This is a genomic window from Agitococcus lubricus, assembly GCF_003051055.1.
Classification (GTDB): domain Bacteria; phylum Pseudomonadota; class Gammaproteobacteria; order Pseudomonadales; family Moraxellaceae; genus Agitococcus; species Agitococcus lubricus.
Genome location: NZ_QAON01000007.1, coordinates 1 through 57,671, shown reverse-complemented (window position 1 = coordinate 57,671; position 57,671 = coordinate 1). Strand labels below are relative to the sequence as shown.

The following is a 57,671-nucleotide window of genomic DNA, read 5'->3' as shown; positions in this document are numbered from 1 at the left end:
CGTCGGTCACGGTATCAAAGTGATGAACATTAATACCATCATACAAACGATTCCATAACCAGTTTAAGGTAATTTGTAAGCCACGAATCACCTGATAAGAGTAATCAGCCGCAATTTCATTGACATAGGCTCTGGCTTTTTCTTCCAGCAATTCAGGCGTCATTTGCTGTTCTTTGCTTTCTACCGCAATCGCTTCGCGTACAGCATTTGATTGTAATATGCTGTGCATTAAATTACGGCGATGTGATAAGTCAGGGCCAATAGCCATTTCCCGTTGACGCCTAAAGTGTACACGTAGCACCCGAGAAATTTTACGTAAGGCCAATGAACTACTCATGTCATGACCCATTAAGTTACGTACAGAGAGCGGTAGTCCAAACTTAACAAACGTCTGATTACCGTTGAGTGCGACCGTGACTAATTGTTTTAAGGTATTGGGGGTCGCCCATGAATCAGAGAAAATGATTTTGAATAAGGAGTCTTCTTTGTCGGGCGAGCGTCCCCAAAAAATCGTGACAGGTACTAACTGTACATCTAAGTTAGCATTGGTTTTTACTGCTTCGACTAAACGCACAAAACGCTCAGGGTATTCAAAACGATTTTTTTGTAGCGACTGTGCGCTCGTTTCTTGGGTTAAAAAAAAGTAAGATTGTTTTTCTTGCAGTAAGTGGCTATCAAGCGCATGTACAGGGCGCGGTAATTTTAGACGTTGGGCTGCTTCATCGGTGACTAATAAATTAGAAAAAGAGGGGCTTTGTAAGACATAAATCACGGGTTGCTCTGGGTTCAAACCCAAGTCGGCCGCATTATCAGGTGTAATTTGTGGCTCAACCCATGTATTTAATGCTTTACGTGAGGTTGCAGACAGAAGTCGCTCAATACCAAACCATTTTGCCATAGTGATAACTGTATAAATCTAGAGTTGTAAAAGGACATACAATAGGCTTAGCAGTTTAGTGGTTAGCCACTCATTTTTGTGCATAACACACTTAAAAATGAAGAGACATAAACGCATAAGTCCTTGAACCGCCGTTAAACTAGCAGTTTTTTCGGCAATCTAACACGAGTTTTGCTTAGATTCAGCTAAAGTTGTTGAGCAATTGTGGCAAAACATATCAGGCGGCGAAGTGTCATGCGCTTGAATGGACGACCAAGATAAAAGAGGATATAGGAAAAATAACCATGATAGGTGTTGTAAATTGTGTGGCTTATAGCCGCAAAACAGGCCAAAAGATAGCTGATATCCCATTGGCAGATGTCAGTGAAACCTTAGCCGCAGACGCTGATGCCTATGTCTGGGTCGGTTTATATCAACCCAATGCGTTGTTATTGCAAGAAGTACAGTCAGAATTTGGTTTGCACGATTTGGCAGTAGAGGATGCCTTGCGTCAACATCAACGCCCTAAAGCCGAGGCCTACGGCGACTCTGTGTTTATTGTCGTGCGCACTGCACGTTTAGAAAGTGATGATATTTGTTTTGGTGAAACACATATTTTTGCAGGCGCGCGCTATGTGATTACCGTCCGTCAAGGTGCGTCTTTGAGTTATGCGCCAGTCCGCCAGCATTGCGAACAAAATCCCAAACAAATGCGCTATGGCACGGGATACATTTTGTATGCGTTACTAGATTTTGTTGTCGATAATTACTTTCCGGTCACGGAAGATTTAGGCACACATTTGCAGGCTTTAGAGCGAGAGATTTTTGCAGATACCTTTAAGCGACAAACGATTCGACATTTATACGACCTAAAAGCCGATTTGGTACGTTTGCGTATGGCCGTTACCCCGTTGCAAGATATCTGTAATTTTTTGATGCATCATACCGATGTCGCGCTTGTTCCCCGTGGCATTTTGCCCTATTTTCGCGATATTCATGACCATTCTTTGCGCATTCACGATGCCATTGATGCACAAAGTGAAATGTTAAGAGTAGCGATGGATGTGAATTTAGCTTTAGTATCGGTAGGTCAAAACGAAATTGTAAAACGTTTGGCATCGTGGGCAGCGATTTTAGCCATTCCGACCATGATTGCCAGTTTTTACGGTATGAACTTTGACAATATGCCCGAATTGCATTGGCGCTTGGGGTATCCTTTCGCCATGCTAACGATGTTCGTCGGCTGCCTCTGGTTATATCGACGCTTAAAACGGGCGAAGTGGTTGTAAATATAAAACGGTGAATCAGCAACGCGGCTGACACGCAAAATGTCAACAGCCGCTAATATCGATGCTGAAAATGTAGGAGACTAATATGGCAAAAACAGTCCGTAAAGCGGGTGCTAAGTTGTCTATTGAAAGTCACCAGTCTAATCCTAAGAGAGTCACTATGAATCCAGTTATTGTTGAATTATTAACCTTGTTGCAACTTGAAGCCCTAGAAGTCAATTTATTTCGTGGTCAAAGTCGGAATATTGTCGGCAAAAATGTCTTTGGTGGACAAGTGCTTGGGCAAGCGTTAATGGCAGCAGGGCGTACAGTTGACCAAGGACGTTTAGCACATTCCTTACATGGCTATTTTTTGAAGGCAGGGGACACCACAGCACCTATTATTTATGAGGTTGATAGACTGCGTGATGGTAAAAGTTTTATCAATCGTCAAGTGACAGCCATTCAGCATGGTCAACCAATTTTTGTATGCTCTGCGTCTTTTGCGAGTCATGAGGAGGGGTTAGACCATCAAGCAACGATGCCAAAAGTAGAAGGGCCCGAAGGCTTAGCCAATGAGTTTGAGTTACGTCAGCAACTAGCCTCCTTATTACCCGAAAAAATTCGTAATAGTTTTGTTCGTGAACGTCCGATTGAAATTCGTCCTATCAATCCTGTTAACCCATTTGCCCCTACCAAACAAGACGCGCATCGCTTTCATTGGATGCGTGCACAAGATATCTTACCTGATGACCCGTTATTGCATCAGTGCGCCTTAGCTTTTGCCTCCGATTTTGCTTTGATGGGGACGGCCATGCTTCCGCATGCGGTGACCTTTATGCAGTCCAATTTACAAGCGGCTAGCTTAGACCATTCCATTTGGTTTCACCGTCCATTTCGTATGGATGAGTGGCTGTTGTATGAAATGGAAGCACCTAACGCCAATGCAGGTCGCGGCTTAAATTTTGGGAAAATCTATAGCCAAGATGGACGTTTAGTTGCCAGTACTGCACAAGAAGGTTTAATGCGTTTAAGAGAAGTGCCTGAAAAGTACTAAACATAGCGTGACAGGGTAGCCAGATGGGTTGAATCAGAGTATTCAACCTGTCTAATCTGAGTTCGGGATAAAAATGTTAATTTCTTAAATTTTATATAGAAATTATTTCAAGCCCCTATGACAGACGCCTTCCGCGGGACTGACGTTGGTTTCGGCCAACGTCAGCAAAACCATTTCGTGGTGCAAAACTCGCCATCTATCTATCGCGTCATAAACGCACTGTTTAAGCCTTACGTAGCTCAATGACATTATTTAAGTGGTTGGGGCGAATGTGTAAAAAGTTTTCCAATTCACTTTTGCGAGCCATCGCATCCCTATAACCCAAGTGAATCAACTCTTGACAATAGGCGGCCTCAAACAACAAATAACTGAGCACGCCTGCACCCCCACGTTTAGTAGCACCACTACCGTAGACAAAAGAACGAATACTGCGCGGTAAATCCATCGCGTGTTTCATGGCCAGTTGGTCTAAAGTTTTACTGGCAGGAGAAATCACTAGCACATCGACATGGCGTAAGCTGATATTTTTTTGGCGTATTTCTTCGGGAATATGACTAATGGTACGATTGATACGGGTCAATCGTTCAATATCGCCTTCTAAACTATCAATAAAAGAGCTGTTTAAGATATTACTGACGACCTGTGCAATGCTGGGATAACCTTCGGTTTTTTCGCGGGGAGCTTTATCGTTATCACTACTAACCCCAATGACTAAGACTTTTTCTGCACCCAAGTGTAAAGCAGGGCTAATAGGAGCAAGTTGACGCAGTGCGCCATCGCCAAAATATTCCCGATTGATATGTATAGCAGGAAAAAGTAAGGGAATAGCTGCCGAAGCCATTAAATGGTCAATGGTAATTTGTGTACGTAAACCAACCCGCCGTGCACGTTTCCAACCTTCTATGCCCGACTTGCCCTGAAAAAAACTCACCGATTCGCCACTGCTATAACCTGAGGCAGTAATACATAAAGCGTCTAAATAGCCTGCTTCGATGACATGACTCAAACGGGCTAAGGGTAATTCTTGTTTCAATAACGCGGCTAGGGGGCGATTGTCCAACAAAGAGACGGGTCTATCATTATGTAAACGTCCAAATGCCATCGTCCATAAAAACTTGGCGGCACAACTTAATACACCTGCCCAATCGGTACGATATACTTGAGAAGTGTGAAAATTCGCCCATACTTGTTCGAGTTGTATCACCGCTTCACTGAGGCAGTCGGCATGGGTGGCAACACCAGCCGCATTTAATCCGCCTGCAGAAGTACCACAAATAATCGCAAAAGGATTGGAACACGGCGTAGCAATGAGTTCACTAATGGCTTTTAAGACGCCAACTTGATAGGCCGCGCGTGCACCACCACCTGACAATATCAGGCCGATTTTTTGTGTAGGTAAGTGATACATAATACCTCACTCCGTTTGTGCTATTGACGCTGCCTGATAATGTATTAGGCTGTTATAGTGAGTCTAGCTCTTAATGAGGGTTTTGCGAGTCATAGAGAAAACCCGCCAGTCAGTCCGTTCGTCGGCCATAGACTAGAGTATAAAAACATATCAGGTATAACATATAAAAGAAAAAAGACTGCCTTTTTTAAGGGAAGTACTTGGCATAGTCCCCGAAATCAAGGTAACTTATCGGGTTTGAAATAGTCCATAATGGGCATAGTTTTTTGTATAAAAAATCAGCAAAAAATGATTAGGGCTACAATACCGACGGTATTGAGCACGGTATGTAATGAGGGAGTAATACGAATGGCAGTATTGACGGCAAGCTCGGCTGATGGCAAAGAGCTAATTATTAAAATTAAAGGCCGATTCGATTTTAGCACTCACCAAGAATTTAGAGGCGCATACGAACAAGCGCCCTTAGAGATGTCTGGTTATATTGTCGACTTAAAAGATGCAACCTATCTAGATAGCTCCGCATTAGGCATGTTGCTGTTATTGCGTGACCATGCAGGTGGAGACAGCGCTCATGTCAAAATTGTCAACTGTAATGCCGATGTCAAAAAAATCTTGACGATTTCTAATTTTGAGCAGTTATTTACCATTCAATAATAAAATAATCAGCCCCTATAGTGCTGAGACTAATAGGATATGCCCGTCTTACAACGGGCGTCATCAAGCGCGAACCCGATATTTGCTGCTCAACTACTCATCAAAATAACACTTGAGCTGTCATAAGGAGAGATGACCGTGCGCCTGTTAATAGCCGAAGACAATCCAAGTGACCGTATCATACTCGCCAATCTCATCAAACGCTTAGGCCATGAGGTCATTTTGGCCACGGATGGTCAACAAGCCGTGACGCTTTTTGCCGAGCATCGGCCAGATATTTTGCTATTAGATGTACTGATGCCTAATAAAAATGGGATTCAAGCGGCACGCGAAATCCGACAAATTGCGGGTGTTGACCTTGTTCCTATCATCTTTTTAACCTCCTTAAACGAAGCCAGTGACTTGGCGGAGTGTTTGGAGGCGGGTGGTGATGACTTCCTTACCAAGCCCTATAACCCTGTCGTTATTAAAGCCAAAATCTTGGCCTTCTCGCGTATGCGTCGTTTACATACCGAAATTCAACGTCAACGTGAACATTTGGTACAAGAGCAGTTAGCAGCTAAAAATATTTTCGATAAAATCGCTCATTATGGCGTCTTAAAGTCGCCAAATATTCGTTATCTCATCTCCCCAAAAGCGATTTTTAATGGCGATGTGGTGTTGGCTGCCCGTCATCCTAATGGAGATTTATTGGTTCTACTCGGTGATTTTACAGGACACGGCCTACCCGCAGCGATTGGTGCGTTGCCATTAGCCGAAGTCTTTCACGGTATGGTGGCTAAAGGTTTTTCTTTAGAGGATGTATTGCGTGAGGTGAATGCTAAGCTAAAAAGTATTCTGCCTGTTGGGGTGTTTTGTTGTGCAACAGCCGCGCATCTAGGCTTTAGAAATCGCAGTATCGAAGTATGGGCAGGGGGATTACCCGAAGGGGTCATCTATAATCCGCGTACTAAAACCATTAAACAAATTCATTCCAAACACTTGGCATTAGGCATTTTAGGGGCTGCGCAGTTTCGTTATGAGCCGGCCTATTTTGAAATGGATAATGATGACATCATTTATTTATGGTCAGATGGCATTATCGAAACGGTTAATCAAGACAATGAAATGTTTGGTTTTGAACGTCTATTGGATGTATTTGCTAAAACGCCACACCAAGACCAAGTATTTAACCAGATTTTAGCGGATGTTCAGGCGTTTGCTGTCAATAAAGAGCAATCAGACGACCATACACTGATTGAGGTGAAAATGCAGGATGCGCCTGAGTTAGCATTAGAGCAGGCCGTCTTAATCAAACCTAAAGTCGCACATCGTGGGTTGGCCGATTATAGCTTTAGTTGTGAATTGGGAACGGACTCCTTAAAGTTATTTGACCCTGTTCCGTTGTTTACGCACTTTATTCATCAAGTACCAGGCCTTAAACCATATATTAACACCTTAAATACCGTGTTGGCCGAATTATATTCTAATGCACTCGAACATGGTGTACTCGGTCTCGATTCCATGTTAAAAAGTAATGCACAAGGTTTTGCACAGTATTACAAACTACGTCACGAAAAATTAATTGCTTTAGAAAATGGCACAATTAAGTTTGATATAAAACATGAGCCAACGGAGTTAGGTGGGCGACTTATTTTACAAGTCACTGACAGTGGTCAAGGCTTTCAGGTTGCTACGCTAAACAAAGAGACCGACTTAACACAGCAAATTAGCCATTATCATGGTCGCGGTCTGCGGTTGATTCGTACCTTATGTCAGCGTTTAGAAATTATCCCACCGGGAAATAGTGTGATTGTAGAGTTTGATTGGAAGTGGTTATAAAACGTCATCTATCAATCATTCAAAATTTATGTCATAAAATTATGATAATCAGTCATTATGCAACGTGAGAAGTGGTTGTAAGTAAACAAAGACTGCCAGTAAAACTGGTGATTCTACAAGAGAGGGAAGAGCTATAATGATGACGATTCACGTAAATTTAGAGCAATTAGCGGAGTTAAAAGAAGTTTTAGAAGACGAATTTGCCGTCCTCATTAATACCTATTTGCAAGACGCCGTGTTACGTCAAGATATGATTAGCAGTGCAATTGCTCGTCAAGATTATGAGGCAACCCGCCTAGCCGCACATAGTCTCAAAGGCGCAAGTGCAAACTTAGGCGCACTGATGTTGGCTGAAATTTGTGAACATTTAGAACATGACTGTCGTGCAGGACGCTATCAAGACTGTGATAGCTTAAATCAGAAAATCCGTGCTGAGTTCCTATTCGTTAAGGCAGAGTTATCTAAATTGATTTAAGGTATCACAAAATATGGGTACCTTTGAGTTGTTTGGCGGCTTGCTCTAATGCCTTAACAATACGTTCCTTATCATAGTTTTTGACTTTATTGGTATCCATGTGCATGACAAAACCATCTAACTCATGTTCTACCCATGAGCTTTGGGTTTGCATATCCGCATGAAAATCAATCACCTCCCACACCTGAATCGGCTTGGCAATGCCGCGTAAAGACACTGCGCCTTTTTCTTTACACATAATTTTTTCACGAATGAGCAAATAGGTCTCGTGGGCAATCAAAATTTCATCAGGCGAGGCAACACTTTGTAGGCGTGCGGCAAGATTGGCATCGCGGCCAATAATGGTGTAACTCATGCGGGTATCTGAACCAAAATTACCGACATGACAATAGCCTGTGGTAATACCCATGCGTACATGCAGCGGACGGTCAATATTTTGACTTTGCCATTTTTGACGTAAAATTTGCATTTCACGACGCATCTCAATAGCCATCGACACACACGCTAAAGCATCTTCTTTAGTGCCTTTAGAAACAGGGTCGCCATAAAAAATCAAAATCGCATCGCCAATAAATTTATCAATTGTCCCGCCATAACGGAGGGCAATTTTAGACATATGCTCAAAATAAGTATTTAACATCTCGGTGAGCAAATCAGGCGGCATCTCATCCGAGGTTTCAGTGAAATCTTTAATATCAGAGAAAAAAATGGTCAAACGCTTACGTTGAGTTTGTAAGCGTGCATCGCGTTTACCCTTGAATATAGATTCCCACACTTGAGTCGGTAAATACTTGATGAGCTTACGTGAAAGTTGAAAAGATTCTTCTTTTTGTTCTTGAATTTGACGCTGTGCCACAATGAGCGCACGCGATTGTTCTCGGGAATGAAAAGAACTTAAACCAAAATAAAATGTGGCACCTAGCAGAGCCACAACATTGACTGCGGTAGGGACGTTCTCGTGCAAGCCGTTTTGTATGCCAAACATTAAGCCACCGACTAAAGACCCGAGTAAACAAAAAAAGCCTGTAAATATCCACAAAAATAGATTGCCAAACGATAAAGCAGAGGCGTTTAACATGGCAATTAAGACCAATGTCGGTACTAAAGCATAGTGACTGAGTGCGGTGGCAAAGCCAGTAATGAGGCCATCTAACATAATGACAATCGCAGTTGCTTGCGCGGGTACAGAAGACGTGAGGCGTCGATGTAACCACGATTGACTATAAGCTAAAAAGATGGCAATCGGAATAAAAGCGATAATTTTAGTTGTGTAAAAGCCTGTATAAACGCCTGCAGAAAAAATTGCTACCGCAACCATATAAGCTAAGAGGCGCATATTCTTTGTGCCAAGCTCTAGGAGTTGTTGTAGTTGTGGAGAGGGCGCAGCCATAAAAAATTAGCTCAAACGTGAAAATAGTCGTACAAAGAAATCATTATTTAATTAAGACGTTAACGAGAGCAGACGCCTCAGAATTAACCATAATTAGCATTCATTATTGTGTCCCTAAGATAATGAGTGCACCACAATTGGTCAAGTTATTGCGTGGTTTATTACTCAAATAGTACACATAAATGCCTAGAAAAAAATATTTTACTTGCCAAGCAAGCAAACGCTTGGTATTTATCTAAGAAATAATTTATTATACGATCGTCCAACAAGTTTTGTGTCGTATTCACATCCCTAACATGATAGAGGTACTAAAGGATGACAACAGAGGCTTATATTTATGATGCAGTGCGTACGCCGCGCGGCAAAGGTAAAAAAGATGGCTCATTACACACCATTAAACCCATTGACTTAGTCGTTGGTTTGATGGATGCCTTAGCTGAGCGTAATGGTCAAGCCGTAAAACAATTAGCGGATGACGTTGTTTTGGGTTGTGTGACGCCTGTGGGTGACCAAGGTGCTGATATTGCCAAAACGGCTGCATTAGCAGCAGGTTTAGCAGACACCGTTGCAGGTGTGCAAATTAACCGTTTCTGTGCTTCTGGCTTAGAAGCCGTGAATATGGCGGCGATGAAAGTGCGTTCAGGCTTTGAAGATTTAGTCATTGCTGGCGGCGTAGAGTCTATGTCACGTATTCCCATGGCGTCTGATGGCGGTGCATGGGCAATGGATCCAGCAACCAGTTTAACCACAGGTTTTGTGCCTCAAGGGATTGGTGCGGATTTAATTGCCACGATTGAAGGTTTTTCACGTACTGATATTGATAGCTTTGCGTTACAGTCGCAAAAGCGTGCTGCGGCTGCCCAAGCCAATGGTTATTTTGATAAATCGGTTGTGCCTGTTAAAGACATTAACGGTTTAACGGTATTAGCTAAAGACGAGTTTATTCGTGGTAATGCGACCTTAGAAGGCTTAGGTGCATTGCAACCTTCGTTTATGATGATGGGGGAAATGGGCGGTTTTAATGCGGTTGCCTTACAAAAATATCATTGGGTAGAAGCAATCAATCACGTTCATACCGCAGGTAACTCTTCGGGTATTGTCGATGGCGCGGCTTTAATGTTGATTGGTAACGAAGCAGCAGGCAAAAAATTAGGCTTAAAACCGCGTGCGCGTTTTCTGGCAACCGCTTTATCGGGTGCTGACCCAACCATTATGTTAACAGGCCCCGCACCAGCCGCTTACAAAGCCTTAGAAAAAGCAGGTTTAACGGTGGCTGATATTGATTTGTGGGAAATTAACGAAGCGTTTGCTGCTGTTGCTTTACGCTTTATGAAAGATATGGGCATTAAAGATGACATCGTTAACGTCAACGGTGGTGCGATTGCGATGGGACATCCGCTTGGTGCAACAGGTTGTATGATTTTAAGCACTTTATTGGATGAGTTAGAGCGTCGTAACTTAAAACGTGGCCTTGCTACCTTGTGTGTGGGTGGCGGTATGGGCATTGCAACCATTATTGAGCGTGTTTAAGCGTCTATAAGATTGGAGTACAACAAATGACTGATATTATTGGTATGCACTGGGCTGAAGACGCTGATGGCATTGTCACCTTAACGATGGATGACCCAACCAGCGAAGCAAATATTATGAATGACGTCTTTGAGAAGGCGTTGACACAAACGGTCGCCAAACTCAAAGAAGAAAAAGCCCGTATTAAAGGTATTATTGTCACCTCTGCGAAAAAAACCTTCTTCGCTGGTGGTGATTTAACCGCCTTAATTCAAGCGAAACCCGAACACGCACCGATTTTTGAACAAAAAGTCAGTGAATTAAAAGCCTTATTACGCGGCTTAGAAACCTTAGGCAAGCCTGTTGTTGCTGCAATGAATGGCACAGCCTTGGGTGGTGGTTTAGAGATTGCATTAAGCTGTCATCACCGTATTGCCTTAAACAATCCAAAAGCCGAATTTGGTTTACCCGAAGTGTCTTTAGGTTTATTACCGGGTGCAGGTGGTGTGATTCGTACTGTGCGTATGTTAGGTATTCAAAATGCCTTAATGAACGTCTTATTAAAAGGCGACCGCATGAAAGTGGCAAAAGCCAAAAGTGTTGGCATTATTGATGACATCGCTGAAACGCCCGAAGAAATGATGGCAAAAGCCAAAGCGTGGATTGTGGCTAATCCGAGCGCACAGCAACCTTGGGACAAACAAGGCTACAAAATTCCCGGTGGCTCACCCAGCACACCCAGCTTTGCGATGAATTTGCCAGCTTTCCCTGCTAACTTACAAAAGCAAATTAAAGGTGCAAATTATCCTGCACCAAAAGCGATTTTGTGTACCGCCATTGAAGGCGCACAAGTTGACTTTGATAATGCCTTAAAAATTGAGGGTCGTTATTTTACGAGCTTGGCTTGTGGCAAAGAGTCGAAAAACTTTATTAAAGCCTTCTTCTTTGATTTACAAAAAATCAATAAAGGTGCTAGCCGTCCTTCTAAAGAAACGTATCCTGTGTGGAAAAGCAAAAAGGTTGGCGTATTAGGCGCAGGCATGATGGGTCAGGGCATTGCTTATGTCTCTGCTATGTCTGGCATTGAAGTCGTTTTATTAGATATGTCTTTAGAAGCGGCTGAGCGTGGTAAGGGTTACACCCAAAAATTACTCGATAAGCGTGTGTCTAAAGGTCGTATGACCAAAGAAGCGGCTGCCGAAAAATTAGCCTTAATTAAAGCCACCAATGACTTTGCCGATTTAGCAGGTTGTGACTTAGTGATTGAAGCGGTATTTGAAAGCCGTGAAATTAAAGCCGATGTCACTAAGAAAGTTGAAGCGGTGTGTGATGCAGAATTAGTATTTGCTTCTAACACCTCAACATTGCCAATTACAGGTTTAGCCACCGCTTCTGTGCGTCCACAAAACTTTATTGGTTTACATTTCTTCTCACCAGTAGACAAAATGCCGTTAGTTGAAATCATCTGTGGCGAAAAAACCAATGATGAAACCTTAGCCAAAGCTTTTGATTACGTATTACAAATTAAGAAAACGCCGATTGTTGTTAATGACAGCCGTGGCTTCTTCACTTCTCGCGTGTTTGGTACTTTCTGTATGGAAGGTGTCAATATGTTGGCCGAAGGTTTTAATCCTTTGTCCATCGAACAAGCCGCGGCGCAAGCAGGTATGCCTGTAGGGCCTTTAGCGATTCTTGACGAAGTAAATATGGAGTTAACGCGTAAAGTTCGCAAACAAACCCAAATTGACTTGGCTGCTGAAGGTAAAGAAATCCCAACCGAGCCAGCCTTTGCTTTAATTGACAAAATGTGTGACGAATTCAAACGTCCAGGCAAAAAAGAAGGCATGGGGTTTTATGACTATCCTGCCGATGGCAAAAAACGTATTTGGTCTGGCTTGTCTCAGTTTGTGACTGCGGACAAAAAGCAACCGAGCACGGTTGAGTTTACTGAGCTAAAAGAGCGTTTGTTATATCGTCAATCCATTGAAGCCGCACGTTGTTATCAAGAAGGCGTGTTACGTTCGGTGGCTGATGCCAATATCGGTTCGATTTTTGGTATTGGTATGGCACCGTGGACAGGCGGCCAATTGCAATATATTAATTATATTGGTGTGGCCGAGTTTGTTAAACGTGCCGATGAGTTAGCGGCAAAATTTGGTGAGCGTTTTGCACCACCGCAATTATTGCGTGATATGGCTGCAAAAGGTGAGACTTTTCAATAATTAGTTGAAACTCGCATCAAGCCAATTAAAAGCCTACAGTGCGAATTGTAGGCTTTTTTATTGCATTAGAGTTGTATAGGGTGAGTGCAGTGGTCGGTGGGATAATTGAGCGAAGTTGAAATCAATCCTGAGTACTTAGGTTGAGCTCGCGTAATAACCGTATTTCGGCTACGCTGAGCCAAGGGGCAAGTGATACTATTGACGGTGGTCTTAGGCGTGATAGAGCAAAAAGAATGGCGCACAAGCTGGTTCGTTGTTGGCTGATTTTTAGCCTGTTTTGGTTGCTGTTTGCAGGGTGGCATCGTCACGATTTACCGTCGCATCAAGTGATACAACCACGCTTGTGGCAAGAGCCTAAGCAAGAAGAAATTGACCAAGCAGCATTTCAAAAAACGGTCGGAGGCATTCGTTATACTATTGAGCCTTTATATCGTTATGAATTATACGGTTTGGTGGTCAGTCAACACGATGCGACGTCGTGGCGCGATTATTTACATCAAGCATGGCAAGACAAATTAAATATTCGTGATTTATGTGTGTTATGGGGCGACAATGTACGCTCTGATATTTATCAGCAACTCAAGTTTTGGAGTGGACAATTTACCTGTAATTTCTCTACGCGCTCTAATGACGTGTTTAGAAACTTCAAACAGACAGGCATGTCTAATAACCATATTTTGGCAAGTGATGCACATTTGACCCAAATACTGAGTCAAATTCGTTTAGGTGACCAAGTGTATATCAAAGGGTATTTAGCCAAATACAGTCATCAGCACGGCTTTAATTTCAGCCGAGGCACAAGTACGGTACGTACGGATACGGGCAATGGTGCATGCGAAACGATTTATGTGACCGATATTAGCATCTTACAAGCTAATCCAGTAGTGTGGCCATTCGTTTTTAATGTCTCTATAGGGAGTTTTATATTAGCAATGATGATGTGGTTTAGCTTGCCGTTTCGTATTAAACAATAACCGCTATTTAATTTTACCCTAGTGCCTAGGGTTTTGATTTCTTAGTCTTTTTTTGCTTTTTTTTCGGTTGCATAAGTGCCTTAGATACCTTAGGAGGTTCTTCGGCTGCCATTGGCTCAGGTGAATATAACATAATACGGGTCATAACAACGGCGTCGGGTGCTTCTGTTGGAGAAGTAATGGGAGTTGTGCCAACGGCATTTGCCATAGGCGGAGCCTTTACTGTTGAATGGCAAGCGGAGAGAGAAAACGCACAGCAGAGGCATAAGGAGTAAAAAACATGGTGTATTGTCATGACCAAGTAAACTCCCTAGTATGGATGAAAAAATTACCCTTGTCGGTATCAGTAGATACCAGTCTATTGGCACAACCCGTCCCTCAGCATCATCAAGATTTTATGGTCGATGCTCAAGTAAAGAGTCAGTAAAAATTCAACGCCGCATGATGACCTGATACAAAACTTTGTTACTCTTATATTGAATCGTCATAGGCTCAATCATGTTAAAAAAATATAACCATTTGATTACGTTGCTCATTATGCTGTCTGCTTTGTTGCTGTCAGTCGCAGTACAGCCTTTTATTGACCCAAGTAGCTTAGTCATGGTTTATATGATTGCTGTCGTGATTACGGCATTTTTTGTCAGTTTGGGTGCGGCTATTTTTATTAGTTTATGCAGTGTCTTTGTGTTTGATTACTTAAACCTGCCACCTTATATGGAGTTTACACGTAAACCCGCAGAATATGTGTTTACCTTAGTCGGTATGTTGGTGACAGCAGCGACAATTAGTACCTTGGCCACCCGTTTAAGACAAAAATTGCATGAGTCTAAACAGCGTGAATTACGTAGCTCGTCCTTATATCAATTAGCCGCTTCATTGGCAGATAGTTTAGACAACCATCAGGTTGTACAAGTGACCTTAGAACATATTACGACGATTTTTCAAGCCAAAGCCGAACTGCTCAGTTCGGCACAGGCCTTACAAACACAAGCACAATACGGGATTTTAACCGAAAAAAATGCCGCAAAAGTTTTTCGTTCTCAGCAAGGAGAAGAAAGCCATGTGTTGATTCCGATTTATGTCGACCATCAGTTTTATGGTTTATTGACGTTTGCTAGTCAAAGCCAGCATATTGCCAGCAAGGAGCAAGTCGAGCACTTGCAAACCATTGTTTATCAAATGATTTTGACGATTGAGCGTAATAACTTGCAAGAAAAAATACATATCTCCTCATTAAAAATAGAGCAAGAGACCTTACGTAATACCATTTTAAATGCCATTTCTCATGATTTACGCACTCCCTTAGCAACCATCATTGGGGCATCTTCAAGTTTATTGCAGCAAGGTATGTCGGCAGAAGCCCGCATGTGTTTATCCCAAGCCATTTATGAAGAGTCTCTGCACATGCAAAACATGGTAGAAAATTTATTAGAAATGGCACGTTTGCAGAGTGGCGAGTATCTGATTAAAAAAGAGTGGCAGGCCTTAGAGGAGTTAGTGGCTAATGCCTTAGTGACGGTTAAAAGACGCCTAAAAACACAGCATCTGCGCGTCAGTGTGCCCGATGATTTGCCATTAATACAATGCGATAGGACATTAATAGAGCGCGTATTAGTGAATTTACTCGATAATGCCAGTAAATATTCGCCTGACTACAGTGAAATTAGTATCCATGCTTTTTTACAATCTCAACGCCTTATGGTGACAGTTAGCGACCAAGGCTGTGGAATGAGTGACGATGAGTTAAAAAAAATCTGTCAGCCTTTTTACCGTGTGAACTATCAAAAAACAGGCTTTGGTTTGGGGTTAAGTATTTGTAAAACCATCGCTCAAGCCCATCAGGGCAGTTTAGAGATTCAGTCTAAGCCACAGCAGGGCACAACCGTCATTCTCAGTTTGCCTATATCACATCATACACCCGTGATAGAAACGGATGATGAATCCATTCTATATCGATAGTAATCAAGGGATGCAATTATGAACAATGCATGGCAAATTTTATTAGTAGAAGATGACGACCATATTCGTATTACGCTACGTACCATGTTAAGTCAGCAGGGATATTTGGTGACTGCCGTTAATAATGCCGATGCGGCATTTCAGGTAGCCAGAGATTCTAAACTGGATATCGTGTTATTAGATTTGGGATTACCCGATTTAGACGGAACACAATTAATCCCCATGTTAAAGAAAGTAAATCAGGCGGCCTTGATTGTCATTTCTGCACGAGACAAAGAGGAGCAAAAGGTCAAGGCTCTCGATGCAGGCGCAGATGATTATTTAACAAAGCCTTTTGGCGTCAGTGAATTGTTGGCGCGTATGCGTTCGGTGGTACGACGGCTTTCGCCCGCTCACACTCAAGACGCTATCTATAGCTACCAGCACGAGGACTTATCGATTAATACGCAATTGTGTGAAGCCTATTTACGAGAAAAGACGGTACATATTACGCCTGTCGAATGGCGTTTATTAACGGTATTGGTTAGAGAAACGGGTAAAATTGTGACGCACAGGCAGTTATTACGTGAGGTGTGGGGGCCGCATCATGAAGAAGATGGCCATTATTTACGTATTTATATGCGTCAATTGCGTCGTAAGTTAGAGAGAGACCCCACGCAGCCGCGTTATTTATTAAACGAGCCTGGTTTGGGTTATCGTCTAGCGACAGAGTAAGGTAGTGGCAACCAATCGAAAGACTAAATACGCACTAAAAGATATCTATCATAGAAGATATCATGCTAGTGCGTAAGTGCGTGTTTAGGAGAGTGTCCACTCAAAAGGAATACCATCACGGCCACGAAACGCCAACATTAAGGTTTCACGCATAAAAGCGAGATTCTCCGCAGTATAAGGCATCGCAGGGTGTTTACCCCACACAGGTTGTGGCCATGCGGCATCATTAGCATAACGGACAACATGATGGACATGTAGTTGTGGTACTAAGTTACCAATCGTTGCAACATTCATTTTTTCGGCACGGAAGTATTTAGCGAGTTGTTCGCTGACCCATGACGATTCGCGTAATAATTGGTGTTGGTCGCGTACGGAAAGCTCATAAACTTCACGAATATTAGGTACACGAGGAACCAATACCAACCAAGGATAATGCATGTCGTTCATCAGGCGACAAGTACTTAACGGAAAGTCACCTAAGGGTAGGGTGTCTTCGGCTAAACGTGGATGCAGTGTAAACATAACTGTTCCCAATAAATTTTTATCGTCTTTAGGTGTGGCGGTAGTGAATTATCATGTGTCTTGCCATACGGAACAAGATGTATGCGTCACCGCAATAATCCATACGCTATATACTGCTAAACCTTGAATGATACTAGGTAATCACACCCAAAAATCAGCAGCTCATCAAATAGTTGGCACATCATAGCGTAACGTGTCGTTAAATAAACACTAAACGCATATGAATGGCCTAAAAAAAAACCCGCTAACAGCGGGTTTTCAGAATTTGGCGTCCCCACGGGGATTCGAACCCCGGTTACCGCCGTGAAAGGGCGATGTCCTAGGCCTCTAGACGATGGGGACCTACTGGTTCGTTCAGGATGTGGATTTGGTGGAGCTAAGCGGGATCGAACCGCTGACCTCTACAATGCCATTGTAGCGCTCTCCCAGCTGAGCTATAGCCCCGAATGCATCACATCGTGAGGCGCACATAATATTTATCCATGTCATAATTGTCAAATGCTAGATGCAAAAAAACAATGCGTTTGCTTGTTTTATAAGCGCATTTTGCTATCTTTTCAGTCATCTAGTTGTAATAGGTCATTATTTGCGCCAATCGCAGTCAGATTATCGCTGACCACCCGTTCGTGACAAAAGCGTAACAAGTAGTGACTGCCGCCTGCCTTAAATCCTGTGCCAGACAAGCCTTCACCGCCAAAGGGCTGACATCCTACCTGCGCACCAATTTGATGACGGTTAATATAAAAATTACCCACTTTGATATGTCGTTGTACATAATCTAAATGTGCGCTAATACGACTGTGCATCGCAAGGGTTAAGCCATAACCCGTTCTATTGATGTGTTGCACGACCTCGGCTAATTCGTTTTGCTTCCATGTCACGACATGCAGAATCGGGCCAAATACCTCTTGATAGGGAAGGTGTTCACGGTCAATAACAAACACCTGTGGCGCAACATAATAGCCCTTTACACAGGCAGGACTGAGTGTCGCTTTGAAGTGACGATGAGCAACAGACATTAAGTGTTGGCAATAATGTTGTAAATGTGCCTGACTCTGAGCATCAATCACTGCACTCATATCGTGGCGAAATCGACAACTATGGCCTATACGCCATGTGTTGAGTACGCCTTCTATCCCTTTTAATACGTGGTCGGCTATTTCTTTTTGTAGCCAGAGTACGCGTAGTGCCGAACAGCGTTGCCCTGCACTGTTAAACGCCGAGTTAACGGCGTCTTGAATGACTTGCTCCACCAGCGCCGAGCTATCGGCAATCATGGCGTTGATGCCACCTGTTTCTGCAATCAAGGGTAAGATGGCAGCTTGTCGATGGGCAAGTGCCTGATTAATGGCCTGTGCACTGTGCGTAGAACCTGTAAACACAACCCCTGCGAGTAAGGGATGTTGTAATAACGGTGCAGAGAGTTCTTGGCTGCTCCCAAACAGCAGTTGTAATAGGCCTTGTGGTAGGCCACTGTGCTGCCATAATTCAACACAGCGTTGAGCAATAAACGGTGTCTGATGTGCAGGCTTAGCAATCACTGCATTACCCGTGACTAAGGCAGCCGCGATTTGACCGATAAAAATAGCTAATGGAAAGTTCCACGGACTAATACAAGCAAAAATACCGCGTGGCATTAACTGTAGATAGTTCGCTTCGCCACTGATATGAGGTAGTTGATGAGTTTGTTGTAGTCGTTCGGCTTCTTGAGCATAGAAATAGCACAAATCAATCGCTTCTCGCCATTCGCCTAACGCATCTTCTAGTATTTTGCCAGCCTCCATCATCAATAAATACAGTAGCTCAGCTTGGTACTGTTGGAGTTGTTCCGCCATCATACGCAAACAATCAGCACGGCTAGTCACAGGATAGCATCGCCAGTGCTGAAAGGCTTTTTCCGCTACGACATACGCATTATCGACATCATGTGCGCTATGCGCATGCACCGTTCCCAATATACGGTGTTTATCAACAGGGCTATGTCTGGTTTCGCCCAATAAATGTCCTGTTGAGGGATATTGACCCGCAGTCCATGTTTGATGATGAAAGCGAATGAGCTGTTCTCTTAGTTCCGCTAATCCATTCATGTCTGCTGGGCTGATACCAACACTGCTTGGGCGTGGTAAAAATAAATCAGAGGGTTTAGCTAGCTTAGGGTGTGGTGCAATTTTACCTTCTGCTAAACGTGTGACGGGGTCTTTAGTTAACTGTTCACTGGTTATATGATGATTTGCTAGTTGATTGACAAAAGATTGCGAACTGCCATTTTCGAGTAATCGACGTACTAAATAAGGCAGTAAGGTATCAAATCGGCCTATGGGGGCGTATATGCGTGTTGGTCGATGACAAGCCTCCCCAAAAGCCTGATGAATGTTATCACCCATGCCAACAAGGTGTTGAACTTCGTAGTCGCGGTCAAGGTCTTGAGCCACAATGTCTAGCCAAGCTAAGGTGTGCGCATTGTGAGTCGCAAACTGTGGCCAAATATGGGTACTGTGTTTGAGTAATTGGCGTGCACAATGCAAATAGCAAATATCGGTATGCAATTTACGGGTAAATACAGGATAGTCGCTGAGGCCTAATTGTTGGCTACGTTTGATTTCATAATCCCAATAAGCGCCTTTGACTAAACGAATAGCTAAACGTTGGCCTGTTTGATGGCTCAGTTTGATTAACCAGTCAATCACCGCAGGAGCACGTTTCTGATAAGCCTGAACAGCAATGCCTAAGCCGTGATAATGCTTAAACTCAGGTCGTTGCACAATATCCGCATATAAGGCCAGACTTAGCTCTAAACGCTCACTTTCTTCTGCATCAAAGGTAATAGGAATGCCAGCCTCTGCGGCAAACTGTACGAGTTTGAGTAGTTGTGGTACTAATTGTTGTTGAAGCTCAGCCCAGTTTTTGGCTTCATAACGGGGATGCAAAGCCGATAATTTAATCGAAATACTGTCACGATGAATTAATGTATCAGTACGTTGGTGGGTGGCCAAATACTCCAAGGCGGATTGGTATTGTTGCCAATACTGTTTTGCATCGGCATCTGTTTGTGCGGCTTCGCCTAAACAATCAAACGAGTAACGAAAATCAGGTTGACGTAAGGCCAATGCTTCGGGAATGGTCTCTGCCATCACAAATTGTTTAGCAATTAAATGAATACCTGTACTTAAAGCGGGGCGAATGACGCTATCACCTAATTTTAATAAAAGCTGATGCCATGCGTCAGGAAAGTTTTCTTCTTGTATAAACCGACGCGCTAAATTCAGTGCTTTATTGGCCCATACCAAGGTCATACCCGAGTTATCTTCATCTAAAGACCAATCGGCTGTGGGCAACAAGCTATGGATTAACGCATTACGATTAACACTATCTGGAATACGTAATAAGGCTTCAGCTAAGGTTAATAAAATTCGACCCTCTTTACTGTCTAAACGGTATTGTTGCAAAAACTCGTTAAAGAGAGGGTGATGGCCATCACGTGCGTGGTTAATCAATTGATTAGCAAGGAGATTGACTCGTGCTCGTTGCGCTGTATTAAGTCCTGCATTCCCATAAATAGCTGAGACAAGCAGCGCCTCATCGGCAAGATAACTATCACGTAATGATTGAAAGTCATAAGCAAATTCGGGCAGGTCATGTAAGGGGAGCATAAGGTGTCTTCCTAACAATGAACATATACGTGTCAAATTGCTGGCCATAGCGTGGCCTATTTTTCTATTTAGTTAAGACGGAACTTTGGCTAATGCAAGCCAAAATATCGCCATCTATGTGGTTGTGGATACAGATAAGTCGTTTGTGCATTTGATATTACTAGGAAAAAAATATCAAAATTGGACGACACAGCGTAAAATAGACGGTCTTATCGCGCACCGTTTTTTAGACCATCACAAGGCTCATGCGCCTTGAGGTTAAGACCAGCGACAGAGACAGTATGACGTAATGCCAGTCAGTTAAGCCATTTTTGCTGACTTCGACTCCGCTCAGTCAACGCAAAAATGCGCCCTGAGCTTGGCCAGCCCTGAGCCAGCCGAAGGGTCGAAGAGCAGTTTTTAAGTGCCAGTTTTTCTTAACTGACCAGCATTAGACAGTATGACGGCATCATTGAACTGACATTAGCGAGTTTGCATGAATAATCTGATTGACAATGCGGCAAAAGCCTTAGTGAAGCAACATTTAGACCATTTGCATCAGCCGACAGAAGTGGCTATCACGCCTGAGCGCAAAGCAGAGTTGATTGCCAAAATTAAACGGCTATTGATAGAAAAAGATGCGGTATTAGTTGCACATTATTATACCAGTGATGACTTGCAAGCACTGGCTGAAGAAACGGGAGGCTGTGTCTCTGACTCCTTAGAAATGGCGCGTTTTGGCAATAAACAGACTGCCAAGACGCTGGTCGTGGCGGGGGTTAAGTTTATGGGGGAAACCGCTAAGATTTTGAATCCAGAAAAACGCATTTTAATGCCTACCCTAGAAGCAACCTGCTCGTTGGATTTAGGCTGTCCTGTTGATGAGTTCAGTGCTTTCTGTGATGCGCATCCTGAATACACGGTCGTGGTCTATGCCAATACCTCTGCGGCAGTGAAAGCACGTGCAGATTGGGTAGTGACCTCCAGTATCGCAGTTGATGTCGCTGAGCACTTGGCGGCTCAGGGGAAAAAAATCATCTGGGCGCCCGATAAACACTTAGGCAATTATGTACAAAAAGTCACAGGTGCAGACATGCTATTGTGGGATGGTGCTTGTATTGTTCATGAAGAATTCAAAGCACGTGGGGTTTTGGACTTAAAACAAGTGTACCCTGACGCGGGGGTGTTGGTACATCCTGAGTCACCTGAGTCGGTGGTTGCAATTGCAGATGCCGTTGGCTCAACCTCACAATTAATTAAGGCTTCTCAAACCTTGCCAAACCCACGGTTTATTGTGGCGACTGATAGGGGTATTTTTTATAAGATGAAGCATGCCAGCCCACATAAGGAATTTATCGAAGCACCAACCGCAGGTAACGGTGCAACGTGCCGCTCATGTGCCCATTGTCCGTGGATGGCGATGAATGAACTAGAAAACTTGGCACATGTCTTAGAAACAGGCAGTCAGGAAGTCTTTGTTGAGCCAAGTTTAATTCCTAAAGCATTGATTCCATTACAGCGCATGTTGGATTTTGCAAACAGTAAACGCTGAGAAAATAGGCAGTTGATTGTCTCAAATGCAAAAAAAAGTTGACGAGGCTGCCTGTTATGCATATCATGCAGCCCTCGCTTGAGACAACATCAAAAACGGTCTCTTGCAGTAAGTCGGGGCGTAGCGCAGTCTGGTAGCGCATCTGTTTTGGGAGCAGAGGGTCGTAGGTTCAAATCCTACCGTCCCGACCAACTTACATAAAGAACCTCGCGCTCGTAGCTCAGTTGGATAGAGCATCGGCCTTCTAAGCCGAGGGTCGCAGGTTCGAATCCTGCCGGGCGCGCCATGTGTCCAGTTAGATAAAAACTCCTCAATGGTGGTCGTAGCTCAGTTGGTAGAGCCCCGGATTGTGATTCCGGTTGTCGTGGGTTCGAGCCCCATCGATCACCCCAATTCCAAAATATTATCTTCTAATTTAACCACTTATCGTAAATTTTGAGATTTCTATTTACTTTTCTATACTCTTTTAGTATATAGCCGCTCCTTGACTATTCTAGGTCTGCGTAGGACTAGTGTTGATGCTAGTGTATGAGTGTATCAGACAATTCCTAAATGGGACTCTCATACAGAGATGATGTGGCACAAGCTATGACGCAGGGTGAAAACAAGTCTGCTTGTCAAATACCCAAAGCGAATAGCAATACCTAGTTTCTGATATATATAGAGGTGACTATGTCTAGTGGCAAATCAGATGACTTTGAGTTAGACGATGCGTTTGACGATGATGCAGGTGATTTTGATAACGATGATGTTAGCAAAAGTAACAATGTAAAAAATTCGTTAACGAAGCGTCGTGTGATTGATGACATCCTTGAAGAGCGTCGTTTACAGCGTAAAATCAAAGATTATGATTACGACTTAGATGATGATGAGTAGTAAAAAGCCCGTAGTGACGGGCTTTTTATTTAGAGGCTGTTACTATTTTGCGTGTAAACGACGGCCAAAAATCAGCAGACCTTAATCTACGTTGACACTATCTTGCAAACCACCCATTGTTTGCCATCGATTAACGATTAAGCAAAATAACTCAGCCGTTTTTTGGGCATCGTATAAGGCTGAATGCGCTTCGGCATTTTGAAAGTTAAGGCCTGCACTAAAACAGGCTTTCGCTAATACCGTTTGTCCAAACATCAGACCTGCCAAGCTAACGGTATCAAAGACCGAAAAAGGGTGAAATGGATTGGCATTTTTGAGATTTGTCCGTTCTACGGCAGCTTTTAAGAATTGCAAATCAAAGTTCGCGTTATGCCCAACCAGAATACATCGATTGCATTGTGCGAGACGTTGTAGCCGTTTGAGTTCGGCAAACATCTCTTTGAGCGCATTTTTTTCTTCTTGAGCACCGCGTAAAGGATTAAACGGGTCAATGCCTGTAAACTTGAGTGCTTCTGGATTTAACACAGCCCCCGCAAAGGGTTCGATATGTGCATGAAGTGCAGCTAAAGGCTTGAGTATGCCATCTTCCATCGTGAGGGGAACGGCAGCAATTTCTAATAGACCGTCTGTAGCGGCATTAAAGCCTCCCGTTTCGACATCAATAATCACGGGATAAAAGCCACGAAAACGGGCTGCAATTGGAGGTTTGCCGTCCATTAAAGTACTCGCCATCCGATAGTACCACCTGCCCGAATGGGAACAACAACACTTTGGCCAAAATCATAGTTATTAGGCACTTGCCACTCTTCTTTTACTAAGGTAATCGTGTCGTTATTTCGAGCTAAACCATAAAAGTCTGCTCCATAAAAACTGGCAAAACCTTCTAGTTTGTCTAGCGCATTCATTTGCTCGAAGGCTTCGGCATACAGTTCGATAGCCGCATGAGCCGTATAAGACCCTGCGCAGCCACAGGCAGCTTCTTTGGCATGAATCGCATGCGGCGCACTGTCTGTTCCCAAAAAGAATTTAGGGTTACCTGAGGTTGCCGCCGCTAATAAGGCCTGTTGATGTGTTTGTCGTTTTAAGATGGGCAAACAATAGTAGTGTGGACGAATACCCCCAACTAGCATGTGATTGCGATTAAACAATAAGTGATGAGCGGTAATAGTCGCGCCAATATGGGCAGCAGCACCTTGCACGAATTGTACGGCATCGGCGGTGGTAATGTGTTCAAGTACGATTTTTAAGTTAGGAAAGCGTTGTGTCAATGGCATTAAAATGGTATCGATAAAGACTTTTTCGCGGTCAAAAATATCAATGTCGGCATGTGTGACTTCCCCATGTACCAATAAGGGCATATCATGTGCGGCTAATTGTTCAAGTACGCCATATACGTTTTCTAATGAAGTGACCCCTGCATGGGAGTTAGTCGTTGCGCCTGCGGGATAGAGCTTGACCGCTTGAACTTTGCCAGAGGCTTTGGCTTTAGCAATCTCGTTGGCATCGGTTTGGTCGGTTAAATATAATACCATCAAGGGTTCAAAGAGGGATGCACTGGGGCGTGCAGCAATAATACGCTCATAGTAAGCAACAGCCTCATCCGTTGTTTTGACAGGCGGTACTAGATTGGGCATACAAATGGAACGGCCAAAATAACGTGCAACATCGGGTACGGTACTTTGTAACGCGATACCATCACGTAGGTGGATATGCCAGTCATCTGGACGAGTGATTGTTAAATGGGTAGTCATGCGGCAAAAACACTCTATAAATTAAGATAAAAATACAGGTGAAATGCTACTCGAACTAGGCTATTTTTAGAAGCAGACTTTAGAGTCTGTTGATGTTTTGCATCTAAGCCACTTGGCAGCTAAAACACGATAACAATAACACACAGTCTAGGCTCAAGCTGCGCGTACAGCACGTGCAACAAAGTCTAGCACTCAGTAAAAATTAAGAGAACTTTATGCAAGTTGGTGACAATACTGCGCCTGCAACCAGTCTGCCACATCCGATTGCGGCATTGAGTCAAGAACCTCTCGCCCAAGAGCGCACGGCAATTATTGAGTTATTAAATGATAATGGACGTTTACGCGGTGCATTGCCACATAATATGGAAAAAGACTATCGCCAGTTAGTCATCCAACGCGCAATTTCTGTCATGCAAGCTAACCGTTGGACAACCATTCTATTTTATTTGTTTATTGGTTTGATTACCTATCAACAAGTACATTATGTGGCTAATCCTGCCTATTTGCAGCAGGAGATGATGATTTGGTTAGCTATTTATTTAATGGGCGGGGGAGTATTTGCTGCAATAGGGGCTTTGGTTTATAACCCTAAACTCGACCGTTATTATTCTTACTACATGGGGACGGCTTCATTTTTAGGGTTATGTGGCATGATTGTCGCGTCGTCGGCTTTTCACAGTCCCTATATCAATCAACAAGCCAGTTATTTGGTCATTTTTATTTACATGCTGGTGTACAGTTTAGCCAGTTTGCGTTTAGTTGTGGCATCACTGATTGGCATTTTTGCCTCGTTTTTGGCATTAGCGGTCATTACCACTTTTCATTTGCCCGTGGATTTTGGTCAATATGCCCAATATACGGGCTTATCGAATGTGATTGGTTTTGTGATTGCCTTTATGATAGACCAGCGTGACCGTCGTGCTTTTCTACAAGCGAGACTCATTGATATCGAGAAACAACAACTGAATCAACTGAGTCAAGAAATGGCGCGTATTTCTCAGGAAGATGGCTTAACAGGATTAGCCAATCGTCGACATTTTAATGAAACTTTAGCGCGGGAATGGGCAATAGCCGAACGCGAACAGTATCCTGTTTCCTTGATGTTTATAGATGTTGACCATTTTAAGCCTTATAACGATACCTACGGCCATTTAGAAGGCGATAAAACCTTGAGCCGCGTTGGACGTACCTTAAAAAAAATGGCTAAACGTCCTGCCGACTTAGCGGCTCGGTATGGTGGCGAAGAATTTGTATTGTTGTTACCCAAAACCGATATTGACGGTGCTTACGTACTTGCGCAAGAGGTACAGGCGGCGATTGATGCGTTGGCGATTCCCCACAAAAGTTCAAAAGCGGGTAAATATGTTTCGGTGAGCATTGGATTATCTTGTGTGATACCAAACGACAATAACAGTATTACCACGTTGATTGACCAAGCAGATGAAGGCGTGTATGCCGCTAAAAAAGCAGGGCGCCATCGTATTCGTATTTTCCCTGTGCCTGACGTCATGCCTGTCCGTAAAGAGATAAATACAGATGGTCTAAAAGAAAACAAAGGGATTTGATTAAATAATAGACAATAGGGCGTTTGTACTGGCATGTTGCGTGAAAATCATCACCGTCTGCGTGCAATGTCGCGTAGAATATGTGCCGTTTTTAGCGGGATAACTCAGTGAATATCCACATTCGCGTGGCTACTGCCACATTGAGATTAAGAGTATTGCATGATGGCCGATATTAAAAAAGTTGTTTTAGCGTATTCAGGTGGTTTAGATACCTCCGTGATTGTCAAATGGTTACAAGAAAATTATCAGTGCGAAGTCGTTACCTTTACTGCTGATATTGGCCAAGGTGAAGAAGTAGAGCCTGCACGCGCCAAAGCACAAGCTATGGGTGTCAAAGATATTTATATCGAAGATTTACGCGAAGAATTTGTTCGTGATTTCGTCTTCCCCATGTTTCGCGCGAATGCCATTTACGAAGGCGAGTATTTATTGGGTACATCGATTGCCCGTCCATTAATTGCGAAACGTTTGGTTGAAATTGCCCAAGAGCAAGGCGCAGATGCGATTTCTCATGGCGCAACAGGTAAAGGGAATGACCAAGTACGTTTTGAATTGGGGGCTTATGCGTTAACACCTAATATTCGTGTGATTGCGCCGTGGCGTGAATGGGATTTAACTAGCCGTGAAACATTAATGAATTATGCGGCCAAACATCATATTCCCATCGACTTTAACAAAGCAGGTAAAAAATCACCTTATTCTATGGATGCAAACTTATTGCATATTTCTTATGAAGGCGGTGGTTTAGAAGACCCCTATTGGGAGCCAGAAGAAGACATTTGGCGTTGGACAGTTAGCCCAGAAAAAGCACCTGACCAACCAGAATATGTTGAATTAACCTATCGTGGTGGCGATATTGTTGCGATTAACGGCACAGAAATGACACCAGCCCAAGTATTAACGCAATTAAATGCTTTAGGTGGTAAACACGGTATTGGTCGTTTAGATTTAGTCGAAAATCGTTATGTGGGGATGAAGTCACGCGGTTGTTATGAGACACCCGGTGGCACGATTATGATGAAGGCTCACCGTGCCATTGAATCGATTACCTTAGACCGTGAAGTCGCACATCTGAAAGATGAATTAATGCCACGTTATGCCAGCTTAGTGTATAACGGTTACTGGTGGAGTCCTGAGCGTCAAATGTTGCAAACCATGATTGACGATTCTCAGCGTTATGTAAACGGTGTTGTTCGCGTTAAACTCTACAAAGGTAATGTCTATATTGCTGGCCGCAAATCGGATGACTCTATTTTTGATGCCAACATTGCGACCTTTGAAGATGACCGTGGGGCATACAACCAAAAAGATGCCGAAGGTTTTATTCGCTTAAACGGTCTACGTTTACGGATTGCCGCAGGCAAAGGCCGTAAGTTATTGTAATATCGCCTTTAACACAATTCTCTCTAGTAGAATTGCGCTTAAGGTAGATGAAGACGGTATTTGCCGAAGGGTAAATACCGTTTTTTTTGGGGGAATTTTTTGTTGTGTTTAAGCATATTTTATTAGTTGAAGACGATGAAGCCATTGCACAACCCTTAATTTATACCTTAGAGCGAGAAGGTTGGCAGGTAGTGTGGAGTCCGTTAGCATCTCACGTGATGCCTTTATTGGCGCAGCATGAGATTGACTTTATTATTTTAGATGTGGGTTTGCCTGATGGGAATGGTTTCGACGTTTGTCGGCAGATTCGCCAGCATTATAATACGCCCTTATTATTTTTGACGGCGCGTAATGAAGAAGTAGAGCGTATTATTGGTTTAGAAATTGGTGCTGATGATTATTGTGCTAAACCTTTTAGTCCGCGTGAGTTGATTTCCCGTATTCGTGTCATTTGGCGGCGAGTCGCTGAAAAAGTCATCACACCCCCGATAGTATCAAATAGCACGCCGCAGGTTTGGTTGTATCAACCCGAAAAGATGCAAATACATTACTATGGTCAAGCACTTAATTTAACCCGTTATGAATACCGTTTATTGGAAGTGTTAATTCGCCAACCTGAGCGAGTATTAAGCCGACAACAATTGATGCAAGCGGCGTGGGAATATCCAGACCACAGTTTAGAACGCACGATTGATACCCACATTAAAGCATTACGCCATAAATTAAAAATGATTCATGATGAAGACGTGATTGTCACGCATCGTGGTGTGGGTTATAGCTTGATAAAAAAATAAGATAAGGATAAACGGGTGTCTATTTTTCTGCGTATTTGGCTCGCCTTTGCCGTTGTTTTAATGTTGGGAGCGTATTTCACCATTAACTTATTACAAGAACAAATTAAGCCCAGTGTCAAACAAGCGATTGAAGATACGCTTGCCGATAATGCCAATATTATGGCAACTTTGCTAGCCAAAGACATTGCTCAAGTCAGTACTGCTGAATTTCGGCAGCAAATGCAGTCGGTTTGGCAACGTCAGCTCGCTGCACAAATTTGGCAGTATCAAAAACAACACATTACAGAACACCTGTATATTACCGATGCCCAAGGAGTGGTATTGTACGACTCGTTAGGTAAAGCGGTTGGCCAAGATTTTTCGCGTTGGAATGATGTCAGACGTACATTGTCAGGTCGTTATGGTGCAAGAACCACACGCCTCGAACCCAACAACGAGGCAAGTTCTACCATGTATGTGGCCGCACCTATCATCTATCAAGGCCGATTGGTGGGCGTATTAACCTTGTCTAAAGAAAGCCAAAGCCTACAGCCCTTTATAGAACAAGCCCAACAAGAAATGCTTCAACGTGGCTTATTGGTGGTCTTATTAGCGTTGATATTAAGTGCTTTAGTCGCATGGTGGTTAAGACAAGGTATTTATAAGGTAGCGCAATATGCACGTCAGGTTACGCGTCCCCATCAATCTTTAGAGTTTTGGGCGGCTAAAGAACTGAATAGCTTGGTCGCAGCGATTGACCAATTACGAACCGATTTAGAAGGAAAACACTATATCGAGCGCTATGTACACACACTGACCCATGAACTAAAAAGTCCGTTAACCTCCATAAAGGCGTGTGCCGAGTTATTGCAAGAAGAATTAGCAAGCAAAGATAGACAGCGTTTTAGTAGAACTATTAGTCAACAAACACAAAAACTACAACAACTGGTAGACCGCTTATTGGTATTAGCGCGTTTAGAACAGCGCGCACCTTTAGAAAGACAACACGTTGACTTATTGAGTGTCATGCAACACATTTTAGACCATCAACAAGCGCGCATCAGTACCAAAAAACTAAGCGTTACGCTCAATATTGCCAGTCATACCATGATTTATGCAGAGCAATTTTGGTTAGAGCAGGCCATCACCAATATTATTGATAATGCGTTAGATTTTAGCCCAGTACACGGCGCATTGAATATTTATACACAAGCTCAAGAAAATGGATTGATGTTAGTCATTGAAAATAAAGGCACGCCCGTTCCCGATTATGCTTTAGCACATATTTTTGACCGCTTTTATTCTTTAGCTAGACCCGATAGCCAACAAAAAAGTACAGGTTTAGGGCTGACATTGGTCAACGAAGTGATGCAACAACATCAAGGGCAAGTGAGCGTGACTAATATAGAAGAGGGGGTGAGGGTCGTATTGACATTTAGTCACCCGCCTAAAGTAGCAACACGCTAGGCTGCGCTGTTTATTTGCTCGCTTGCGCCGCTAACCATGCAGCAAACGCCTGACGCTCGGCAGCACTGGCTCGTTGCCAAATGTCTTGCAGTAATTGTAAGTTGGCTGAGCTATTCGAAGCACTGGTAGTCGGTGAGTCATTTTCACCTTGAAAGGCTTTGCCAATACTATCGACGAGGGAAGCCTCAGCATAAGACTTAATTAGTATCGCATGTTGGCTAGTACCAGAGACTTTATCAATCAGTTTGATATCGGGTTGTTTAGCAAACTCTTTGGCAGCGTCATAACGCTTAGGTGGTGTTGTAATCAGTTGATATTGACCATTGGCCTGAGCTGTGAAACGCAAAACCATCGGTTTAGATTTGACGATATCGTGGTCATCTGAACCGAGTTGAAATAGTTGATTATAACGTACACTAATCACATGCTCGCCCGCATCTAATGACAGCTTCATCGCCCGCGTGCCAAAAAAGCTACTTTGTTCTTGTCCGTCTATACTCAGTACTTGAATCATATCGGGTACATCTAGTGTTGCTTTGCTACTGACACTCAAAGGGGGGGTATCAGCACCGTACACGAAATTTGCAACCCCTAACAATTGACTTGTTAAGATTAAGATGTTTAATAATGGATTAGACATTCACTTTCCTAAAACGACGATATAAACCTAATAGGGTGACAGAAAATAATGACAACAGAGTGACAGAGCCAGAGCCAGCTACACTACCTGTGGTCTGCTCTTGTAGACGTTGCTGACTGACTATCGTTACTGTAGCATCGTTTGAAGAGCTTTTATCGATATCATAAACAATGTATGTGAAGCTATCATCAAATGGTGCTAACGTATTATTGGGATAATAGGTCAGTTTTCCACCCAAGCAGGTCAACTCTTCTGTTTTTCTGTTAGGACAAATACCTGACTTTTCGGCAACAATACGGCCATTTTTGGGCTCAGTCACAATCCGAATATATAAACCATTATTACAACGGACATCGCCATCAGTACAAAGTTTGCCATATATTCCATCATTATCGTCATTGTCATTAGCAGTAATATTTAGTGCTAGATTAGAACGACCTGCTTCGAGTAGATAAGAGTCATTCATGGCATTCGGTGTACGATTAACAATGCGGAAATTTAGCTCACCTTCAGTAGATATCTTATTTATGGTGTCCGTAAAGCGATAGACACATTTTTGTTCTTGTCCAATATCTTGCGTAACACCTTTGGTATCAATCTTCAGTAAGGGATATAAGTTTTTAGTCTCTTCGGTATCATTCCGATGCTTAAAACTACAATATTCATTACCGCTGATGATTTCAACATCATATTGACCATTACTCAACTTTCTAATGGCTCCCCGTGCATTTTCAATAGTATCCTCTGGGTTATCAGTTTCACTTGGGATGTCATTTTCAAGGACATTTAACTCTATAATGCGGTCTAAACTTTTTTCGTTAGTGAACGTAAGATTTTTGTCATAAATCGCAGTTGCAATTCGGCGCTCAACAGAACCAATATCACATTTAATATTGACCGCAAAAGACGTATTGCTATCACGTTGATCGATACGTTGAGTACACTCTGTAGGGGCTTTATCTAAAATGTATTTAGAAGTTAATTTAGGCAGATAAGTCTGTGTCATGCCGCCATAATATCCTAAAGGTGTAAATTCTTGTTCGAAAATATCGTCTGTGACATTATCAAGGTTATTGGTATTAGCTGCGCTTAAGGTTGTTTGTAGTTGTGGGCAGGTTGTTAGTACATTCTCAAATGTATTAAATGTCCCAATAAAGTTGAGTTTATTGCTACCACTACGCTCTATACATCCTAAACCATTATTAAATGCAATGGCTGTGTTACTAATACTAATCGTTGATATTTTTTGATAAGCAATAACGGGGGCAGTATTGTTTTTGACTAGGGTAGAGTGGTCGATAGTTAGCACAGTGCCAAATCCAGCATTGCTGAGGTCTAAAATGCCCCCTTCCACCTTGCCAGTATTTTGACCTACCGTACTTAAACTCATATTAACAGCTAAAGCACCACAACCATCGATAATATTTTTACTATCGATACTTCCATTATTGATAATACTAGAGCGAGTTATATTTAGATTATGTGTGGCAGCTCCTAAATCGTTCGCACAAGACATGCTTACCATAGCCCCTCGGGGGGAGATATTATTTTCTATGGTACTACTGTTCATTGATATAGAAGAAAGGTTACCTTCTAAATAAAAAACGCCGCCAGCCTCTGTTGCTTTATTTTGTTTAGCAATCGAATTATTAAATAAAACTTGTCCACCAGCGAATACAGCGCCACCTAATGAGGCTTCGCCTTTACTCAGAATTAAATTATACAAAGAAATAGCCGCACCACTTTTAGCGCTATTAAAGAGTCGGTGTCCACCATTAGTGGTAATTTCGGTTTGAGGTAAAATCCGTTTTGCTTTATCTGGGTTAATAGAGTCATAAGTCTCTTTATCTATAGGGTTTATACCTTCTACGGAAAGACTCCGTTCGATAACAAGCTCTCCCTTAGTTAATAGGTATGTACCTTTTTCTAAACTAATAATATTAGTTAAATAACGGTCACCAGCACGACAACCACCAAATGCCTTTAAGGTATTAATAGCATGTACGGCTTCTCTTAATGAACAATTAGCAGTATTTTCTCCAAACTCATCAACAACCGTAGTCACAGGAATTCTAATGGCTGCCTCGGCTTGTACAGCCAATAATAAGGGCAATAAAGCAAGATATTTTAGTGTTTTCATTATTATTGTCCTCAACGTGAACGACGCCATAGTATAGATAAACCTAGCATCATTAACGTTATGAAAGAAAATGCGCCTGTGTCTAAAGATTTAGAAGTCACAGTAGAAGATGGGTTAGAGACAACACGGACGTTGACAGTCATTGCTGTACTTTTGGTTTTTGCATCATTAAATCGAGAAATAGTATTTGTGACGTGATATTGGAAGTCTTCAAAACCATGGAAATTATCGATTAAAGCCATATAAGTCAATGTATGTTTGCCGTCTGTTTCAAAGCTGACACGTCCCTTTTTGAGAATCGTCGAGTCTGTTAAACGAACACAACCATCAACATACGGGGCATAGGTATCTTGGTAAAGTCGTGAGCAATAGGCTGCAGGCCATACCTCGGCATCACCAAGTTTTTCGGTAATATCAAAAATAGCTTTTTGACCAAAGAAAATATCTTGTCCCTGACGTGGTGTTTGTGTACTTGCACCACTATTACCATCTTGTAATTCAACTGCACCTAAGTCACATGGACTATCCAATAAAGTAGAGCGTCCTTTATCACGTTGGTCGCCACTACTGCAACCATAACCAATATAACCAAATACAGGGATATAACCTTTGTTTACAATAGGAGATTCACTAATGGTAGTATAGTCGGCTAATAAACGAGGTTTATGACTTTCTGAGAGTCCTCCATAATAATTTAATGGACATAATAAGCCAACAGATGGAGGGGTATCACATATCCCGTCATTATTACTATCTGCAATAAGAGTTTCGATGCCTGTACCAGTAATTTTTCTGTTATTATATTGGCTGCTTATGACAGAGCTATCACAGCCGGTTTGATAAATATTGTTAGAAAAATATGCTTTATTACTATCCGTACCTATACCAAAATTTATACAGTCAGTTGTATTTCCAGCAATAATTGAGTTAAACAAACTTGGAGCTGTATTATTATAGTTTATACCGCCTTTATTTAATACTACAGTTAAGTTATTAAGCGTAAGGCCAGCATAAGTTGATAAAGCAGTTCCATCATTATTGGAGAAAGTTGTATTCTGAATAATAGGAATTGTTGAGTTTTTACTGACAGTTACTGTTGCAGATGCAATACTGATAACATTCGTTGCTTTATTTTCTGTAAATAAGCTACGATGTATATCTATGTTATTTTCTTCTGAATAAATTGCCGCTCCATCAGATGCTTGATTATTTTTAAATACAGTTTGTATCGCACTAAAAGCAGATTTTTTTGTATTATAAACAGCGCCACCAAAACCAGAAACCAAGCTGTTAGTAATGACCGATTGCGTAATTACGAGCTCATCTCTATTATAAAAAAGCCCACCATTTGCTGGGCTTTTGCTTGCATCATTATTACCAAGAAAGTCAATATTCTTGAATTCTACACGTATCCGACGCTCCGCAGTTCTAGGGTCATTATCGTGATCGCTAGGAACTCCATCATCAATATTGAATAAGCGTTCGTTAACTGTACCTTTAATACTAATACGGTTTGCAGTTTTACTGAGTGGTGTAACAATATCACCTTCTAAAAGAGAAGGACTTTGAATAATAACACTATTTTTAATAGTAATCGGTTTTAGTAAAATATAAGTGCTATTTTCTAAAGATAGAGTAATAGTGTCTGTAGACGAGCTGTCGGTACTTTTACAGCCAAAGCCATCAATACCTTCATCACGATACGCTTGCATTTCTGTTTCTATCGTTGTGATTTCTTTGCGTAAACTCGTTATAAGCTCTTTGTTGATGACAATTTCTTCTTCCAATTGGAGGAGTAAGGCCTTTTCTGCGGCTGTACGTTCACTTTCAGGTTTAAGTGTAATTGTATAGATTTGGTCTTCAAAGCCTTTATTTTCGGAAAGTAGTTTATTTATTTCTGCATTATTGGCATTGATGTCATTATTGACGATAGCAAGGACAATATTTTTTTGTTGTATATAATGTATAGCTTCCCGTAATGAGCACGAACTGTTTTCTACCGCATCTTCATCCGTCACCGTGTTGACAATGACACCGTCAGCCCATGTAGTGACAGAGAGGCTAGACAATAAAATAAAGGGCAGTAGGCGGCTCTGAGAAACAGACATTGGGAGAGTCTCCAGTTGGCTTGTTATTTTTTGTTGTGTTTACACATACATAATTATGGGTGTTTAGGCGAGCGCTGTGGTTTGCTCCAGTCCCATCAACTAGAAAGATGAAGAACATAGACCTTAACAATCTGTATTGTAATACAAACTTATCAGTTATTCTTGTGTGTTGCTGTAAACAAATTAGGCATGCCACTTTACCATGATAGGGTCGCTAGTGGCTAGTGACCCATGTCATACTAGCGGGGTAGGCACTCAGTTATTTGCGGTATCTTTGTGTTTAAGATGTTCCATAATGGCTTCGAGCCGTTCGCCAAAATACTTGCCAATCGCTTTTTCCATCGCACGTGCCACTTCTGCGTCCACTGCAATATCAGCGAGTGGTCGCATTTTCCAAATCAAATCGGCTAAATGGGCAGTTTCTTCCCGAGGTGGCATATTTTCTTTGCCATAGGTATCAATAATTTGTGCAATCACTTCGACAAACATATTAGCAACGCGTTCTACATTGCCACGCACACCTTCAATAATACGTAATAATTCACCTAAAGGTAGCCCCAAAGAGACCAGTTGTATGCCTACATTTAATAAACGTGGGCTGGGTACCATAAAACGTGAGCCATCACCCGTAAATTGAATAACCCCCAAGTTAGCCGCTTTTAAGATTTCTTCTTGGGTGATTTTGGCACCAAATAGTGACAGTAGCTCCATCGCATCATGGTAGGTAGGTGTTTCATCAGACCACGGACTGGTAATTGCGGATTCTAGCCCCAAGAGTTGGCTGAGGTCTTGGCCTTGCTCCCAAGCGACGACGAGTTCGCCAATGTTTGCAATGCTATAACCACGGGCTAACAGTTGTCCTATCATACGCAAGCGTGCTAAATGCGCATTCGTGTAAATGCCATTACGTCCTCGTCTTTCGGGAGGCGGTAAGATACCACGATCTTGATAGGCCCGCACATTACGGACAGTGGTTCCTGCAACACGCGCCAGTTCATCAATAGAGTATTCGGTCGCAGAAGTGGATACATTGGTATCAGTCATGTTGATTTTATGTCTCGTGATGAGGCCTTATGAGCCGCTTTCCTAAAATTTAGGCGTATTGTAATACAAGCTATGGGCATTGTTTCAATATCTTATTTTAGTTTTAGAGGTGGATGTTCACAAACGTCCAGCTCTGGTATCAGGTCAGTCATGGTATAACAAAAGATGTATTTGAGTATAGTTGTTATTCATACGGCGAATATGCGTACAATCCTGTCACAGGCCTCAGTTATTTTTCGGTGAGTTGTTTAACAAAGTTCAGGGTGAGACGTTTGCGTTGTCGAATAGAACTTTCTTCTAAATATGTTAAGTGTTTGAGTAACAAACCAATGTAGCGTGGCCCTTTGATAAGTAAATACTTAATGATTTCGGGGTCAAGTGCCAGATTCCGTCGACCTAAAGCAGCTTGCAAAACGGCTTGACGGTCGGCATCGTTATCGCCATTGGGAATACGATAACAAGCGGCTTGTTGTAAACGTGAAATGAGGTCAGGAATCACTAAACCTAGCTGAGAAGGAGAAGCACGCGCTGCCAGTATTAGGCGAGTATCGTTTTGCTGTGCGCGATTTAACAAATGAAAAAGCGCTTCCTGCCATTCGCGTAAATCCACGATGATTTCTATGTCGTCAAGCGTGATTAAGTCGTGATGTTCGAGATATTGCAGTGCATCAGGCTGATGACTACGTGTTAATTCGCGTAAAGAGAGTAACAGCGTACTGTGCTGACGTTCGCTATAGGCTTGACAAGCCGCCGCTAATAAATGGGTTTTACCTGTATTCGGCTCACCGTAAATAAAGCAGCGTTGAATAGTGCCTGCGAACAGTTGTTCAATGGCAGAAATAATCTCTGCCCAGCTTGGCCCTGAAAAATCACTTAGTCGTGCATCTAAGCGAGGCCCTAGGTTGAGAAGTAGCTGTTTAGAACGCAAATGCTCAATCAATGTTTGTTCCTTTCCCATTGGTTTATCACAAGGCGTTTTATCTATTCTAAGGAGTTTGGCTCTTGTCGTTGATAAAACTCACTTTGGCGATAACGTTGATGGGCATGATGTAATAACACCATAATAATCGCTGCAACGGGTAATGCAAGCAACATTCCAATAAAACCAAAGAGTTGTCCACCTGCCATGACCGCAAAAATAACGCCTACAGGAGGGAGTCCAATTTTATCGCCAATCAAATAAGGCTGTAAAACCCAACCCTCCAAAATTTGACCTACGGCAAAAACAATCCAGACATTGATGAGCGGGTCAAGTTTGAGACCTGTTTGAAACATGGCAGCAATAGAGGCACTGATAATACCAACGATAAAACCAAAGTAAGGGATAATACTGGCCAACCCCGCTAATAAACCAATAATAATGCCGAGTTTGAGGCCAATTAATTGTAAGCCAATCGCATAAATGAGACCGAGCAATAACATCACAATGAGTTGACCACGTAAGAAGGCAGATAAAACCTCATTACATTCGTGACTCAGTTGGCTGATTTGAGGTTCAAGATGGCGTGGGATTAACTCTCGAATATTGTTAATCAGTTTGTCCCAATCAAGTAATAAATAAAACGTGACGACAGGGACGAGAGAAATTAGACCTAACAAACTCATGATATCTAAACTGGATTGCATGACGCGGGTCATCACATGACTAGCGGCAGTGCCAGCCTCTTGCCAATAAGAGGTCAGCCACGAGCTAATTAAATCCATATCTAGACGGTCTAAATCTATTTTGAAGGTTTTTTCTAGCCACGGAATGCCTTGACGATTAATCCAACGTAATAAAATCGGTAATCGTGTTTCTAAGTAAATAAATTGTCGCCATAACACAGGCAGTAAAAAAACTAAAACAGCAACCACACTCAATAACAAGACACTAAAGACACTGGTGACAGCGGTTGTACGTTTGAAGCCGAATTGGGTCAGACGATTGACCAGTGGATTGCACAAATAAGCGAGTAGTGCCCCCGCAAAAAAGGGCATTAAAATGGATTGTAAGGCATATAGTAACCAAACAATCACGCCTGCACTTAACCAAATAGGCCAGCGATTTAGCAACGTGTTCATGTATTTGCTCTCATAAATCTTGCCATTGATAAAGGGCAAAGCGTTGCGCTAGTTGTCGTCCCATCAGGGCATTGGTACTTAAGTTTTTAGTGCTTGCGGGTTGTAAAACGAGTTGTGGTACTAAGTTTAATTTTTCAGGAATTAAATTATTAGCACTTTTGCAAGCAAACTCTGCACGATTAGGCGTGACTTTGAGTAAACGGCTGCTGCGACACGCATTGGCAATTGCTTGCTCGGCTGCACGTAGTTGGCTATAACGGCGAATATTATCAATGCGTAGTAAAATGTCCTGTTTAAGCTCTGGCCATTGCCAAGCCATGGCTAGGTGCTCACTCCAAATATGAGGCAGATAGGGCAATGCATCTTGATTAACCGTACCACTCATGCGCTCTTTTTCGGTATAAAGTTGCCAAAAAATGAGATTATTTTTTTCTTGAATAAACACCACGGCATCGGCGTGTTGTTTGGCCAGTTGGGCTTTCAAATCACCAAAATTTATCCGACCTTGGTTAAAAAATTGTTGTGCGGCGTTGTTATTATCGTTAGGGAAGTCATAATTCAAACTCAAGCCACGGCTACCCGCTTCCTCATTCAGCGTAGCATTTTGTGTAAAAGCCTGAATTTTGTTGTCTTGTAAACTAATCAACCATAAACGTGCACCTGCCCATTCTCTAAAGTCTGATTGTTGAATCATTTGGCCTAGATTGGGTGTCTGTTGTTGCACAAGGGCTTGTTGTACGGGCGCTTGTTCAAAAATAATGGTTGTACCCGCTAAATTTAGTAAGTCTTCACTCCATTGTTGTTCATTCGCATGACTCGTGTGAACATGTAGCATACACACGACATTCAATACAAACGCCAATTTTTTATACCAAGTCATGGTTTTCATATCCTTTGTATGCGTAGCCAACATGTATAAGGTCGTTTTGGCTAATGTGGAGTGCTATTTACAAGGCCAAGAGAATACCGTGTTCTCTGTGTTCTGCCAATTTATAGACGGTAAATGAGGGGTGAGTTGGTCTAGAATTGTATGCGAATTGAGCTAAAAACAGTCAAAAATAGTTGGATAACGAATAAACTTGGAGCTGAGTTAAAAAATGTATTTAGCATCGTCGTGTAAACGGCTAAAATGCGCGCCTAATTTTAGGCCAATAAGTTGGTCTGTTATCGCTTCATTTTCTATGTGGACATCACCATGAGCAATTCTCAACCTTCCTTAAGCTATAAAGACGCAGGCGTGGATATTGACGCTGGCGATCATTTAGTTGAACGCATCAAAGGCGTGGCCAAAAAAACGACCCGTCCCGAAGTGCTGGGAGGACTAGGAGGCTTTGGCGCACTGTGTGAAATCCCTGCAGGTTATAAACAACCTGTTTTAGTCTCTGGTACAGACGGTGTCGGCACAAAATTAAAGTTGGCGCTGCAATTAAAGCGTCACGAAAGTATTGGTGTTGACTTGGTAGCGATGTGTGTCAATGACTTAGTGGTGTGTGGTGCTGAGCCATTATTCTTTTTAGATTATTATGCGACTGGCCATTTATCGGTGGATACGGCTGCAACCGTGATTACAGGGATTGGTGAAGGTTGTTTACAAGCGGGTTGTGCCTTAGTGGGTGGTGAAACGGCTGAAATGCCAGGTATGTATGAAGGCGAAGACTACGACTTAGCAGGTTTTTGTGTCGGTGTGGTCGAAAAGTCACAGATTATTGACGGCTCTAAAGTCAAAGCGGGCGATGTGTTAATTGGTGTGGCCTCCAGTGGTGTGCATTCCAATGGTTATTCCTTAGTGCGTAAAGTGATTGAAGTGGCTCAAGCGGATTTAACTCAACCATTAGACGGTAAAACCTTAGCGGATGTGGTGATGGCGCCCACCCGTATTTATGTGAAGTCTATGTTATCTCTCATCAAAGCAGTGCCTGTACATGCGATTGCCCATATTACGGGTGGCGGTTTACCAGGGAACTTGCCTCGTGTGTTACCAGAAGGGGCAGACGCAGTGATTGATGAAAGCTCTTGGCAATGGCCAGCCATTTTCCAATGGTTACAACAGCAAGGTAATGTGGAGCGTTTTGAAATGTATCGTACCTTTAACTGTGGCGTGGGCATGGTGGTGGTTGTGCCTGCTGATAAAGCTGACGAAGCCATTGCTCACTTACAGGCCAATGGCGAGCAAGCATGGCGTTTGGGTCACATTCAGCCGTCGACACATACTGAGCCTACCGTTGTTTTTGCTTAATCGCACAAGTGTCTTAGAGGGCAGGCCTTGTGCCTGCCTTTTTATTTTAATAAGCCCTCTCTCTAGCTCTATCCCACAGGGAGAGAGAGCCTTCTCGTCCTGTGAGAGAAGGTTGGGGTGAGGGTGTTTGATTAAAAGTTTGCTTACATGAAAATTGTTGTTTTAATTTCTGGCTCAGGGACTAACTTGCAAGCAATTATCGATGCCTGTCAATCAGGCTATATTGCAGGACAAGTGGTTGGTGTATTGTCTAATAAAGCCGACGCTTATGGTCTAATTCGCGCTCAACAAGCCAATATACCTACCGTGACACTCAATCATAACCAATTCGCCTCTCGACAAGCGTTTGACTGCGCCATGCAAAAAATCATTGATGCATGGCAACCTGATGTGGTGGTGCTGGCAGGCTTTATGCGTATTTTAACGCCTGCTTTTGTTCAGCACTTTGAAGGTAAATTAATTAATATTCATCCTTCATTATTGCCTTTATATAAAGGTTTGCATACCCATCAACGGGTATTGGCAACGGGTGATAAACTTCATGGTTGTTCCGTTCACTTTGTTAATGCTGAGTTAGATGGTGGGGCAGTGATTGCCCAAGCGGTGATTGCTGTGGCAGCGAATGAAGCCGAACAATCTTTAATACAAAGAGTACATAAATTAGAACATGTAATTTATCCGCTCGTGCTAAATTGGCTTAGTTATGGCCGTTTGAGTTATCAACAAGGTTTGCCTGTGTTAGATGGTCAAACCTTGTCTACACCAATGAAGTTGTTATTTGATTAACGTTCTCTCTCTCCTTGTGGGAGAGGGTTGGGGTGAGGGACAAATATGCGTTTTTTGTTGTTAATCACGAGTTTAAGTCTTGGTGTAAAAACCTTTGCCTTTGATTTGCAACCTTATACGGCAACGTATCAATTTAATCTAAATCAACAAATTACTGGCACAGCTACACGTACCTTAAGCAAACAAGAAAACAATCATTACCGTTATCAATTTAATGCCACAGCTGCTATTGCCAATGCGAATGAAGTGAGTGAGTTTATTTTTGATAAACAACAAGTTCAATCGTTGTCTTATCAAAACAGCAAACAAATTTTATTCAAAAATCGGGTAGACCAAGCCACTTTTGATTGGGATAAACAACAATTAACCACCTTACGTAAAGGCCAAAACGACACATTTCCCTTAACCGATAAAACGGTTTTAGACCCCTTAAATTTAGAAATCCAAATTCGCCAAGATTTAAGCCAGCAAACTAAGCCACAATTAAAAGAATATCTTTTGGGTGATGCCAAAGGCTTTCAGCCCTTGAAGTTTACCGTTGATGGGGTGGAAAAAATTAAAATCCCTTATGGCGAAATAGAAGCCTTAAAAGTGACGCGTATTCATCACTCGGCTGATAGACAAACTCAGTTTTGGTTAGCTAAATCCTTAGATTATTTACCTGTGAAAGTGGTGCAAATAGATGACGGCGCAATTTATACCATTGAGTTGCAAGGATTGCAGAAGTAATGAGCAAGCTATGACTTCTGTTAGGGGCTGTTGACGTTTTGAAATACAGCGTGCTTTACCTGAAAATCCAAATAAAACTACGTCAAAAGGGGCTTCGACTCCGCTCAGCCAGCGCAAAAAAGCTCACTGAGCGGAGTCGAAGGGATTGTTTAGGATTATCTGATAAATTGAATCGTTAATGGATAACGCCAAACAATCCCTTGGCCTGCTTTGGCTGCCGCAATAATCACAAATATTAAGTAAATAAGTCCCAAAATGGCTATCAAGACAAAGCCCACTAAAATAATCATTAAAAGATAACAAATAAAGGTATAAATCAAAAAGCTGAGTAAGCAATTGATGATGTTTTTGCCGTGTTCATTAAGCAAAGGATGGCTATCTTTGGTTGTTACCCACATCACGATGGGTAAAATGAAACCTGCTAGTGGGATAACCACACCTAAAAACTGTGATAAATGCATTAAAACAGCAAATGTGTTGACATCCATACCCCAAGGCTTTTGTGTAGGATTTTCTTCCATAATCAATCTCCTGTATAAACTGTATGAGTCATAACAAAAACAGCTAAGTCGCTCCATGACCTCTAGGTAAACTTTTGACTGCTTTAGAGCACGCCAAAATTAACCATGTGGCAACAACTAATTCAACAATCGCAAAGAGTTGTTTTAGGCCGCCAGCAAAACAATTCATGGTGGAAAAGCCCATATAGACCAATAGTAATAGTGTTAGTGTTAATAAGCCATAACTTTGCTTTTGCCAAACTGCCTTAAAGAAAGCTAGTAAGGGAATGATTTGTATAGATAAAATCACTAGTATGTTTGGTAGAGTGCTTGCTGTCGGGGCAGTGACAAAAGTGCCAATACATAACAGAGCTAAAAACAACACATAACTGGTACGTAAAAAACTTAACACTTATTTTCTCGCAAATTGCACTAGACGTTTACCCAATGCCAAGCACAAGGCTTGTTCGTCGGCGGTGATAGGGCGTTGTGAATCGTTGCCAGCCCAATGGCTAGCACCGTAAGGACTACCCCCCGATTGTGTATGGTGTAAAGCGGCTTCGCGATAGGGCAAACCAAGCACAACCATACCATGATGGAGCAGGGGTAACATCATCGTTAATAGCGTGCTTTCTTGACCACCATGTAAAGAACTGGTTGAGGTAAATACAGCAGCGGGTTTGTCACACAGCGCACCATTTAGCCACAGTGCAGCCGTGCCATCTAAAAAGTATTTTAAGGGGGCAGCCATATTGCCAAAACGCGTTGGGCTGCCTAAGGCGAGGCCTGCACATTGACTCAGGTCATCTAGCGTGCAATATAAATCGCCATGGTCAGGGATAGTCGCTGCGGTTGCTTCACAAACGGTAGAGATTGCGGGTACAGTACGCAAACGAGCGGTCATACCTGCCGATTCCACACCGCGAGCAATCAGTTTTGCGAGTTGGCGAGTACTGCCGTGACGGCTATAGTACAGTACTAAAATATAAGGTTCAGACACAAAAATTCCCTCAACAGCCCACATGCTAGGTGTCATGCCAAAAAAGTAGCCTCATTATAACTGAATTGGAGTGTGGATATGACATGGCAAAGCCGTTGGCAAAAAACAAAATCCTTTACCCGTTTTGTGGTGCGTCGATTTTTAGCCGACGAATGCCGACAAAATGCGGCTTCATTAACTTATACCACCTTGTTTGCTGTTGTGCCGATGATGACAGTGGTTTTTAGTATTTTAGCGGCGATTCCTTCACTCAAACACATCAGTGCCGATATCCAAAATTTGGTCTTTCGCCATTTTTTGCCCGATACAGGCGTAAAAATTCAGAATTATTTAAGTGAGTTTGCCACCCAAGCCAGCAATTTAACCATTGTTGGTGTGTTTATGCTGTTTATCACCGCCTTAATGATGTTGATGACCATCGAAAAAGCCTTTAATGAGATTTGGAAGGTCAAACAGCCGCGTCAAAGTCTGATTGGTTTTTTACGTTATTGGGCGGTGCTCAGCTTAGGCCCTTTTTTGTTGGGGGCGGCCTTTACCGTATCTTCTTATATCACCTCATTACGCATTTTGAGTGATGCCGAGCAAATTGTGGGTACGGTGTTTCCGGGTTTGCAATTAATTCCTATGTTATTTACAGGTTTAGCATTTAGTTTACTGTATATTGCTGTGCCAAATTGCCGTGTGCCTGTGAAAGCAGGCTTTAGTGCGGGTTTTTTTGCTGCGGTATTATTTGAAGTGGCCAAAAATGGCTTTACGCTATTTGTGGGACATTTTTCATCCTACCAACTGATTTATGGTGCATTTGCAGCCTTTCCACTATTTTTATTGTGGGTCTATTTGTCGTGGATGATTATCTTATTAGGGGTAGAAGTCTGTCGTGCCTTAGCCCTTTATAAAGAGGCTCATCAAAAGAATCGTCATCCGATGTTGGCCTTATTTGATGTCTTGGAGTTATTTTATCTACGACAGCTCGAAGGACGGAGTGTATCGGACATTGAGGCGATGCAGATTCTGGGTCGACACGAGGTAGAAACATGGACACAGTTTGCTGACCTCTTAATCAGTCAAAAATTTATTCAAAAAACAGAGTCTGGCAATTATGTCTTAGTGCGTAATTTAGACAAAATCAATGTGGCTGATTTTATCCAAAAATTACCGTGGCCATTACCCAAGCCACAAGATTTAGCCAATTTACATGCAGATGACCATTGGGCAAATGCTTTAGCCCCCCGTTTGTTAGCGGTACATGCGTATCAACAACAACACTTTCAACTGAGCTTAGCACAACTATTAGCACCTGATAGCCCTGAAAAAAGCACGCCCTCTGCGTGATTATTGGCTATAATCGCCGCCAACCAAACCAGCTCACGCCAGTTACAGAGGAATCAGCATGACTGTTATTAAACAAGATGATGTCATTCAAAGTGTTGCCGATGCGTTACAATACATCTCTTATTATCATCCGTTAGATTTTATTCAAGCCATTAATAACGCTTACGAAAAAGAAGAAAACCAAGCCGCTAAAGATGCCATGGCGCAAATTTTAATTAATTCGCGTATGTGTGCCGAAGGCCATCGCCCGATTTGCCAAGATACAGGCATTGTCACTGTGTTTGTTAAAGTAGGGATGAATGTGCGTTGGGACGCTACCATGTCTTTAGAAGACATGATTAATGAAGGTGTACGTCGTGCCTACTTACATCCAGATAATGTGTTACGCGCTTCTATCCTAAAAGACCCCGCAGGCAAACGCCAAAACACCAAAGACAACACGCCAGCGGTGATTCATTACGAAATTGTGGCTGGTGATAAAGTCGATATTACCGTTGCCGCTAAAGGTGGTGGTTCTGAAAATAAATCCAAAATGGCGATGTTAAATCCGTCTGACTCGATTGTCGATTGGGTATTAAAAACCGTACCAACGATGGGCGCTGGTTGGTGTCCACCGGGTATGTTAGGCATTGGTATTGGTGGTACAGCCGAAAAAGCCATGTTATTAGCCAAAGAATCGTTAATGGACCCTGTAGATATTCAAGAGTTAATCGCTCGTGGTGCACAAAACCGTGTTGAAGAGTTACGCTTAGAATTGTTTGAAAAAGTCAATGCCTTAGGTATTGGTGCACAAGGTTTGGGCGGTCTAACCACCGTGATTGATATTAAAATCAAAGATTATCCCACCCATGCTGCGAGTTTACCTGTGGCGATTATTCCTAACTGTGCCGCCACTCGTCATGTGCATTTTGAATTAGATGGTTCAGGTGCAGCCGAATTAACACCTCCCAAATTAGAAGATTGGCCACAAGTGACATGGGATGCTTCTAAAGCGCGTCGAGTTAACCTCGATAACATTAGCCATGACGAAATCAAAACATGGCAAACAGGCGAAACCTTGTTGTTATCAGGCACAATTTATACAGGCCGTGATGCTGCCCATAAACGTATGGTGGATATGATTGCCAAAGGTGAAGAATTACCTGTGGACTTAAAAGGCAAGTTTATTTATTACGTGGGCCCAGTTGACCCTGTGCGTGATGAAGTGGTAGGCCCAGCAGGCCCGACAACCGCAACGCGTATGGATAAATTTACCAATACCGTGTTAGAAGCCACAGGTTTGTACGGCATGATTGGTAAATCTGAACGTGGCGCAATCGCGATTCAAGCGATTAAAAACCATGAAGCCGTGTACTTAATGGCGGTGGGTGGTGCGGCCTATTTAGTATCTAAAGCCATTCGTCAAGCCAAAGTAGTCGGTTTTGCCGATTTAGGTATGGAAGCGATTTATGAATTTGTGGTTGAAGATATGCCTGTTTCGGTAGCGGTAGATGTCAATGGCAACTCCGTACACGACACTGCACCCAAAATTTGGCAAGCCAAAATTGGTAAAATTCCAGTCGCTTAACGTGACTTGGTCACATACGCAAACAGGCCGTTTTTATAACGGCGTGTTTGTGTGATTTTAGCCTAACTTAAGTTCGGGATAAGCCTACGGCTTTTTAGTTGAAATATGACTGTTTATAGCGTCAAAGGCACTGTTGGGACGTTGTGGTGCAACTGTTTGAGCCAAGGGTGAAGCGGGGCTTTCAAGCAACACCGTTGCTTGCCCGCTGAACGCCTGAGCCATGCAGGGCGAAGGCTGGATTGCTGCTAAGCAACGAGTTTTGCACCACGAAATGGTTTTGCTGACGTTGGCCGAAACCAAAGTCAGTCCCGCGGAAGGCGTTCGTTATAGGGGCTTGAAATAGTTTCTATATAAAACTCAAGGAATTAACATTTTTTATCCCGAACTCAGGTTAGTCTGATAAAAAGTAGCAGTCCCGCGGAAGATGGCTGTCATACGGTCGAGAGATAATGTCTGCATCATTTTTCCTCAAAACGAATCCCTGCTGCTTGCAGCCTTGATAATAAGGCAGTCCCCATACCTTCCGCAGGGGTGACAATACCATAGTGTTTGGGCAATACGTCCTTATCTAATAATAAACACAGTGCGCTTTCAGCCAACATTTTTGCTGTTTCGTCGTAACCAGGGTCACCGCCGCTCACTAAGGTTCTGAGCGTATGTTGTTCCTTATTGGCTGTTATCACCTGAGCTTGAAACTCGACAGTAAACCAGTGTTTTGCCCGCTCTTCGGCAACAGGGCCTGCACCCGATGGTCGTCTTTTACCCAGCCATTCGCGGCCTTTAGCAAATTGCGCAACAGTAAAAATACCTGCGACTGCCGCACTTGCTAAAGCTAAACGATGCAATTGTGGTACAACGGCATAGTGTGCATAACGAAATTGTTTGCCATAGTATGCGTAGCGTTTTGCGCTTTGAACAACAATGGCAGGGTCAATCGTGGGTAAGGGGGCAGCCCAACCATCTTTGAGCTTTTGTAATTTGGGTATTTCGTGCAAATAAATATCGCGGCCCTGACATGTTTGATGATGCAGTCGTCTACGCTCTTTAATAAATGCTTGCCAGTTTGGCATGGCTTCAATTGCTGAATTCCATGTGCCTCCCGAAATATCTCCGTGTCCTCGTACATAAGCCGCAATCTCAACCTGTGATTGTTCGAGTACAGCATCACCTAAGCTTTGACACAGTGTTTGCAGCGTAAAATACACACCTAAATCATGCGGGATACTATCAAAGCCACAACAGTGAACAATTTTTACGTTTTGATGTTGGGCGTCATGGTGATAGGTCTGTTGCATACGACTGACAAACTGAGGTTCACCCGTTAAATCCACATAATCACACCCTTGTGTAATGCAAGCAGCGACTAAATCTTCGCCATGAAGTGCGTAAGGGCCAACAGTGCTGATAACCACATGGGTTTGCGAGCACAACTCGCGTAGACTGGCCATATTATGGCTATCAGCGAGCAATAAGTCGGGTGCGGTGGCGTGAGGGTTGTCAGCCAAGAGTAATTCTCTCACCTGTAATAATTTGTCTGAGTTGCGACCTGCCAATGCCAAGCGAATCGGATGTGGCTGTTTTAATAAATAATCGGCGGTCAGTTGCCCTGTAAAGCCCGTCGCACCGATTAAAATGATATCGTAAGGACGTTGTTTTTTACTCATATCATACTCAGCATCAAAAAAGTTAAATAGTTCATGTTATGAGGGGCAACAGCCACTAGGCACTGTGTTGAAAAAATGCTTATTTCATTGCCTAAGATAGATGATGGATAAAAAAGGCTCACTCTCCAGAGTAAGCCTTTTTAGTGTCACGCCAAGACAGCAATAATAAATACTGTCTCTAGCGAACCTAGTCTGTGTATAAATGAGACCAGACTTGCTAAGTACGTATTATGGCAATAAATGTTTTACGCCATCACGCTCTTCTAATAACTCATTTAAGGTGAAGTCCATACGCTCACGAGAGAAGGCATCTACTTCTAATCCTTCAACGCGTGTATAAACGCCATTTTCACAGGTGACTGGCACGCCATAGATAATACCTTCTGGAATGCCATAGCTACCATCAGAAGGAATACCCATCGTGACCCACTTACCGTTAGTACCTAATACCCAATCACGGATATGGTCAATAGCCGCGTTAGCAGCAGAAGCCGCAGAAGATAAACCACGGGCTTCAATAATAGCAGCACCACGTTTGCCTACTTTGGGTAAGAAGGTATCACGGTTCCATTCTTCATCATTGATTAGGGCTTTGACTGCATCGCCGTTGACTGTGGCAAAACGGTAGTCAGCATACATGGTTGGGCTGTGGTTACCCCAAACCACCATATTCTCGATATCAGCAACAGCACGGCCAGTTTTAGCAGCGATTTGTGATAATGCACGGTTGTGGTCTAAACGTAACATCGCGGTGAAGTTGGCTGGGTTTAAATCTGGAGCAGATTTCATGGCAATATACGCATTGGTGTTTGCTGGGTTGCCAACCACTAATACTTTCACGTTACGGCTAGCTACATCGTTTAATGCTTTGCCTTGTACAGTAAAGATTTTAGCGTTTTCTTGTAATAAGTCTTTACGCTCCATGCCTGGACCGCGTGGACGTGCACCCACTAATAAAGCGATATCAGCGTCTTTGAAAGCCACATAAGGGTCATCAGTGGGGATTACGCCTGCCAATAACGGAAATGCACAATCTTCTAATTCCATGATGACACCGCGTAAAGCCTGTTGCGCTTTTTCGACGGGCACTTCTAATAATTGTAAAATGACGGGTTGGTCTTTGCCTAACATTTCACCGCTAGCAATGCGGAATAATAAGCTATAACCAATTTGACCAGCTGCGCCTGTGACGGCAACGCGAACGGGTTGTTTCATTTTAAGCTCCTGATGATGAAAGGCGGGCAAGCCCGCAAGCACACGAATAGACAAGATTTAGCTGAACTTGAAGCAGTGCTTCATGGATAACAAGGCTCGAATCTTGAAATATTAAGTCCGTATCTTGCCGTTAATTTAGGCAATTTAGACTTGCCTTGATTGCAGTCGCAATAAACGGCCATTAAAAAACGCTGCATTGTACCTAAGCTGCACACTATATGCGAATAAAACTAGAGTTTCTGCTAAAATGTTTCTGTTATTTGGAGCTGTCTATGTTAATTCGTAAATTATTTCGCTTTGAAAATGCCCACATTGTGCGTAACTGTACCAGTCAGCGTTGTAGTCGTTCTATTCACGGTCATAGTTATCAAGTAGAAATTATCTTAGAGGCACAAGCATTTGACCAAGGACAAATGGTTTATGACTTTGGATTATTAAAAGGGCATATCAAAGACTTAATTGATAGCTTTGACCATGCGATTGCTTTTTGGGACAAAGATAATGCTGAGTACATTGCCTATTGTCAGCAATTTAGTGCGCGTTGGATTAGTTTGCCTGTATCCCCGTCGGCTGAGCAGTTTTCTCGACTCATTTTTGTGTTGGTCGATGCGGTACTCAAACAAACGGTCATGCAAAATGGCGAGGCAGATGTCGCACTATATTCCGTGATAGTCCATGAAACACAAACAGGTTATGCCCAATGTTTTAGAGCAGACGTTGATAATCCACGTATGGGATTGATTCGTTTACAAGACATTATTTTTTCATCGCAAATTCAACAAGAGTGGTCTGACCCGACTTTATATGAGCAATTAAAAAATGGGCAGTTATTTATTAACCCTGTCGTCGAGCCACAAGTGCGCCTGTAAGCACCAAGCGCTTTCAGCGCTTGATGATGGCATATTACTGAGAGGGGTAATTATCCATACGATAACCTTTAACTAATAAGCGAATATCCGTCTTAGTAATACCCACCCAACCCTGCGCCGATTTCACCACTAAGGCAGCAAATTTATGTTGCATTAGCACCAAATTCAGTGCATCTGCACCAGAAAGTTCCACAATAAAACTATCTTTACATTGCGCTGTTAGTGTTTGAGTGTCTGTGTAACTTAACAAGGCGGTACTGTTATCAGCCCCCTGTGCACAAAAAAGAGACAGTTTGGCAAGCTCATCTAGCGTTTGTGCTTCTGTACTGATTTTGTTTGCAGGCAGTGTGTGTGCGGCCAAATATAAACGCTGTTCAGGTAAAAATTTATATAATGCACGGCGAGCATTGGCAATATCTTCTTGACGAATAATTGCTTGCATAGCCTGAGAGAAATTTTCATAAGTTATTGTATTTGTTTTAGAAACCATAGATATATGCTCAAATAAGTAGAACTTGAATATTGCAAATAAAGTGACTGTCGTTGTCAAGACAATGTCATTTTAGAGCCAAAAATAAACAGTCTTTGTTTAGCTCTAAAGGCTCGTGCTCATGCGTAAAATACCTAAGTAATAAACGCAGTTAATGGAAGCTACGTTATCGCTATTTACATAAAAAAGATAGTCTGAGCGGACTGTCATCATACTGTCTTTTAAGTGTCATGGTATGGTCATTGCATTAGTTTTTAATAACTCATCTTCAAAAACGTACTAATGAAGATGTTAGATTTTTAACTGGTCACAATGAGGAAAAATCATGGAATTATTAGATATGCGCGATGAAGTCGTGGTTGATGAATGGGCAGATTATGAAGATTATGACTATATTGATGATGCTGTTGAGTTATAATTTTTAGTTATAAAAAAATACTTTTTTGTGCGAACTAAAAAGTCGTTAAAACGGCTTGTATTCGCCTTCAGTGCGAGTTATCGTCAGGTAATTTCGTAGTCGGCAGTTATTGACGCAATGTTTGCTTGCCAATAAAGCAAGCTATTCATTCGAGATAAATTCTTATAGAGCTAGTCGTGTAACTAACGACCGTATCAAACTTTATCGACTAACTGTCACTTATTTACCTACCAAGCGCTAGCCAGCTGAGGGTTCGCCATGTCACAACCATTTCAACATTTATTACAACCATTAGATTTAGGTTTTGTCACTTTGCCCAACCGTGTCATCATGGGTTCGATGCACACAGGTCTTGAAGAATTTCCGCCCGAAAGACAAGCAGCTTTTTTTGCGCGCCGTGCCGCAGGTGGTGTGGGCTTAATTATTACAGGGGGTATTTCGCCTTCTGAATTAGGCGTTTTAGGGCCAGGTATGTGTGCCATGCTGACCGAAGCCGATGCTAAAAAGCATAAAGTAATTACCGATGCCGTCCATGCCGCAGGTGGTCGTATTTGTATGCAGGTATTACACGCTGGCCGTCAATCGTATCATCCCTTAAATGTGTCTCCGTCTGGTAAAAAGTCACCTATTTATCCCTTTCCACCGCAAGCCATGACCGAAGAAATGATTCTTCAAGAGTTAGAGAGTTGGGTCAATGCGGCTGCTTTAGCTCAACAAGCTGGCTATGACGGCATTGAAATCATGGGTTCAGAAGGCTATTTATTAAATCAGTTTTTAACCGTACGTGGTAATGAGCGTGACGATGACTGGGGTGGTGATTTTGAACGCCGTATGCGTTTCCCACTCGAAGTTGTTCGTCGTATTCGTGCCCGTGTTGGCACCAACTTTATTATTGTCTATCGTTTGTCGATGCTTGATTTAGTACCCGATGGTCAAACCTTTGATGAAGTGATTACCCTTGCTAAAGAATTAGAAAAAGCAGGCGTGAGTATCATTAATACAGGTATTGGTTGGCACGAAGCCAAAATTCCTACCATTGCCACCATGGTACCGCGTGGTGCGTTTGCATGGGTAACGCGTAAAGTCAAAGAGGCGGTGAGTATTCCTGTATCTGCTTCTAACCGTATCAATATGCCGTCTCATGCCGAAGATATTATTGCCCGTGGTGATGCCGATATGGTGTCAATGGCGCGTCCGATGTTGGCAGACCCTGATTGGGTAAACAAAGCAGCCGCCAATAAAGAAGAAGAAGTGAATACCTGTATTGGTTGTAACCAAGCCTGTTTAGACCATACTTTTGCTTTACGTCAGGCTTCTTGTTTGGTCAATCCGCAAGCCTGTTATGAAGACCAATTAATTTATATCAAAACCGATAAACCGAAAAATATTGCGGTGATTGGTGCAGGGCCAGCAGGTTTATCATTTGCCAGTGTTGCCGCAGAGCGTGGTCATAACGTCACTTTGTTTGACCAAGATACGCAAATTGGTGGTCAATTTAATATTGCCAAACAAGTTCCCGGTAAAGAAGAATTTAACGAAACCATTCGTTATTTTGGCGTCATGTTAAAAAAATACGGTGTTAATGTGCAACTCGGCAAACGTGTTGGTGCAAATGATGTCGCTGAGTTTGATGAAGTGGTTTTAGCCACAGGTATTGTGCCACGTCAATTGCCCTTAGAAGGCGTTAATCATCCCAAAGTAATGAATTATATTGATGTGTTAAGAGACAAAAAACCTGTCGGTAAACGTGTGGCAGTGGTTGGTGCGGGTGGTATTGGCATGGATACTTCTGAGTTTTTAGTGCATGACCCACATCATGTGCCTTCTAGTCTAGACATTGATGAATATTTACGTGAGTGGGGCATTGATAAAACCTTACAAGCACGTAGCGGTATTGAAGGTGTTGAGGCTCAAGTGAGTCCAAGCCCTCGAGAGGTGTACTTGTTGCAGCGCAAAAACAAGAAAATCACGGGGCCAGGTAAAACCACAGGTTGGGCGCATCGTGAAGCCTTACTCAAAAAAGGCGTTAATATGTTGACAGGTGTGGAATACACCAAAATTGACGATGAGGGCTTACATATCAGTGTCAATGGCCAACCTCAAGTGTTAGCCGTGGATAATGTAATTATTTGCGCAGGCCAAGAGCCACAACGTGAGTTACAAGCGGCAATTGAAGCATTGGGTAAAACAGTTCATTTAATTGGTGGGGCGGATGTTGCAGCAGAGTTAGATGCTAAACGTGCCATTCGTCAGGGCGCAGAGTTAGCCGCACAGATTTAAGAGACATTTGTTCTTTTAAATAATGAATAAAGCCGAGCTAAGAGACAACAAAGATTAGCTCGGCACACGTTTTATCTTGATTGTGGATTCTAAACCACCTAAATAAAGTCAGGACTAGCTAAAATAATGCCTGACTGACAGCCATCCCCAAAAAGACTACTTTGGTCTATACAATATTGTTATCAAGAGTCAATCAGCGTATATGTCAGCTTCATTAGCGTTAGCTTATGGGGAGGTTAAAACTTTGCATGTGGCTGTAGCTCAGTAGATATCTTCACCTTGTCACATGTCTTCTTAGTATTTAACAAATATTATCTAAAGCCTGATAACTGTCCTGCTGTTTTTAAGAGGCATAGACTATATTGTATAAAGAAAATAGGTTATCTGTTTGATTTTGTTTAATGGTAATTAAGATAAAAATTTCAATATCATAGATTAGCTAATAGTATTGATTTTATAAAAATATTAATGTGGTTGTTATGGATTATTCTTTTTTGATTCTCGCTAATAATATTAGTATGCCAGTATTTATATATAATGCTTTAGGTGAAATATTATTTGCTAATAAATTCTCAATAGAAAAATATAAAGCTAACATTGTTGGGGAGAATATTAGTAATATTGCTATTTTGAATAAAATAGATGATTTGTTTTTTGATAATAATATAGCCGATGTACTGTGGCTAGATGATTATTATAATGCAGTTATTAGAATGTTTGCTCAAGATGGGATTTTTTATTATCAATGTATATTAGATAAAAGTAAAAATAGCGTCAATTTATCTGGTAATAAGTCTGAGCAACAATATAAGTTATTATTTGGAAGTCTATTGTCAGCACAGGATTCCTATCGAGCTAATCTGGCAAGAGAGTTACATGATGACTTAGGACAATTACTGATTGCATTAAAAATATCTAGTTTTAATGTATTGATTCAAAAAGATATACAACATACTAAAAAGATGATTAACGAAATTATGCCGTTATTTGATCAGGCAATAAAGTCGTTAAGAGATATTACGAAAGGTTTGCATCCTAGATTTATTCGAGAAATAGGAATAAAAGAAAGCCTAACAAATTTAATTAACCAAATAGCTAATTTGAGTGAGATGAAAGTTGAGTTAGATATTTCATCTGAAGTGATTATTGATAATCAAGAAATAGAGTATGCCTCTTACAGAATTTGCCAAGAAGCTATTAACAATGCCATTAAATATAGCCAAGCTAAAAAGATATATATCAGTATTGAGAATACGTCTGCTTATTTTAAGCTGGTTATCAGTGATAATGGGCAGGGTTTTGATATGACTGAAAGGATTAATTCATTGGGTTTATTAAGTATGCAGGAGAGAGCAGAGCAAACAGGTGGGGTATTTAAAATAAATTCAAAAATTGGTTTGGGTACTAGAATACAAGTAGTATGGAGTATGATTAATGAATAATACAAGAATATTAATCGTTGATGATCATCAGCTCATTCGTAAAGGACTAAGAGTGCTTATCAGCTCTGAAGAACGATTTGATGTGATAGCGGAAGCAAGTAACGGTTTTGAGGCGATTGATTTTCTGAAAAAAAATCACGTGAATGTCGTACTGATGGATGTTTCTATGCCCGATATGACTGGCATAGAAACAGCTAAAAAGATTTTTGAGTTACACGACACGCCACATATACTATTATTAACGATGTACAATAATTTGGTTTATATAGAAGAAGCCTTAAAGATTGGTGTTTCTGGGTATTTATTAAAAGATGCAGCACCCACAGAATTGTTCTCCGCGATTGATACTATTATGAATGGAAAAGTATATCTTAGCCCTTCTATCTGTTCAGAAATTGCACAAGGGTTCAAAGCCAAAAACATACATGAAAAAGCCGAGAAAAATTTAACGCAAAGACAGACAGAAATCTTAAAGTTAGTGAGTTTAGGTTTATCAAGCAAAGAAATCGCAAAAAAATTAAATTTATCACTCAAGACAATTGAAACACACCGTAGCCAGATTATGAATAAACTTGATATTCATGAAGTAACGGGCTTAGTACGTTATGCGATTAAAATGAAACTGATTGATTAAACTCTCAGAGAGTGGATGCTGCAAAAAACCACTCTTCAAGGAAAGCGCTGGTCCATGCCTGACCAAAAAGATTATTCATGAGCGGTAGGCCAGGCGAATTCACAAGGTGATGTTCTTGATAGGATTTTATCTGTTGACGATGCGCGTTCAGGTCTACTGCTGAGAGAAGAGAGGCCTGAGCGGCAAACTGGGGAATCTCGTCAAGAATATCACGATGCGCCTGTGAAAGACGCTCAAATACGGCGTGGTTTTCGGGTCGAGTGAATATATCGTAACCCGAACGGCATTCTTTATACCAGTCAGGGTAGTCTGTACTGAGCTGAAATTGATATTTAGCTAATAGATTTGCCATGAATGCTTGTGCGGGTAAATGCGCGGTACCCGATAAGCAAGGTAAATCTAAAACGCCTACAATCGGTTTTTTAGCTAAACTGACAAATTCCATCGCATAAATAGGCAAATCCCATTGTGCAAACGGATAAAAAAAACAGCTGATGATTTCTATTTTGGAAGATTGAATGACGACACTACGTAATTCACCATATTCTTTTAACAGATAAGCCTGACTATGTAAGTTCAGACTTCCTTGAGCGCGCTCGATGGATTTATGCTGAAAATCTGACGGTATACTGAGCGGTGTAAAAAAAGGGTGTGTTTTAAGTTCATCTATCAAATGACTAAATAAACTGTTCATGAGATAAATTCTCTTTTAGCCAGTAGGTTGCCGAAATAGTCATCGTCGTAATTTTAGCTTGTGGTCTCATCGCGTGTATCATTTTTAATGACTCAGACATGGGCAATTGATAATAAAGTGTGAGTGCAGCAAAGCTCACCGCAGGGGATCTTCCTACCCCCTGATGACAAAAAATATAGAGGCTTTTATTTAGATATAATAGCTCAATTGCTTTATAAACAGCAGACTTAAATGCTTGTTGTTGCTCTATATTAAAGTGTTCTTTAAATAATGTTGAGTTCAGCGCTTCTAACTCTGCAAAGGATTCTATAGTTTTTGCCTTAGAGAATAAGTCAGAAAATATGAATGTATGCTCATTAAAATAGCTTAAATTATACTGAGGGTAGATTTTATCTAAGTCAATACCAGATACATTGATTAATTCTTTAAGACCTTGATAAAATAAAATTTGTAACTCTATAAATGTAGGTAGAGAGCTAATAAAAATCATGTTTTTTAATGGATTATCCTTAATCATCTCAAATACTCAATGAGGTATATTGGGTTAAAACATCTTTATAAGAAGATAATAGTGATTCAGCAGTAGGATTTTCTCTGTGAGGGCTTTCATAAAAATGTAAACCTTTCCATGATGATGACGACAGGCAACCATATTCTGCTAATTTTTCACCCAGTAAAGCTAATGACGGCGAAATGGGATCTGCTAAATCCCAATAAATGGCATAGGATTCTGCACATTGCCATGCTTCTGCTAAATGGCAGGCATCCATCATATTGACTAGTAAGACAATACGCTTGGCATCTGTTTCCTTATAATGTAGTAATTGAGTGGCGGCGCAAAGGCTACTGATATCCATTGGTTGACTAGAGGCTAAAATAATTCTCGTGGTAAGTTGTGGAAAGTATTCAGCTAAGCTATCTAAAGTCACTTTAGGATTTAATAAGGCAGAGATACCCGTACGTTGGCTGGAATTATTAATAACGAGGCTTAATGTAGATTGTCTAGAAAGTTCAATGATGATGGTATCTTCTAAGGTATTTATGCCAAGTTTTTCTAAATTCAATATCGCCCAAGCGTGTGAGTAAAAAATACATTCTATACGAGCGTAGTGATTAGACATGATAAGCCTCCTGCAATGGATGAATTTGCCATAATTGACATTCATAAGTGTCAGCAGTGATAGAGAGCGATGCAATGTAAGATAACGAAGGGCTAAATGCCATCAGATGGTGATTTTCTGGTAATATGCCGATGGAGTAAGGCGTAAAGTCTTCATTCATCAGCATAATATGCCTATCTTTGCGTAACCACGCTAAATGACCTTCTTGACTGATAATCTTACCTATACACATCGTTTCTTGATGCTCTTGACATGAATCATCGCTTAATAAATAAAAGGCGAGATTTTCAGATTTACCGAGTGCCGCACATGCAACCAAGATATTCTGGTTGCACACAGTGAGCGCTAAAATGGGACCACATAATTGCCAAGAGCGAATTTGTTCACCATCCACCGTTAGCCAAATTAGTTTTTGATTTGCTATCCCATCTGACATCAGAAAGCCACCATGAGGATGAGCCTGTAGCAAGGGCTCTAAGGTGTAGTGTTTTTTTATAAAAGTGGTATTAAGTTTGCCTGATAAATGATAAATATGCGCTTGATGATGGTCTAACCAAATCAGATGCGTTTGATTAAATGCAAAGGCGATGGCTTTTTTGCAAGAAATAAATAAGTCTTCTCGTTTGCCAGTGAGAGGGTCGTATTTGATGAAATGGTGACTATCTGGATACAAGATATAATCATTATCGACCACGACATAAGGACCATGACTTAATAAGATGGGGTTAATCGTTTGTCCATATTCATTAAAACATTGCATTGTAATGGTCAAGAGAAACAGGACAGTTATTTAGGCAGCTTGTCTTAAAAAATCACGTTCAAATATTAATGGTGATTTATAACCTAGCGTTGAAT

51 protein-coding genes and 5 tRNA genes (1 of these 56 running past the window's edge) are annotated in these 57,671 nt (G+C 42.0%); 29 read left to right on the top strand and 27 right to left on the bottom strand.

What is annotated here, in order from left to right:
- A protein-coding gene (plsB, locus tag C8N29_RS08610; RefSeq protein ID WP_107865654.1) for a glycerol-3-phosphate 1-O-acyltransferase PlsB crosses the window boundary here: on the bottom strand, nt 1-898 show its 5' end (the start). It extends 1,625 nt beyond the left edge of the window; the window shows 898 of its 2,523 coding nt (coding positions 1-898); the start codon lies at nt 896-898; its stop codon lies beyond the left edge, outside the window.
- Between the two features lie 284 nt (nt 899-1,182).
- Between plsB and corA the strand changes: the two genes are divergently transcribed.
- Nucleotides 1,183-2,166: a magnesium/cobalt transporter CorA gene (corA, locus tag C8N29_RS08605; protein WP_107865653.1), complete on the top strand. Its 984-nt coding sequence runs from the start codon at nt 1,183-1,185 to the stop codon at nt 2,164-2,166.
- Between the two features lie 160 nt (nt 2,167-2,326).
- Nucleotides 2,327-3,202 carry an acyl-CoA thioesterase II gene (tesB, locus tag C8N29_RS08600; RefSeq protein WP_107865759.1) on the top strand — a complete coding sequence of 292 codons (876 nt, stop codon included), beginning with the start codon at nt 2,327-2,329 and terminating at the stop codon, nt 3,200-3,202.
- Between the two features lie 223 nt (nt 3,203-3,425).
- Here the strand turns inward: tesB and C8N29_RS08595 are convergent, their stop codons facing one another.
- Nucleotides 3,426-4,610 (bottom strand): patatin-like phospholipase family protein, encoded by a 1,185-nt coding sequence (locus C8N29_RS08595; protein ID WP_107865652.1) that lies wholly within the window; start codon nt 4,608-4,610, stop codon nt 3,426-3,428.
- Nucleotides 4,611-4,958: 348 nt separating this feature from the next.
- Between C8N29_RS08595 and C8N29_RS08590 the strand changes: the two genes are divergently transcribed.
- The 3 genes from C8N29_RS08590 to C8N29_RS08580 all read left to right on the top strand — a co-directional run bounded on the left by C8N29_RS08590 (nt 4,959) and on the right by C8N29_RS08580 (nt 7,560).
- A complete protein-coding gene (locus tag C8N29_RS08590) occupies nt 4,959-5,264 on the top strand; it encodes an STAS domain-containing protein (protein ID WP_107865651.1) in 306 nt (101 codons plus the stop codon).
- Nucleotides 5,265-5,402: 138 nt separating this feature from the next.
- Nucleotides 5,403-7,085, top strand: a complete 1,683-nt coding sequence (locus tag C8N29_RS08585) for an ATP-binding SpoIIE family protein phosphatase (RefSeq protein ID WP_239987020.1) — start codon at nt 5,403-5,405, stop codon at nt 7,083-7,085.
- Between the two features lie 136 nt (nt 7,086-7,221).
- A complete protein-coding gene (locus C8N29_RS08580; RefSeq protein ID WP_107865649.1) occupies nt 7,222-7,560 on the top strand; it encodes an Hpt domain-containing protein in 339 nt (112 codons plus the stop codon).
- Nucleotides 7,561-7,564: 4 nt separating this feature from the next.
- Here C8N29_RS08580 and C8N29_RS08575 read toward each other — a convergent pair whose 3' ends face one another.
- Nucleotides 7,565-8,950 (bottom strand): adenylate/guanylate cyclase domain-containing protein, encoded by a 1,386-nt coding sequence (locus C8N29_RS08575; protein WP_107865648.1) that lies wholly within the window; start codon nt 8,948-8,950, stop codon nt 7,565-7,567.
- Between the two features lie 315 nt (nt 8,951-9,265).
- On the opposite strand from C8N29_RS08575, the gene C8N29_RS08570 reads away from it, so the two are divergent.
- The 3 genes from C8N29_RS08570 to C8N29_RS08560 all read left to right on the top strand — a co-directional run bounded on the left by C8N29_RS08570 (nt 9,266) and on the right by C8N29_RS08560 (nt 13,655).
- Entirely contained in the window at nt 9,266-10,480 is a 1,215-nt protein-coding gene (locus tag C8N29_RS08570) for an acetyl-CoA C-acetyltransferase (protein WP_107865647.1), read from the top strand.
- A gap of 35 nt (nt 10,481-10,515) precedes the next feature.
- Nucleotides 10,516-12,681 (top strand): 3-hydroxyacyl-CoA dehydrogenase NAD-binding domain-containing protein, encoded by a 2,166-nt coding sequence (locus C8N29_RS08565; RefSeq protein WP_275656205.1) that lies wholly within the window; start codon nt 10,516-10,518, stop codon nt 12,679-12,681.
- A gap of 233 nt (nt 12,682-12,914) precedes the next feature.
- Complete coding sequence (locus tag C8N29_RS08560; RefSeq protein ID WP_107865645.1) at nt 12,915-13,655, top strand: hypothetical protein; 741 nt, start codon at nt 12,915-12,917, stop codon at nt 13,653-13,655.
- A gap of 25 nt (nt 13,656-13,680) precedes the next feature.
- On the opposite strand, the gene C8N29_RS16670 is transcribed toward C8N29_RS08560, so the two are convergent.
- Complete coding sequence (locus tag C8N29_RS16670) at nt 13,681-13,863, bottom strand: hypothetical protein (RefSeq protein ID WP_146164440.1); 183 nt, start codon at nt 13,861-13,863, stop codon at nt 13,681-13,683.
- Between the two features lie 72 nt (nt 13,864-13,935).
- Between C8N29_RS16670 and C8N29_RS16745 the strand changes: the two genes are divergently transcribed.
- The 3 genes from C8N29_RS16745 to C8N29_RS08550 all read left to right on the top strand — a co-directional run bounded on the left by C8N29_RS16745 (nt 13,936) and on the right by C8N29_RS08550 (nt 16,328).
- Nucleotides 13,936-14,082: a hypothetical protein gene (locus C8N29_RS16745; protein WP_170106936.1), complete on the top strand. Its 147-nt coding sequence runs from the start codon at nt 13,936-13,938 to the stop codon at nt 14,080-14,082.
- Between the two features lie 71 nt (nt 14,083-14,153).
- Nucleotides 14,154-15,614, top strand: a complete 1,461-nt coding sequence (locus tag C8N29_RS08555; protein ID WP_107865644.1) for an ATP-binding protein — start codon at nt 14,154-14,156, stop codon at nt 15,612-15,614.
- A gap of 18 nt (nt 15,615-15,632) precedes the next feature.
- Entirely contained in the window at nt 15,633-16,328 is a 696-nt protein-coding gene (locus C8N29_RS08550; protein ID WP_107865643.1) for a response regulator, read from the top strand.
- An 84-nt stretch (nt 16,329-16,412) separates the two neighbouring features.
- Here the strand turns inward: C8N29_RS08550 and C8N29_RS08545 are convergent, their stop codons facing one another.
- From C8N29_RS08545 to putA, 4 genes are all read right to left on the bottom strand, one after another.
- Entirely contained in the window at nt 16,413-16,850 is a 438-nt protein-coding gene (locus C8N29_RS08545) for an HIT domain-containing protein (protein ID WP_107865642.1), read from the bottom strand.
- Nucleotides 16,851-17,116: 266 nt separating this feature from the next.
- Nucleotides 17,117-17,192, bottom strand: a tRNA-Glu gene (locus C8N29_RS08540).
- 26 nt (nt 17,193-17,218) lie between these two features.
- A tRNA-Ala gene (locus C8N29_RS08535) sits at nt 17,219-17,294 on the bottom strand.
- A gap of 113 nt (nt 17,295-17,407) precedes the next feature.
- Nucleotides 17,408-20,500 (bottom strand): bifunctional proline dehydrogenase/L-glutamate gamma-semialdehyde dehydrogenase PutA, encoded by a 3,093-nt coding sequence (putA, locus tag C8N29_RS08530; RefSeq protein ID WP_170106935.1) that lies wholly within the window; start codon nt 20,498-20,500, stop codon nt 17,408-17,410.
- Nucleotides 20,501-20,975: 475 nt separating this feature from the next.
- Here putA and nadA point away from each other — a divergent pair, with 475 nt between their 5' ends.
- From nadA to C8N29_RS08505, 5 genes are all read left to right on the top strand, one after another.
- Nucleotides 20,976-22,031 carry a quinolinate synthase NadA gene (gene nadA, locus C8N29_RS08525; RefSeq protein ID WP_107865640.1) on the top strand — a complete coding sequence of 352 codons (1,056 nt, stop codon included), beginning with the start codon at nt 20,976-20,978 and terminating at the stop codon, nt 22,029-22,031.
- A 114-nt stretch (nt 22,032-22,145) separates the two neighbouring features.
- A tRNA-Pro gene (locus tag C8N29_RS08520) sits at nt 22,146-22,222 on the top strand.
- An 18-nt stretch (nt 22,223-22,240) separates the two neighbouring features.
- Nucleotides 22,241-22,317, top strand: a tRNA-Arg gene (locus C8N29_RS08515).
- Nucleotides 22,318-22,347: 30 nt separating this feature from the next.
- Nucleotides 22,348-22,423: transfer RNA gene (locus C8N29_RS08510), tRNA-His, on the top strand.
- Between the two features lie 280 nt (nt 22,424-22,703).
- Nucleotides 22,704-22,907, top strand: a complete 204-nt coding sequence (locus tag C8N29_RS08505) for a PA3496 family putative envelope integrity protein (RefSeq protein ID WP_107865639.1) — start codon at nt 22,704-22,706, stop codon at nt 22,905-22,907.
- Between the two features lie 81 nt (nt 22,908-22,988).
- On the opposite strand, the gene rnt is transcribed toward C8N29_RS08505, so the two are convergent.
- Both rnt and pyrC read right to left on the bottom strand, forming a co-directional pair.
- Nucleotides 22,989-23,639, bottom strand: a complete 651-nt coding sequence (rnt, locus tag C8N29_RS08500) for a ribonuclease T (protein WP_107865638.1) — start codon at nt 23,637-23,639, stop codon at nt 22,989-22,991.
- Entirely contained in the window at nt 23,624-24,658 is a 1,035-nt protein-coding gene (gene pyrC, locus C8N29_RS08495; protein WP_107865637.1) for a dihydroorotase, read from the bottom strand. The genes rnt and pyrC overlap by 16 nt, the downstream gene beginning before the upstream one ends.
- 215 nt (nt 24,659-24,873) lie before the next feature.
- Here pyrC and C8N29_RS08490 point away from each other — a divergent pair, with 215 nt between their 5' ends.
- The 4 genes from C8N29_RS08490 to creC all read left to right on the top strand — a co-directional run bounded on the left by C8N29_RS08490 (nt 24,874) and on the right by creC (nt 29,846).
- Nucleotides 24,874-26,223, top strand: coding sequence for a GGDEF domain-containing protein (locus C8N29_RS08490; RefSeq protein WP_107865636.1), 1,350 nt, complete (start codon nt 24,874-24,876; stop codon nt 26,221-26,223).
- A gap of 162 nt (nt 26,224-26,385) precedes the next feature.
- Nucleotides 26,386-27,606 carry an argininosuccinate synthase gene (locus C8N29_RS08485; protein ID WP_107865758.1) on the top strand — a complete coding sequence of 407 codons (1,221 nt, stop codon included), beginning with the start codon at nt 26,386-26,388 and terminating at the stop codon, nt 27,604-27,606.
- A gap of 104 nt (nt 27,607-27,710) precedes the next feature.
- Nucleotides 27,711-28,400, top strand: coding sequence for a two-component system response regulator CreB (gene creB, locus C8N29_RS08480; protein WP_239987018.1), 690 nt, complete (start codon nt 27,711-27,713; stop codon nt 28,398-28,400).
- A 15-nt stretch (nt 28,401-28,415) separates the two neighbouring features.
- Entirely contained in the window at nt 28,416-29,846 is a 1,431-nt protein-coding gene (creC, locus tag C8N29_RS08475; RefSeq protein ID WP_107865634.1) for a two-component system sensor histidine kinase CreC, read from the top strand.
- Nucleotides 29,847-29,856: 10 nt separating this feature from the next.
- Here the strand turns inward: creC and C8N29_RS08470 are convergent, their stop codons facing one another.
- From C8N29_RS08470 to C8N29_RS08440, 7 genes are all read right to left on the bottom strand, one after another.
- Nucleotides 29,857-30,486: a DUF2057 domain-containing protein gene (locus C8N29_RS08470; RefSeq protein WP_107865633.1), complete on the bottom strand. Its 630-nt coding sequence runs from the start codon at nt 30,484-30,486 to the stop codon at nt 29,857-29,859.
- The gene (locus C8N29_RS08465) at nt 30,479-32,626 is read right to left on the bottom strand and encodes a CSLREA domain-containing protein (protein WP_170106934.1); all 2,148 of its coding nucleotides are present in this window, start codon (nt 32,624-32,626) and stop codon (nt 30,479-30,481) included. Before C8N29_RS08465 ends, C8N29_RS08470 begins: the two co-directional genes overlap by 8 nt.
- A gap of 11 nt (nt 32,627-32,637) precedes the next feature.
- Nucleotides 32,638-34,734 (bottom strand): CSLREA domain-containing protein, encoded by a 2,097-nt coding sequence (locus tag C8N29_RS08460; RefSeq protein ID WP_107865631.1) that lies wholly within the window; start codon nt 34,732-34,734, stop codon nt 32,638-32,640.
- A 255-nt stretch (nt 34,735-34,989) separates the two neighbouring features.
- Entirely contained in the window at nt 34,990-35,778 is a 789-nt protein-coding gene (locus tag C8N29_RS08455; protein WP_107865630.1) for a MerR family transcriptional regulator, read from the bottom strand.
- A 229-nt stretch (nt 35,779-36,007) separates the two neighbouring features.
- Nucleotides 36,008-36,736: a DnaA regulatory inactivator Hda gene (hda, locus tag C8N29_RS08450; RefSeq protein WP_107865629.1), complete on the bottom strand. Its 729-nt coding sequence runs from the start codon at nt 36,734-36,736 to the stop codon at nt 36,008-36,010.
- A 23-nt stretch (nt 36,737-36,759) separates the two neighbouring features.
- Nucleotides 36,760-37,839: an AI-2E family transporter gene (locus C8N29_RS08445; protein WP_107865628.1), complete on the bottom strand. Its 1,080-nt coding sequence runs from the start codon at nt 37,837-37,839 to the stop codon at nt 36,760-36,762.
- Between the two features lie 10 nt (nt 37,840-37,849).
- The gene (locus C8N29_RS08440; RefSeq protein WP_107865627.1) at nt 37,850-38,719 is read right to left on the bottom strand and encodes a hypothetical protein; all 870 of its coding nucleotides are present in this window, start codon (nt 38,717-38,719) and stop codon (nt 37,850-37,852) included.
- Between the two features lie 315 nt (nt 38,720-39,034).
- Between C8N29_RS08440 and purM the strand changes: the two genes are divergently transcribed.
- The 3 genes from purM to C8N29_RS08425 all read left to right on the top strand — a co-directional run bounded on the left by purM (nt 39,035) and on the right by C8N29_RS08425 (nt 41,590).
- Nucleotides 39,035-40,075, top strand: a complete 1,041-nt coding sequence (gene purM, locus C8N29_RS08435; protein WP_107865626.1) for a phosphoribosylformylglycinamidine cyclo-ligase — start codon at nt 39,035-39,037, stop codon at nt 40,073-40,075.
- 147 nt (nt 40,076-40,222) lie between these two features.
- Entirely contained in the window at nt 40,223-40,861 is a 639-nt protein-coding gene (gene purN / locus C8N29_RS08430; RefSeq protein WP_107865625.1) for a phosphoribosylglycinamide formyltransferase, read from the top strand.
- A 45-nt stretch (nt 40,862-40,906) separates the two neighbouring features.
- Nucleotides 40,907-41,590 (top strand): DUF3108 domain-containing protein, encoded by a 684-nt coding sequence (locus C8N29_RS08425; protein WP_107865624.1) that lies wholly within the window; start codon nt 40,907-40,909, stop codon nt 41,588-41,590.
- 155 nt (nt 41,591-41,745) lie between these two features.
- Here C8N29_RS08425 and C8N29_RS08420 read toward each other — a convergent pair whose 3' ends face one another.
- The 3 genes from C8N29_RS08420 to wrbA are packed head-to-tail and all read right to left on the bottom strand — an operon-like array spanning nt 41,746 to nt 43,114.
- Nucleotides 41,746-42,111 (bottom strand): DUF4870 domain-containing protein, encoded by a 366-nt coding sequence (locus C8N29_RS08420; protein WP_170106933.1) that lies wholly within the window; start codon nt 42,109-42,111, stop codon nt 41,746-41,748.
- 43 nt (nt 42,112-42,154) lie between these two features.
- A complete protein-coding gene (locus C8N29_RS08415) occupies nt 42,155-42,502 on the bottom strand; it encodes a DUF2069 domain-containing protein (protein ID WP_107865622.1) in 348 nt (115 codons plus the stop codon).
- On the bottom strand, nt 42,503-43,114 hold the full coding sequence (wrbA, locus tag C8N29_RS08410) for an NAD(P)H:quinone oxidoreductase (protein ID WP_239987017.1): 612 nt from the start codon (nt 43,112-43,114) through the stop codon (nt 42,503-42,505).
- 54 nt (nt 43,115-43,168) lie between these two features.
- Between wrbA and C8N29_RS08405 the strand changes: the two genes are divergently transcribed.
- On the top strand, nt 43,169-44,422 hold the full coding sequence (locus C8N29_RS08405; RefSeq protein ID WP_107865621.1) for a YihY family inner membrane protein: 1,254 nt from the start codon (nt 43,169-43,171) through the stop codon (nt 44,420-44,422).
- Nucleotides 44,423-44,480: 58 nt separating this feature from the next.
- Entirely contained in the window at nt 44,481-45,989 is a 1,509-nt protein-coding gene (locus C8N29_RS08400) for a fumarate hydratase (RefSeq protein ID WP_107865620.1), read from the top strand.
- Between the two features lie 458 nt (nt 45,990-46,447).
- Here C8N29_RS08400 and C8N29_RS08395 read toward each other — a convergent pair whose 3' ends face one another.
- Both C8N29_RS08395 and C8N29_RS08390 read right to left on the bottom strand, forming a co-directional pair.
- Nucleotides 46,448-47,653, bottom strand: a complete 1,206-nt coding sequence (locus C8N29_RS08395) for a saccharopine dehydrogenase family protein (protein ID WP_107865619.1) — start codon at nt 47,651-47,653, stop codon at nt 46,448-46,450.
- Between the two features lie 228 nt (nt 47,654-47,881).
- Nucleotides 47,882-48,868 carry a malate dehydrogenase gene (locus C8N29_RS08390; protein ID WP_107865618.1) on the bottom strand — a complete coding sequence of 329 codons (987 nt, stop codon included), beginning with the start codon at nt 48,866-48,868 and terminating at the stop codon, nt 47,882-47,884.
- Between the two features lie 272 nt (nt 48,869-49,140).
- On the opposite strand from C8N29_RS08390, the gene C8N29_RS08385 reads away from it, so the two are divergent.
- A complete protein-coding gene (locus C8N29_RS08385) occupies nt 49,141-49,737 on the top strand; it encodes a 6-pyruvoyl trahydropterin synthase family protein (protein WP_107865617.1) in 597 nt (198 codons plus the stop codon).
- 34 nt (nt 49,738-49,771) lie between these two features.
- Here the strand turns inward: C8N29_RS08385 and C8N29_RS08380 are convergent, their stop codons facing one another.
- Entirely contained in the window at nt 49,772-50,227 is a 456-nt protein-coding gene (locus tag C8N29_RS08380) for a hypothetical protein (RefSeq protein ID WP_107865616.1), read from the bottom strand.
- 676 nt (nt 50,228-50,903) lie between these two features.
- Between C8N29_RS08380 and C8N29_RS08375 the strand changes: the two genes are divergently transcribed.
- From C8N29_RS08375 to C8N29_RS08365, 3 genes are all read left to right on the top strand, one after another.
- Nucleotides 50,904-52,925: an NADPH-dependent 2,4-dienoyl-CoA reductase gene (locus C8N29_RS08375; RefSeq protein WP_107865615.1), complete on the top strand. Its 2,022-nt coding sequence runs from the start codon at nt 50,904-50,906 to the stop codon at nt 52,923-52,925.
- A gap of 479 nt (nt 52,926-53,404) precedes the next feature.
- A complete protein-coding gene (locus C8N29_RS08370; RefSeq protein ID WP_107865614.1) occupies nt 53,405-54,367 on the top strand; it encodes a sensor histidine kinase in 963 nt (320 codons plus the stop codon).
- Entirely contained in the window at nt 54,360-55,001 is a 642-nt protein-coding gene (locus C8N29_RS08365; protein WP_107865613.1) for a response regulator transcription factor, read from the top strand. The genes C8N29_RS08370 and C8N29_RS08365 overlap by 8 nt, the downstream gene beginning before the upstream one ends.
- Before the next feature lie 4 nt (nt 55,002-55,005).
- Here the strand turns inward: C8N29_RS08365 and C8N29_RS08360 are convergent, their stop codons facing one another.
- From C8N29_RS08360 to C8N29_RS08345, 4 genes are read right to left on the bottom strand one after another with little or no spacing between them, the layout of a single operon-like run.
- Nucleotides 55,006-55,695, bottom strand: coding sequence for a hypothetical protein (locus C8N29_RS08360; RefSeq protein ID WP_107865612.1), 690 nt, complete (start codon nt 55,693-55,695; stop codon nt 55,006-55,008).
- Entirely contained in the window at nt 55,679-56,212 is a 534-nt protein-coding gene (locus C8N29_RS08355; RefSeq protein ID WP_107865611.1) for a protein-tyrosine phosphatase family protein, read from the bottom strand. The genes C8N29_RS08360 and C8N29_RS08355 overlap by 17 nt, the downstream gene beginning before the upstream one ends.
- A gap of 1 nt (nt 56,213) precedes the next feature.
- The gene (locus C8N29_RS08350; protein WP_107865610.1) at nt 56,214-56,816 is read right to left on the bottom strand and encodes a hypothetical protein; all 603 of its coding nucleotides are present in this window, start codon (nt 56,814-56,816) and stop codon (nt 56,214-56,216) included.
- On the bottom strand, nt 56,809-57,576 hold the full coding sequence (locus tag C8N29_RS08345) for a hypothetical protein (RefSeq protein ID WP_107865609.1): 768 nt from the start codon (nt 57,574-57,576) through the stop codon (nt 56,809-56,811). Before C8N29_RS08345 ends, C8N29_RS08350 begins: the two co-directional genes overlap by 8 nt.
- Nucleotides 57,577-57,671: the final 95 nt, after the last annotated feature.

Coding starts and splice junctions, on each gene's coding strand:
- corA (WP_107865653.1), top strand. CDS start 1,183: ATGATAGGTGTTGTAAATTGTGTGGCTTATAGCCGCAAAACAGGCCAA.
- tesB (WP_107865759.1), top strand. CDS start 2,327: ATGAATCCAGTTATTGTTGAATTATTAACCTTGTTGCAACTTGAAGCC.
- C8N29_RS08595 (WP_107865652.1), bottom strand. CDS start 4,610: ATGTATCACTTACCTACACAAAAAATCGGCCTGATATTGTCAGGTGGT.
- C8N29_RS08590 (WP_107865651.1), top strand. CDS start 4,959: ATGGCAGTATTGACGGCAAGCTCGGCTGATGGCAAAGAGCTAATTATT.
- C8N29_RS08580 (WP_107865649.1), top strand. CDS start 7,222: ATGATGACGATTCACGTAAATTTAGAGCAATTAGCGGAGTTAAAAGAA.
- C8N29_RS08575 (WP_107865648.1), bottom strand. CDS start 8,950: ATGGCTGCGCCCTCTCCACAACTACAACAACTCCTAGAGCTTGGCACA.
- C8N29_RS08570 (WP_107865647.1), top strand. CDS start 9,266: ATGACAACAGAGGCTTATATTTATGATGCAGTGCGTACGCCGCGCGGC.
- C8N29_RS08560 (WP_107865645.1), top strand. CDS start 12,915: ATGGCGCACAAGCTGGTTCGTTGTTGGCTGATTTTTAGCCTGTTTTGG.
- C8N29_RS16670 (WP_146164440.1), bottom strand. CDS start 13,863: ATGGCAAATGCCGTTGGCACAACTCCCATTACTTCTCCAACAGAAGCA.
- C8N29_RS16745 (WP_170106936.1), top strand. CDS start 13,936: ATGGTGTATTGTCATGACCAAGTAAACTCCCTAGTATGGATGAAAAAA.
- C8N29_RS08555 (WP_107865644.1), top strand. CDS start 14,154: ATGTTAAAAAAATATAACCATTTGATTACGTTGCTCATTATGCTGTCT.
- C8N29_RS08550 (WP_107865643.1), top strand. CDS start 15,633: ATGAACAATGCATGGCAAATTTTATTAGTAGAAGATGACGACCATATT.
- C8N29_RS08545 (WP_107865642.1), bottom strand. CDS start 16,850: ATGTTTACACTGCATCCACGTTTAGCCGAAGACACCCTACCCTTAGGT.
- putA (WP_170106935.1), bottom strand. CDS start 20,500: ATGCTCCCCTTACATGACCTGCCCGAATTTGCTTATGACTTTCAATCA.
- nadA (WP_107865640.1), top strand. CDS start 20,976: ATGAATAATCTGATTGACAATGCGGCAAAAGCCTTAGTGAAGCAACAT.
- C8N29_RS08505 (WP_107865639.1), top strand. CDS start 22,704: ATGTCTAGTGGCAAATCAGATGACTTTGAGTTAGACGATGCGTTTGAC.
- rnt (WP_107865638.1), bottom strand. CDS start 23,639: ATGGCGAGTACTTTAATGGACGGCAAACCTCCAATTGCAGCCCGTTTT.
- pyrC (WP_107865637.1), bottom strand. CDS start 24,658: ATGACTACCCATTTAACAATCACTCGTCCAGATGACTGGCATATCCAC.
- C8N29_RS08490 (WP_107865636.1), top strand. CDS start 24,874: ATGCAAGTTGGTGACAATACTGCGCCTGCAACCAGTCTGCCACATCCG.
- C8N29_RS08485 (WP_107865758.1), top strand. CDS start 26,386: ATGGCCGATATTAAAAAAGTTGTTTTAGCGTATTCAGGTGGTTTAGAT.
- C8N29_RS08470 (WP_107865633.1), bottom strand. CDS start 30,486: ATGTCTAATCCATTATTAAACATCTTAATCTTAACAAGTCAATTGTTA.
- C8N29_RS08465 (WP_170106934.1), bottom strand. CDS start 32,626: ATGAAAACACTAAAATATCTTGCTTTATTGCCCTTATTATTGGCTGTA.
- C8N29_RS08460 (WP_107865631.1), bottom strand. CDS start 34,734: ATGTCTGTTTCTCAGAGCCGCCTACTGCCCTTTATTTTATTGTCTAGC.
- C8N29_RS08455 (WP_107865630.1), bottom strand. CDS start 35,778: ATGACTGATACCAATGTATCCACTTCTGCGACCGAATACTCTATTGAT.
- hda (WP_107865629.1), bottom strand. CDS start 36,736: ATGGGAAAGGAACAAACATTGATTGAGCATTTGCGTTCTAAACAGCTA.
- C8N29_RS08445 (WP_107865628.1), bottom strand. CDS start 37,839: ATGAACACGTTGCTAAATCGCTGGCCTATTTGGTTAAGTGCAGGCGTG.
- C8N29_RS08440 (WP_107865627.1), bottom strand. CDS start 38,719: ATGACTTGGTATAAAAAATTGGCGTTTGTATTGAATGTCGTGTGTATG.
- purM (WP_107865626.1), top strand. CDS start 39,035: ATGAGCAATTCTCAACCTTCCTTAAGCTATAAAGACGCAGGCGTGGAT.
- purN (WP_107865625.1), top strand. CDS start 40,223: ATGAAAATTGTTGTTTTAATTTCTGGCTCAGGGACTAACTTGCAAGCA.
- C8N29_RS08425 (WP_107865624.1), top strand. CDS start 40,907: ATGCGTTTTTTGTTGTTAATCACGAGTTTAAGTCTTGGTGTAAAAACC.
- C8N29_RS08420 (WP_170106933.1), bottom strand. CDS start 42,111: ATGGAAGAAAATCCTACACAAAAGCCTTGGGGTATGGATGTCAACACA.
- wrbA (WP_239987017.1), bottom strand. CDS start 43,114: ATGTGGGCTGTTGAGGGAATTTTTGTGTCTGAACCTTATATTTTAGTA.
- C8N29_RS08405 (WP_107865621.1), top strand. CDS start 43,169: ATGACATGGCAAAGCCGTTGGCAAAAAACAAAATCCTTTACCCGTTTT.
- C8N29_RS08400 (WP_107865620.1), top strand. CDS start 44,481: ATGACTGTTATTAAACAAGATGATGTCATTCAAAGTGTTGCCGATGCG.
- C8N29_RS08395 (WP_107865619.1), bottom strand. CDS start 47,653: ATGAGTAAAAAACAACGTCCTTACGATATCATTTTAATCGGTGCGACG.
- C8N29_RS08390 (WP_107865618.1), bottom strand. CDS start 48,868: ATGAAACAACCCGTTCGCGTTGCCGTCACAGGCGCAGCTGGTCAAATT.
- C8N29_RS08385 (WP_107865617.1), top strand. CDS start 49,141: ATGTTAATTCGTAAATTATTTCGCTTTGAAAATGCCCACATTGTGCGT.
- C8N29_RS08380 (WP_107865616.1), bottom strand. CDS start 50,227: ATGGTTTCTAAAACAAATACAATAACTTATGAAAATTTCTCTCAGGCT.
- C8N29_RS08375 (WP_107865615.1), top strand. CDS start 50,904: ATGTCACAACCATTTCAACATTTATTACAACCATTAGATTTAGGTTTT.
- C8N29_RS08370 (WP_107865614.1), top strand. CDS start 53,405: ATGGATTATTCTTTTTTGATTCTCGCTAATAATATTAGTATGCCAGTA.
- C8N29_RS08365 (WP_107865613.1), top strand. CDS start 54,360: ATGAATAATACAAGAATATTAATCGTTGATGATCATCAGCTCATTCGT.
- C8N29_RS08360 (WP_107865612.1), bottom strand. CDS start 55,695: ATGAACAGTTTATTTAGTCATTTGATAGATGAACTTAAAACACACCCT.
- C8N29_RS08355 (WP_107865611.1), bottom strand. CDS start 56,212: ATGATTAAGGATAATCCATTAAAAAACATGATTTTTATTAGCTCTCTA.
- C8N29_RS08350 (WP_107865610.1), bottom strand. CDS start 56,816: ATGTCTAATCACTACGCTCGTATAGAATGTATTTTTTACTCACACGCT.
- C8N29_RS08345 (WP_107865609.1), bottom strand. CDS start 57,576: ATGCAATGTTTTAATGAATATGGACAAACGATTAACCCCATCTTATTA.